Below are 57,097 nucleotides of genomic sequence, written 5' to 3' on the forward strand. Positions count from 1 at the left end.
TTCGTTAATAACTTGTAATGGAAGACGATAGTTGCGATCAGCACCAGCGAATCCTTTAAATACGAATAATTCGTCTTTTTCCTTTAAGTATTCTAATACTTTTGTATATAATTTATTAAAATGTTCTTCAGAAATCGGTTGGTTTACAGATCCCCAAGCGATTTTATCTGCAACCGATGCTTCTTTCACAATAAATTTATCTTTAGGAGAACGTCCTGTATACTTTCCTGTAGAAGCAGAGACGGCACCAGTAGAAGTTAATTTTCCTTCATTTCTCATTAGTACTTTTTCCACTAATTGTGGAACGCTTAGTTGAACCTGTGCATTGCTTCCGTTCAGTAATTCGTGTAATCCAATTTGGACATTCACAGTACTCATATTTATATACCATCCTTTTCATTTTAATGAAATATTTCTCGTAATCCCCACCAAGAGTATAACACAATCATATAAATAATGTATACTATTTATTTATTTTTGTTTGTGTGAATGTATAATTTTCCTATTAATATTTTATTCGACATAAAGTGAAACTTCCATCCGTATGTTTTTCACGGATGGTTAGCCCTCACCAATCGGGCATTTACGGGCAGTTATTACATATATCTTCTTTGTTCTTTCAAAATTTTTTTGGGGTGGGATATTACTGCCCGTTAATGCGGGGAGAAATGCGAAAAACTTGTAGGAATATGTGAATATTAATTGACAAATGAATATCATTTCTTTAGTATAGGTTGGGACGGATACTCTCTTATCCCGAGCTGGCGGAGGGACAGGCCCGATGAAGCCCGGCAACCTCACTTGTATTGGTAAAAACAAGTGAATAGGTGCTAAAACCTGTGCGAGGCGAAAGGTCTCGAACGATAAGAGCGAAGGGCAAAAAGCAGTATGCAAGTAGCAAATTAAACCTTTTCTCTATAAATAGGAAAGGTTTTTCTTTATGCTTGTGTGGGAGAATAAATGAATGTCGCAGTTTGTGGCAAATTAAGGATGAGTTCCGTACAATATATACAATTACTGTAGGGAGGTTTACCACATGACAAAACAACGTCATCTGTTCACATCTGAGTCTGTAACTGAAGGACATCCAGATAAAATTTGTGACCAAATTTCTGATTCAATTTTAGACGCGATCTTAGCAAAAGACGCAAACGCACGTGTAGCTTGTGAAACAACAGTAACAACTGGTTTAGTATTGGTAGCGGGGGAAATTACGACTTCTACTTATGTAGATATTCCAAAAATCGTTCGTGAAACAATCCAAGGAATCGGTTACACTCGTGCAAAATACGGATTCGATGCAGAAACTTGTGCAGTTTTAACATCTATCGATGAGCAATCTGCTGACATCGCTATGGGTGTTGACCAAGCGTTAGAAGCACGTGAAGGTCAAATGACTGACGCTGAGATTGAGGCAATCGGTGCAGGGGACCAAGGTTTAATGTTTGGTTTCGCATGTAATGAAACAAAAGAATTAATGCCACTTCCAATCTCACTTGCTCACAAATTAGCTCGTCGTTTAACGGAAGTACGTAAAGATGAAACATTAGAATATTTACGTCCAGACGGTAAAACGCAAGTTACAGTTGAGTATGATGAAAATGGTAAACCAGTACGCATCGATACAATTGTAATTTCAACGCAGCATCACCCAGAAGCTACGTGGGAACAAATCGATCGTGACTTAAAAGAGCATGTAATCAAAGCTGTCGTACCAGCAGAATTAATGGATGAGGAAACAAAATTCTTCATTAACCCAACTGGCCGCTTCGTAATCGGTGGACCACAAGGGGATGCTGGTTTAACAGGACGTAAAATTATCGTTGATACTTACGGTGGATACGCTCGTCACGGCGGCGGTGCATTCTCTGGTAAAGATGCAACAAAAGTTGACCGTTCTGCAGCGTACGCAGCTCGTTATGTTGCGAAAAACATCGTAGCAGCTGGTCTTGCTGACAAAGCAGAAGTACAACTTGCATACGCAATCGGTGTAGCACAACCAGTATCAATTTCAGTTGATACATTCGGCACTGGTAAAGTATCTGAAGAAGTACTAGTAGAACTAGTTCGTAACAACTTCGATCTTCGCCCAGCTGGCATTATCAAAATGTTAGACTTACGTCGCCCAATTTACAAACAAACAGCAGCTTACGGCCACTTCGGACGTACTGATGTAGACCTTTCATGGGAACGTACAGACAAAGCGGCAGCTTTAAAAGAGCAAGCTGGTCTATAATATAAGAAGAAAAAGCTTTGCGCGAAGGCGCAAAGCTTTTTTTATTGTATGGATTTTCTATTTACATGTAGATTGGCTAATTCCACTGCACATAATTATGGAATCAAATTTAGGAAGCTAACCAAGCAGAGTGTAGATTTTTTGCGAAACAATGCCATCAACCTTTCTTTTGACGCGCTTTTTCAGCACAAAATGCACTGCATAGCAAAAAGAGCGTCGCGAATCTCCAGCCACCGATTGCTGAATAAGGAACAGCATCCTTTAACGCCATCCCGGCACTGATGGAAGCGACAAATAGAAGGATAAATACGGTTGTGAGTTTTTGATAAAGTTCCATGGATAAACCTCCTATGAAAAAATTATTTCGTATCAGATTGTTTCGAACGATCCCAAGTCCATTGAAATAAGTAGGCGAGTACGAGAGGGCTTGCTGTACTTGTTAAGTATGTGTGGTCAGAACTATCTGACATTTTGGCAGATAATTTTAAAACATCGATATCCCATCCATAGGCAATGAGTTGGCAAAGGTTTAGAAGAATGAGAAATGGGATAATTGGCATATGTCGCCTTATAGTGTTAAATAGCACTCGAATCATAAAGCTCCCTTTTTATGGTTATATATACTAATATTGTATCATAATGCTTTATCCGTTCACTACATAATTATGTAAGTGTGATGTACTTCATATTTGATAGATTTTCTATCCGATATGATAAAATTATGAGTAGTTCATAAGAAGGAGCGAATAAAAATGAGCGTTATAGAGCATAAAAAACAAGCGCCAAAAAAAGTGCGCTGCAAAATTATTACGGTCTCTGATACACGTACAGAAGAGACAGATAAGAGCGGTAAGTTATTAAAAGAATTATTAGTAGAAGCAGGACATACGGTAACTGCTTATGAAATTATAAAAGATGATAAAGAAGATATTAGGCAAGCTGTATTATCTGGCTATCACCAAGAAGATGTTGACGTTATCTTAACAAACGGCGGAACAGGCATTACGAAGCGTGATGTGACAATTGAAGCCGTTTCAGCATTATTAGATAAGGAAATCGTTGGATTTGGTGAACTGTTTCGAATGATTAGCTACTTAGAAGATATCGGTAGCGCTGCAATGCTAAGTAGAGCGATTGGTGGAACAATAGGGAGAAAAGTTGTCTTTTCGATGCCTGGTTCTAGCGGAGCGGTTCGTCTTGCGATGAATAAATTGATTTTACCTGAGCTTGGACACATTACATTTGAGCTGCATCGCCAATGAAAAAAATAGCAGGAATTGTATTGGCAGGTGGTATGTCGAGGCGCTTTGGTGAGCCAAAAGCCTTAGCAAGCTGGCAAGGACATACTTTTATCGAACACATTGTTCAGGTCATGCAGACTACCGTGCAAGATGTAGTTGTCGTTAGCGTTAGTCATCCTGATATAAGAGAAAGAATTGTTACTTTAGTAGACGTTCCTGTTATAGAAGATATTCCTTCCTATAAAGGAGATGGACCGCTTGCGGGGATTGTATCAGGAATGGAGCATATAAATGCAGAGTGGTATATCGTTTCTCCTTGTGATACGCCAAATCTTTCAAATGAGTGGATCACAGTATTAACAAGGCAAATAGATGATGAATATGAAGCTATTATTCCGGTTATTGATGGAAGAAAGCAGCCATTATTAGCGGCATATCATGATCGTGTAAAAGAAAAAATATACGCATTGTTACATGAAGAAAAACGAAGTGTGGGACAGCTTTTATCGCAGTGTCATGTAAAGTATGTGATGGAAGAAGAATGGAATGTGGCGAAGGAATTGTTTATGAATGTAAATACACAAGAGGAATATGTCCGGTTACTGAATGAGAAAAAGAATAAAAAGGTATGACGTTATAGCGTCATACCTTTTTATTTTATGAGTATTAGGCAAGTAGTCCGGTATTGTTTTGCTGAAGCACCTCTTCATATTGCATGTATAAGCCGTAAAAAATCTCGTCCCAGCTTTGTGTAGTAGCGTAGGTTCTAGCAGCTATGCTCAGTTGTTTCCGCATTTCTTCGTTATTTAACAATTGATAAATGGATGATAAGAATGAGTTCACATTTTTTGGTTCACAAAGAACCCCTGTTTTTCCATCTGTAATAATATTTTTTATTCCGCCAGCATTTGCGCCAATTACGGGTGTACCACATACAAGTGATTCAAGTACGACATTGCCAAATGTTTCGGTGGTCGATGGAAATACCATTAGATCAGAGCATGCATAAGCTTCTGCTAAGCTTTCTCCTTGTAAATATCCTGTAAAGGTTACGTTAGTTGTTGGCGCGGTTTTACGTAATTCTTTGGCAAGGGGGCCATCTCCGGCAATAAGCCAATGAATATCATCTGTTCGTTCTTTAAGTGTTGTTTGAATCAATATACGAAGTGTCTCAATATCTTTTTCAGGGGTGATGCGTCCGGCATATGAAAGAATGTGTGGAGCAGTAATATTATATTTTTTTCGGAATACGTCTTTATTGTAAGCAGGATGGAAGAGAGAACCATCTACTCCCCGTGCCCATATATATAAATTTTGAAATTCCTTTTTAGCTAATTGCTGCAATGTTTCAAGAGAAGGGACAAAGTTTTTTTGCATATGGCTATGAAACCATTTTAAATAATTCCATAACATATTGGAGAAAAATTCAATTTTATAATACTTCAAGTAGGCATCAAAGTCAGTGTGATAAGAACCGACGAGAGGGATATTTAATTTTTTTGCGTAATACATGCCGCATAGTCCTATGTTAAAAGGGGTAGCGACATGAATGATATCGGGTCTAAAGCTAAGAAGCTCTCGCTTAATACGCGGAGTTGGAAAAGCAAATCGGCATTCTGGGTATAGTATTTTCAGCGGGATGCTTCTCATTTTATTCACATTGGCTACGAAGTCATCTTCTGCTGTATGCTGCGGTGCAAATACGGAATAGGAAATATTTTGTTTTTGAAAATAACAGGTCAAACGATCTAATGTTTTTGCCACGCCGTTTACTTGCGGTGTAAATGTATCAGTAAATATGGCGACTCTCATCCAATCGCTCCTTTACATGAAAAGTGGAATGAATTGATAAAAAGAGATGATGCCAGAACATGTGCCAAGGCACATACCTACAAGTACATCTGATGGATAGTGAAGCCCAAGATAGATACGGGAAATTCCTACAATCATTGCTAATGGAAGTAAAAAGGCTGCCAAGCTTGTATCATAACAAATAAATGGAACAACAATTGAAAAAATAGCTGTTGTATGACCAGACGGAAATGAATGATCTTGTAATGGATGCAATGGGTATTTCGCATCTTGAATTGTTAAATAAGGCCGTTTACGTGGGTACCATCTTTTTAAAATTTGCACAGGAATGTGACTGATTGCTAATGAAAGAGCTGCTGCAATTGCGGCATTGTGCAGAAGACCTTTTAAAAAGATAAGAAAGCATAACGTGAGTGAGATAGAAAAGATTGCACCACCGATATGTGTAATCGTGCGGAAAAAGATATTTAATGTTTTTTGATCAAAGTAACGGTTAATTCCTTTGAAAATGTAACATTCTACTTTATATAAGGAGCTGACCTTCATGAAACCTCTCTCCTCTCATTTACATATATATTCAGATGATATCTTCTATTTTAATAAGATTTTATTGAGGGAATAATAAGATTTTGTAAAGAAAAGGTTAGAGTTTTAACGAAAAAAGCTGCCAGTATGGTGGCAGCAAAGTATATAAATCCAATTTGATTTTTTAACATATAAAGTGAAACTTCCATCCGTGGGGGTTTTCTTCATCCACCACGGATGGTTAGTTGAATCAATCGGGCTTTTACGGACAGTTATCCGCCACCTATCTTCCTCGTTTCTCACTGAATATTGAGGTGGAGGCCTTACTGCCCGTTAATGCGGGATAAATTGAGGCTATGAAGAACAGAAAGAGGCTTTCACTCATTATCTCCTTCTGTTTTTACATGGCATAGGGCTAAAAAGGCACTGACCGCTTCTATGCATGGCTGGATGCTCTCACCCATCTCAAAAGAATGGTTTGATGTTAATTTTTTAATTTGAATTTATATGGAATCATTTTTGTAAGGATTTATAATACTGTCCTTTTTCAACATATTGTCTACGAATGCGTTCCATATCTTTTCGGTCTTCATCTGTTAATTCGCGAATAACTTTTGCAGGGCGACCGAAAGCAAGCGTGTTAGGAGGAATTTTCTTTCCTTGTGAAACTAAACTACCAGCGCCAATAAATGCACCTTCGCCAATTTCAGCGCCGTCTAAAATAATAGAGCCCATCCCGATTAAAGCATCTTTTTTTAAGGTGCAGCTATGTAAAATTACTTGATGTCCAACTGTCACATCGTCTTCTAAAATAAGAGGGTACTGCGGGCTTTGATGAAGTGTACATTGGTCTTGCACATTTACTCTGTTTCCAATGATTGTTGGTGAGACATCACCACGAATAACTGTATTAAACCAAATGCTTGATTCTTCACCAATTGTGACATCACCTGTAATCGTAACGTAGTCAGCGATAAAAGTACTACTCGCAATTTTCGGATTTTTATCTTTATAAGGATATATCATGTAAAGCCTTCCTTTCCTAGAAACTAGTTTTAGTGTATCAAATTACAGAAAAGAGCGAAATGGGGGAGTTTCGTATGTGGAATTATGAAGCAGAAGAGGCAAAAGCGGTAATCGTGATTGTGCACGGTGCGATGGAATATCATGGACGTTATGAGGCGCTAGCAGAAATGTGGACTCATTTCGGGTATCATGTTGTTATGGGAGATCTTCCCGCTCATGGAACAACTTCAAGAAATAGAGGACATATTGACTCATTTGATGAATACATAGAAGAAGTGAAATCGTGGGTAAAAGAAGCAAGGAAATATCGACTTCCTATTTTTTTATTTGGACATAGTATGGGCGGACTTATTGTGATTCGAATGATGGAAGAAACGAAGAGAGAAGATATAGACGGAATTATATTAAGCTCGCCATGCTTAGGTGTTTTAGCTACACCTGCCGCACCGCTTCGAGCTGCTTCAAAGTTGTTAAATATTCTCACGCCGAAACTTCAATTTCCCACCAACCTTACAGTAGAAATGTCAACGAGGAATAAAGAAATTCGTGATGCAATGGAAAATGATTCATTGTTCTTGCGTAAGGTGTCAGTTCGTTGGTATAGTGAATTGATAAAATCTATTGAGATTGCGCATGACAAAATAGATGATTTTCCAGATGTTCCGCTCTTGCTAATGCAGGCGTGTGAGGATAAACTTGTAGATAAAACACGTGTCCGTAAATGGTTTGATAACTTAAAGGTTAGTGATAAGGCGTATAAGGAATGGTCAAATTGTTACCATGAGCTATTAAATGAGTATGAGCGAGATGAAATTTTTAGCTATATCAAAGCATTTACTGAAATACACGTAAATAACATAATAGAAACAAATAAATAATGATTTGGACATTTAATAGAGGAGATGAAGGAAGAAGTGAACGTACCGAGTAATCCCATAACGCTCATGGCGAAAGTATACCGTGATGTGTTTCCGGTTGTACACCATGAGCTAGCGATGTGGAAAGAGCGTGCTTACCATATTCCGAATGACGAGCTTCATAATCAGGCAATTGCAAGTATTGAACATAAAACGTTTCATTGCGAGGGCGGGGGGATTTTAGCTCTGCTTGCAAATGAACACCGTGAGGACTGTATTCGTTTTATTGTGGCGTATCAGACGATTAGTGATTACTTGGATAACTTGTGTGATCGTAGTACATCGCTTGATCCGAATGATTTTGCTGCACTGCATGAATCAATGTTGACTGCATTAACACCTGAAAGTGAAGGCGCGAATTACTATCGTTACCGTGATGATCAAGATGATGGCGGTTATTTAGATGAGCTTGTTGCAACATGCCAAGAGGTATTAAGAAAAACAAAGCATTATGATAAAATTGCCCCCATTCTTCATGAACTTGCTTGTTATTATTGTGATTTGCAAATCCATAAGCATGTGAAATTAGAAGAGCGAGAACCGCGCTTGCAAACATGGTTTGAGGCTCATAAAGAAAATGTACCACCAATGAGTTGGTTTGAATTTTCCGCATGTGCAGGATCAACACTTGGAATTTTTTGTCTTGTTGCGTATGCGTTTCATGATGAACTACATGATGAAGATATTGCAAAGATTAAGCAAGGTTATTTCCCATATGTACAAGGGCTTCATATTTTACTTGATTATTTCATTGATCAAGAGGAAGATCGCGTTGGCGGGGACTTAAACTTCTGTAGTTATTATGAAAATGAACAAGTCATATTAGAGCGAATGAAGCATTTTGTGGAAGAGGCAGAAAGAAATATCGGTGACTTACCACATGCGAAGTTTCATCGCCTAATTAGCCGCGGACTCCTTGGAATTTATTTATCTGATCAAAAGGTATCAGAGCAAAAGAATATGCAGCAAATGGCACGGCGCATTGTGAAATACGGAGGCTTCACTTCACGCTTCTTCTATTGGAACGGGAAGATGTACCGAAAGAAAACAGCGCAGTGATGGAGGAAGGAAAAGACGTGTATGTGATGCACGTCTTTTTTTGATTGATTTTGTTTGAGAAACTTCGTCATGTATTGTATTTTGACTTTATATTCCAATTTTAGGATAATTGAAATATAGTCATTTCAAAAGGCGGTGGTGGTATGGAAAATATGTTAGAACAAGCCGAAGGGAAATTATATGAGGGTGAAAATATCGTATCGCATATGAAATGTTCTTTAGAAACTTTCATATATCGGAGTGTCATGCGACCAGGTGTACTCGTTTTGACAAATAGAAGGCTCTTTTTCTGTGGGCCTGATATTGCAGGGAATACATTATTTGAAGAGTTTTTATTTGATAACATATCCACTATAAAGGTGAAAGAAGGTTTGTTTGGAACGCGAATTTCAATTCAACATGGTACGGAGTGGGTCAAAATAAAACATATTCAACATGTAGACCCTAGTGTATTTGTTCGCAAATTAGAAGAGAGGGTGGTAGCTTAGAATACGTCCCACAAGTTGTTATGTATATGTAGAATAACGAACCTATATATGGAATTTATGGTGAAATACATATAAAGGAGCGATAACAATGAAACATTTTTTCAAAAAACTGTATGAACATATCGAAATTACTTTGCTAGTATGCCTTTTGGTTTCATTCCTGCTGGGAATATATACGATGATAAATAGAGCTGGTGGGCCAACTACAATGGACTATGTGGCACAAGCTATTCTAGGAGTTATTATTATTGGTGACATTCTCTTTATAATTTTAGAGAGAATGAAAAAGTTGAGTCATAAATAAAAGCATTTGTACAAGATGAATTGTACAAATGCTTTTTTTCATTTTTTTACCCGTATTTTAGAGTAAAGGTATAGTAAAAATTCAACAATAAAAATAATGAGAACAGATAAACCAAATAAAGGCATGGCAATTCCTAAGAAAATCATAATAAGTATGAAGGCCAATATGCTTTTCTTATCTTTTTGTTTTGGTGGTGCGCCGAACTTATCTTTTGGTTTTCTTGCTAGCCACATTTTAACTCCGAAATAAATGAGAAGTAATAAAGATAATGTTGTTAATAAGCATAGTATTTTATTTGGCCATCCGAACAAATGCCCTTCGTGAAGAGGGATACCATAAGAAAACCATTGTGCAAATAATCCATAGTCACGATAGTCAATTTTTGAAATAAGCTCCCCGCTATACTGATCAAAATAAGCCGTGATTTCTTCATTTGGCGATACGTGCATTCCTGTAATACCCGATCCGCTAGATTTTGAAACAATAAATACGCCTTTTTGATCATTTGGTAATGCAATTACATAAGGCTTTTTAATTTGAATCTTTTTTTCTAGTTCATCAATGGAAAGAGTGGCTTGCTCAGTTATATTTGATTGTGGAGGTGTTTCTTGTCTAGTCGCCCACGGTAATTCTTTAAATTTGGACTCTGGCGGAGCCATATATAATTTTGGATAACCGAGTGATTCATTAGAAGTTGCGATATTATAAATTTGTTTCCCCATGAAAGCAGACCAAGGTAATCCTGTCAGTACTAAGAGAATGAGTGGAATTGTAAATACGATACCGGTTATGCTATGCAGTCGTTTGGAACGCTCTCTAGCATTTGCCACGGGAGTGTTTTTAAACCGTCTTATACTCATGTATAAGCCTGTAACAATTAAAAAAATCGTCCAGCAAGCCGCTAACTCAACTAAATAGTTTACAACAGTCCCGCCAACTAGAAGTGAACTGTGTAATTCTCTCATTATATTTGCGAACGTTTCATTCGCATTCTGATTGCCAACAATTTGATTATGCTTGTCCAAATATACATATTTTTGATCGCCTGTATATTCATTTTTCATTGTCAGCCTTGTATTATAATCATTTTCAAAATAGCTAATTTTTGTCACACTATAGTGAGGATATTTCTTTTCTGTTAGCGAAACGGATTCAGTCATAGAAAGAGATTCTGTTTGCTGACTATTTCCGAAATATAAATCCTTGTAAATAACATTTTCAACCTCTTCGCGAAATAGATATCCAATTCCACTGAGCGACAAAGTAATGAGAAGTGGTGTAATAAATAAACCAGCGTAAAAATGCCACCTCCAGAAAATGTAGTGAAGCGATCGATTTAGTTTCATCCTTTAGTTCCCCTAACCTTCCTTATATAAATAAAATACGTATTTAATATAACGAGATTAAGTGTGATTACTTTGAAAGAAGTGTGAAAAAAATCAAAAGTCTTAGGGAAATATAAAAAGACGTACAGCATGTGCACGCCTTTTTATAGCAGTTTTATTGAACTATTGATATATTTCACTTCTTTTCTATTTTTTGACTGAATAAATATTTATGGACAACTGCTTTGGCAAGACAAGCAGATGAATCCACAAAGTAAAGGTTATGTGGGTTTGCTCCTGATACAACATTCAAGTCTGTACAAGCTATAATAACGGCATCTACTGATTCAACTAATTCTATGCAAAGTGTACGCCACAGTTCATTTGCCTCACTTATGTTTCCTTCTTTTATATTTGAGATAATTTGGATGGTATCAGTTTGCCAACGGTCCTTATGTATATAGTCCATATTACGTTTTGTAATGCCAACTTGATATATACCAGATTGAACAGTGGCGTCGGTTGCTAAGAGAGCTACTTTTTTAACATGATTTGGTATGTCTTTTATCGTCTCATCTACCATGTTTAAAATGGGAACTGAAATCGAGTTTTGTAAATGGTTCAAATATAGATGAGCTGTATTACATGGCATTGCAATAAAATCGACACCTGTACTTGCAAGTTTTTGTGCGCCAGTTATAATCGCTTGTTCCATAGCTTTATGATCAATCGGTCTATTGATATAAAAAGGCGTTGAACAAGAATAAATCATCATATGAGGGAAGTCCATATCATGTTTTGCGCCATATATTTTCTGGCACTGCTCAATTACTGTATCAATGAATGGCCCTGTTGATTTTGGCCCCATTCCTGCTAGTATTCCAATCATTGTTGTATATCCTCCTGATTTTATAATCTGAATATAGAAATTCTTGTTTTCGTCTACATGTTCCTTCTTTTTCGTACAAGATAAAGAAACCAACTCATTAAAATATATGAATAGAAAAGTGCCCATGCAGTAAGCCATAGTGTATGGGTAGCCAAGTCGTGTTCATGTGAACTAAGCATCATAAAGCTGTTAATCGGCGGGAAAACCCACAATAGTTCCGGCATGTCTTTTTTGAGCCGAATCGATGCAATAGTAATCAGTAGTACAAGTGAAAGGCTCAGCCAAGCTGTACTTGCTTTTTTTATGATGTTTCGTGTAAATAAAGTTGCGATGGAGATACCAAGTATAGATAAAGAAAAGTGGGAAAGGAATCCTGTAATCAATAATGAGAGTGTCATTTTTTCTTTGAACATTTGAAAGATAATGGGATAGATAACAGATATAAGAGATAGAACGCTACTAATAAGGAGTACTGTTGTATATTTACCAAGGTATAAAGCCCGAATGTTTTTTGTATGTGACAATGTAATTTGTTCTTGAATAGGGTTTTCCGTGTGAAAAAGTGTAATCGTAATCCAAGCTGAAAGTAAATAGAGCGTAAGTGCTGTTTCTGAGTATGTTGCAACAATTGGATTCGGTTTGTAAGTATAAATAAAAAGTAAACTTACAATGTACATTGCGATGGGAGGAACATATTTATATGATTTTGTATAATCAAGAAAGTTGTAACGGATGAGTGCGATCATAGAAATCCTCCTCTCGCCGTAACAATTTAGGTTGTAATAATGTAATGGACGCATTGTTATGTAATAGATAGTAAAGTATGTCATTTGTATAAGTTTTTTCAATTTGTAATTGAATGAGATTCTGTTTTGCGTTATATGTAACATGTACATAGCCGGATTGTGTTTGTAATTCTGAGATGGAAAATGTGTGTGGTACGGTCGCTTCTATGCAAATATGTTCTTTTTGGATTATATTAGTTGCCAAAAGTATGTCCTCTGCAATTGTATGATTGGCAATTGTTATAATTCGGTCGGCAAAGCTTTCTAACAGTTGTTTTTCATGGCAAGTGAAGAGAATCGTGAGACCTTGTTTTTTACTGTAAGTAATATATGTTCAAGTTCTTGCTGTGACTTTGGATCAAGTCCGGAAAGTGGCTCATCTAAAATTAATACATCAACATTACTAAGGAGTGCTTGCATAATATTCGTTTTTTGTTTCATTCCTTTTGAAAAGTTTTTGATAACAAAATGATTGGCATGCTGCAAATGAAAAGTCTCTAATAGTGAGGGGATTTTGTTTTGTAAATGTTCTTTTGACAGACCATGAATACGGCCAAGGTGATGTAAATAATCTTCGAGTGTAAAACGAATGTCTTCTGGAAAATGTTCTGGTACATATCCAATCTTCATATTTGCTGCTTTGTAAATTGTGCCTACTGTAGGATGAATAAATCCAGCTATAATTTTGAGTAAAGTGCTTTTTCCGGTACCATTACCGCCGATTATAGCAACCGCTTGTCCTTTTGGAATGGATAAATGGATGTTTTCTAGTATAAGTTGTTTGTCGTATGTCTTTTGTATTGCTTTTAGTTCTAATAACAAAATTGTTATACCCCTTTCCATATAATGTTTATATATATCCATTATATGGCATATGATAAGGTGCAACAATGCAAAAAAAGATGTGCCGCATGTGCCCATCTTTTTCTGTTGATTTTTGTTTAGCAATCGATATGTCTTGGTGAATCGCCCATATATTTAGCGCTTCTCAATCGCCACAATAAATGGCGGGTTATTTTGTTGGTTGATGAATCCGTAACGAAGCACGTGAGCTTGTTTTTGATCTAGTTCTTCAGCAAATTTCAATACTGCATCACGCTCTACTTGTCCTTCTGGATGTCCGTGATAAATGACAAGAACGATGATTCCTTCTGGTGCCATAACTTCTAATAATTGTTCGATGGCAGCTATCGTTGAGTTCGGTTTAGTAACGATATGTTTGTCGCCGCCAGGAAGGTAACCTAAGTTGAAAATGGCTCCGGTTACTTTACCTGTTGCTTTTTCAGGTAAGACATCTAATAACGTATCATGGCTATCATGAATCAGAACAGTTCGTTCCTCTAACTCTTTTTCTTTTAGACGAGCCGCCGAATTTTCAATTGCTTCTTGCTGAATATCAAATCCAAATACTTTCCCATTTTCTCCAACAATCTCCGCTAAAAAACAAGTATCGTGACCGTTGCCAAGCGTTGCGTCTACGGCGTAATCTCCTTCTGTAACAGCTGTTTGCAAAAGCGTGCGTGCAAACGGCAAGACGCGTTCTAATTTCATACTAGTTTCACCTCCTGAGCATACTTTCCTTGCCAACTTCCGCGGCGTACAAATTCCGCATCGATGGAATTTAATACTTCCCATTTGTTTAAGCTCCACATTGGACCAATCATTAAATCAGGTGGTCCGTCACCTGTGATGCGGTGCACAATCATATTTGCTGGAATGATTTCAAGTTGGTCAACAACGAGACTTACGTAATCTTTGAGAGAGAGAAATTCTAATTGTCCTTTTTCATATTGCTTCACCATTGGCGTTCCTTTTAATAAGTGAAGCAAATGAATTTTGATGCCTTGTACATCAAGTTTTGCGACTTCACGGGCTGTTTCCATCATCATGTCGTAGTCCTCAAGCGGAAGGCCGTTAATAATATGAGAGCATACTCTAATGCCGTGTTTACGAAGTTTGTTTACACCTTCTACATATGATGGATAATCATGAGCGCGGTTAATAAGGTTTGCTGTGCGTTCATGAACCGTTTGTAGTCCAAGTTCTACCCAAAGATACGTGCGTTTATTTAAATCAGCTAAGTACTCAACAACATCATCAGGTAAGCAATCTGGACGAGTTGCGATGGAAAGACCAACTACATCTTTTTCAGCTAAAAGTGGTTCGAATTTTTCTTTTAACACTTCTAATGGAGCGTGGGTATTTGTGTACGCTTGGAAATAAGCAATACACTTTCCATCCTTCCATTTTGAATGCATTTTTTCTTTCATCTCATGATACTGCGTTATAACATCATCACGGCGATCACCAGCAAAGTCACCAGAACCAGCAGCGCTACAAAATGTACATCCGCCGTATGCGACTGTGCCATCACGGTTTGGACAATCAAATCCAGCATCTAATGAAACTTTAAAGATTTTTTCGCCGAATTCTTTTCGTAAGTGATAATTCCACGTATGGTAACGTTTATTGTCATTTGTATATGGAAAAGGGTTTTGAACCTTCATTACATATCCCTCCTAAAGCCTAAAATGAAACAAAATCCATTATAACATACTCATAAGGTCGACATGGAAGGGACACACTAAAGGGGAACTAAAGGCAAGGAGGCTATATGATGGCAGAACGTCAATCTCTTGAAGAATATATTACGCAAGCACAGCAAGCGATCGAATATGCAAAAGAGCAATTAGATATAGGAAGTAGACAAGAGCATTACAATACAATGGAATATTCTGATGCCCAGTTACAATTAGAACAAGCGTATAACGATTTACAAGTTATGCAAGAACATGCGAATGATGAACAGCGTGAGCAGTTAAACCGTGCGCGTATGGCAGTTCGTCAATTACAGCATCAAATGATTATTACACCGCATTGATAAGGAGTGATAGGAATGGCAAAGCGTTCAGATCAAAACAACCCAGAGCAAAAAACGCAAAATGGGCATAACGCAGAGTTTTCTAATGAACTGGATCCAGTCGTACAAGCGAAGCAGCGTAATCGTAAAAAAGGACAACCGCAAAGATCAAAACAATCAGAGTAAACCAGGTCGCAGTATGACCTGGTTTTATTTTTTGCAATTTTGAATACCTACATTATAATTAAGTTTCAAGTAAGGAGAGTAACGGAGGAATACATAATGATTGCACATATCGGTACAGTAGCAGTTTACGTAGATGATCAACAAAAGGTACTTGAATTTTGGACAGAAAAGGCTGGATTTGAAGTATACCGTAATGATCCAATGGGACCAAATGCAAGCTGGATTGAAGTAGGGCCAAAAGGAACTCGTTCTCATTTAGTCATTTATCCAAAAACAATGATGCCAAATGCAAATGAGTTAAAAGCATCAATCGTATTCGTAACAGAAAATATAACAGAAACGTATGAAACAATGAAGAAGAGCGGTGTAGAATTTACACAAGAGCCAAATGAAATGCCTTGGGGTACATTCTCTATCTTTAAAGATAATGAGGGAAATGAGTTTGTTTTAAAAGGATAAAAAGAAAAGCTGAGCCTACAAGGTTCAGTTTTTTTACGTTCCTTAGTGGTAATATATGGTACATTTAATATATAGAGAGAGATTAAAATTATGGATTTGTTTATAAAAACACGGCGGGAAAAAGTAAAGGGAAGAGGATATAGATGAAAAATACGATGGAAACCAAAATTGCTAATGGACAGGGCAAAATCAATGTATTTGGTAGCAAATCTTTTTCACAACCAGTGATTGCCGAAAGTGTTGGTGTAAAAGGCGTTGCATCTTTTAAAAAGGATGTACAGGCTAATGAATTCAGTATAATTGGAGACTGCGTAATTCGAGGAAGTTTAATTGCTAAAAGTTTTAGTAATTCTGGTGCATGCAAAATTGAAGGAGCATCTCAAATTAATGAAATGAAAAATACCGGCAGTTGTAAATTATTAGGACAGATACAAGCAAAACATATAGACTCTTCGGGTAGTTTATCGCTGAAGGATGATGTTTATGCAGAAACATTTACAGTACAAGGGGCTGTACGAGTACATGGAAATCTGCAAGCGAAAAAGATTGGGATACAATTTATTACAACTAGTGAATTACAAAATATCGAAGGAGATACCATTAGAGTAGATCCAGCTCGTAATTTTGTATCGCTGACAAGTTTCATTCCAGGCATAAAAAAAGAATGACTTGTAAAACGATAAAAGGAAACGACATTACTTTAAGTAAAACAGAGGCATCCCTTGTGGCTGGTCATCATATAAAAATCGGTCCAGATTGTAATGTAGATGAAGTTGAATATAGCGATACATTAGAGGTGGATCCGAGTGCCAGTGTTGGAAAAATTACACGTCTTTAATATAACTGTTTTAGATAGCTTAAAATAACAAATGGCTCGATATGTTGCTTGTAACATGTCGAGCCATTTTATTTAGATTACAAAAGTGTAAGGTAAATGTAATGTTAAACAATGGCAGATATTCTCGAAAAGGCGCAAAATAGGAAACGGAAAAACAAACGTAGGAGGATAACGATGAACAAACCAGTTGTAGACGTAAAAAACGTCCAAAAAGTGTACGGTAAAAAAGGCGAGAGTCAATCACATGCATTAAAAGGTGTATCATTCTCAATTCAAGAGGGTGAATTTGTTGGAATTATGGGACCATCTGGTTCTGGTAAAACAACATTACTAAATGTTATTTCAACGTTAGATAAAGCAACGGGCGGTGTTGTTGAAATTGCAGGAACTGATATTACAAAGATGAAGCAAGGTGAGCTTTCAGATTTCCGTTCTCAGAAGTTAGGGTTTATCTTCCAAGACTTCAACTTATTAGAAAACTTATCAATCTATGAAAACATTGCATTGCCACTTTCTCTTCAAGGTGTTCCTTCAAGAAAGATTGGCCCAAAAGTAGAAAAGGTAGCGGAAATGTTAGGAATTTCAGAAATCCTTCAAAAGTACCCATCTGAAGTATCTGGTGGACAAAAACAACGTTCAGCGGCAGCACGTGCGCTTGTGCATGAGCCAGCTATCATTTTAGGAGATGAGCCAACAGGAGCGCTTGATTCTAAAAACGCAACAAGTCTTTTAGGCGCAATGACAAACTTAAATGAAGAACAAGGCGTATCTATTATGATGGTTACCCACGATCCATACAGTGCAAGTTATTGTCAGCGTATTTTGTTCATTCAAGATGGTGAGTTATATAAAGAAATTCACCGCAGTGGTACGCGTGAAGCGTTCTATAAAGAAATTTTAGATGTGCTTGCAGACCTAGGTACACAAAAAGCATAAGAAAGGAGGTTCAAGCATGTTATTTAAGCTTTCTATGTCAGGACTAAAAAGTAAGCTGAAAGATTACATCGTCTTACTTGTTGGTCTTGTGATGTCAATTTCAATCTTTTACATGTTCCAAACGTTAGCATTGAATAAAGCGTTTATTGAAGCGAATTCTGTAATCAGCAGTATTCAATTCGTATTCCATGCAGGTGCGGTACTATTAGCTATCATTACATTCTTCTATATTTTATATGCCAACTCTTTCTTGCTATCACTTCGTCAAAAAGAATTCGGTATGTATATGATGTTAGGAGCCAAAAAACATAAGGTTACAATGCTTATGTTTATTGAAACAATTGTATTAGGAGCAGCATCTCTTGTAGTTGGTATTGCAGTTGGTGTAGGGCTAGCGCAAGGCGTTGGTAAACTACTTATGCAGCAGCTTGAATTTACTGCAGGTGGCTACCATGCATTTTATGTTCCATCTATGCTGGTTACATGTATTTTCTTCTTAGTACTATTTGTTTTATCAGCAATTATGAATAGTATCAAATTATCACGTATCACGGTTCTGCAATTGGTTCATGCAGATTCCAAAACGGATCGTGTTTCTGCAAAAGGAGTAAAGACTGTTATATTTGCGGTCATTGGAATTATTCTATTAGCAATCGGCTATGCTTCTATGGTTTATATGGATAAGCTACAGCAAATGGGAATTATTATTGCATTAATTACTGTAACGTCCGGAACTTACATGTTATTTGGAACATTCCTTCCGCTTATTATTAACAAGCTTAAAAGTAATAAAAAGCGTACTGAAAAAGGACTTAATGCCTTTACATTTGCACAATTAAACTTCCGTATTAACAGTTTAACAAAAGTACTAGCGACAGTAGCGATGTTAGTCGCGCTTGGAGCAGGTGCGATTTCTGGCGGTATGGCATTTAAAAATAACGTTATGCTCACTGTCGATGGTTTTGCGATTTATGATGTTGCGATTCATAATCCAACAGCCGAAGAAAAGAAAATTTTAGATGATATTACATTTAAAGAGAAAAGTGAATATCGTTACAAAACAGATGATAAATATGTGTATTATTTAAAAGAAGATTTGGAGAAAAATCGTCCTTTAGTACAAGATTTAAAAGATGTTAAAGGAATGAAAGATATCGGTAAAGTGAAACGAGCTTCTGGAGAACTGCCAGTAGGTGCGATTTCGAAATTCAGTCAAGAAAAATCTGATAATGTAATTCCAGAGGAGTGGGATAATGCCTTTAGAACGATTCACCCATTCTATGTATCCCCTGATCAAACAATCAAAATTGTAGATAAAAAAATGTATGATGGTTTGCAAGGTAAAGAGGGTGTTGCATTACTTGGAAAAGTAGATGATTTCTTAACATATAAAAAAGAATGGAAAAAAATTGACGAGTTGCAGCTAGCTAAATATAAAAATGTAAAAGAAGATTCCTTGCAAAGTAAAAACCAATTTTATACTGGATTTTACGGCATCGCCAGCGGAACAGTATTCATGGGCTTCTTCCTAGGGATTGCGTTCTTAGCGATGATGGCAAGTTGTTTAATGTTTAAAATTCTATCTGGTGCATCAAGCGATATTACGCGTTATCAAATGCTTCGTAAAATCGGTGTTCGCCGTGAATTATTAACAAAATCAATTTATAAAGAATTATTCTTAGTATTCTTATTCCCGGCAATCGTAGGTATTGTACACGTGTTAGTTGGTATGAACATCTTCTCGTTCATCCTAATTGATCCGTACTTCCGTATTTGGCTTCCTGTTATTATTTTCGTAGTCATTTACGCAATTTATTACTTCGTTACAGTTCAATTATATAAAGGAATTGTTCTTCCAAAAGAGGACTAAGAACAATAAAAATACCGAGCAGAGGGTGCTCGGTATTTTTTGTTTTGTTTCTAATGGGAAATATAGGTATTTTCAGAAAAATAATAAAAAACACTTTTTATGTTACTTAATTATAGAAGTTATTTCAAAAAACTTTAGGTTAGGTAGGTTACTCATTCTTAAATGAATACGAAAGGCAGTTGCCAAGAATGATTATATAGAGTAGAATCCTGTATTAAAAGTGTTATTTTTAATACGGGATTTTTATTTTGAGTTAAAACGATATTTTGATATAGATTGTAATGTGAACGAGAGAGGGTGATTCAATTGGCTAAAAGACTAAGACGATTGAAAAACGTTTCAGTGATCTGGTCGCTTCTAAGTTAAAGAATAATTTAGAAGCGAGGAATCACGATATGGAAAATCAAAAAATATTGAATCGATCATTTATTTGTTTATTTCTTAGTAATTTTTTTGTGTTTATCGGGTTTGAAATGATGCTCCCTATTTTGCCAGCTTATTTAATAAGTGTGAATGCCAATTCTATTCAAGTAGGTTTAGTTACAACGTTATTTACAATAGGTGCTGTATGTATTAGACCTTTAATCGGATATTATTTAACTGATAATAAAGGGGAAAATCTAGCTATTGGTGCAAGTGTAGCTTTAATGATTGTTACACTCATATATCCGTTTCTGAATGTTTTATGGTTGTTTTTACTCATACGAATTTTTCATGGAGTGGCTTGGGGTGTATCAACAACTGCTAACAGTACAATGGCTGTGGAGTTAATTCCTAAGGCGCGATTAGGAGAAGGAATGGGATATTTTTCTGTTTCAACAACGGTCGGAGCTATTATCGCACCGAGTATAGGGATTTTTATCTACAATACTTTTTCTTTTGAGATTTTAATTTGGTCGTCAGTGACACTTAGTTTATTAGCAACTATTATGCTTTTATTTGTTCATACTCCTACTCCTGTAAAGCGTGAGAAACAACCCTTTCGCTTTTTTGAGATGGTTTTTGAAAGGGAAGTATGGTTTCAAGCGTTACTAGCAGTGATTACAACTCTCGGTTTTGGAGCGATTCTTACTTTTTTAGTTCTTTTTGGAAAGCAAAAAGGATTAGATCACATTTTTCTATTCTTTCTAGTTAATGCAATTGTGTCAACTTTACTACGTCCCTTTACGGGAAAATGGTACGACCAAAAAGGGCCGTGGTCGATTATTATCGTCTCAGCAATATTAGGATTTCTATCGTTTGTTATGTTATCGTATGCGACAAATAATTTGTATCTTATTATTGCAGCGATTTTATTTGGGGCAGGTTACGGAACGATTATGCCCTGTTTACAAACGTGGGCGGTACAAAAGGTTAGCGCAGAAAAAAGCGGAGCGGCAAATGCAACCTTCTTTTCAAGCTTTGACGTTGGCGTTCGGATTAGTGCATTTGCATTAGGAATTTTAGCGAAGTGGATGAGTTTAGAAATGATCTTCCGAATGGTTAGTATAAGTTTTATTGTTGTAGCTGTTTTGGTCTATATAGATTATACAAAAGAAAAGAAACAACGTTAAATGAATCCGCCTCTTTATGTAGAGGCGGATTTTGTTTTATATACCATTATCTGAATTTCACCAACTATTAATCAGTTGCCTTCCTATATAAAAACGACTACAATTTTACTGTTATATATAAGAACGAAAAACAACAGAATAGGAGGGGAAACTATGCCAAGGAAAGTATGGCTATTAGTAGCTGGGATGATTATTAATGTCACGGGTGCTTCTTTTTTATGGCCTTTTAATACAATTTATTTACATGATCATTTAGGGAAGTCTCTATCTGTGGCCGGGATGGTGTTGATGATTAACTCACTTACTGGTGTAATTGGTAATTTACTCGGCGGTGTTTTATTTGATAAGTGGGGCGGATATAAGTCGATTTTAGTTGGGATTGTCATTACACTCGTATCGATTCTAGGTCTTGTGTTCTTTCATGGATGGCCACTTTATGTTGTGTGGCTTGCATTAATTGGCTTAGGTTCTGGAATGGTCTTTCCATCGATGTATGCGATGGTTGGTACGGTTTGGCCAGAGGGCGGAAGAAGAGCGTTTAATGCAATGTACGTTGGTCAAAATGTCGGAATCGCTGTTGGGACAGCGTGTGGTGGTTTAGTCGCTTCGTATCGTTTTGATTATATTTTCTTAGCGAACTTTATTTTATACTTTATTTTCTTCTTAATTGCTTTTATTGGATTCCGTGGTATGGAAGATACGAAAGAAAAAAGTGTACAAACAGCGGTTAAAATGGAAAAAGGTTGGTCGCTTACACCAGGGTTCAAGGCGCTTCTTATCGTATGTGTAGCATATGCTTTATGCTGGGTTACATATGTACAATGGCAAGGCGCGATTGCGACGCATATGCAGGAATTAAATATTAGTCTTCGTCATTATAGTTTATTGTGGACGATAAACGGGGCGATGATTGTTTGTGCGCAGCCACTTGTAAGTATGATTATTCGTGCGATGAAGCGTTCTTTAAAGCAACAAATTATGATCGGAATCGGTATTTTTGCAGTGTCATTTATCGTACTTAGTCAAGCGCAGGAATTTACAATGTTCCTTGTCGCAATGGTGACACTAACAATTGGTGAACTATTTGTATGGCCAGCGGTTCCAACGATTGCAAACATCCTTGCACCAAATGATAAGCTCGGTTTTTACCAAGGTGTTGTAAATAGTGCAGCGACTGTTGGGAAGATGTTTGGACCAGTTGTTGGCGGAGCAATTGTTGACTTATACAATATGGAAGTATTGTTTATCGCAATCATGGTCATGCTTGTAGTAGCGCTTATCGCAACGAGCATGTATGACAAACGAGTAAAAGTCGAAGAAACAGTAGAAGAAAAAATTGCAGTTTAGTTTGACGGAACATGTAACATGTTTTAGAATATATTTAAATTAACTTATATTTGTAATAACAGTGAGAAGGAGTAGTAGTAATAGAAGCTGGTTTAGAGAGTTGACGGTTGGTGCAAGTCAATCCACGTTTCGTTATGAACTCGCCTTTGAGTTGCAGTTGTGAACTAAAGTAGCAATTGCCGTTTATCCACGTTATGGATCTAAGCGAATGTATAGATTGATACTTGTTTAACGACCTTTACCGGACGTTTCGAACATCTTTTATTACATTAATTTAGGGTGGTACCGCGGGAATCTATAACCTCTCGTCCCTTTCTAGGGATGAGAGGTTTTTTGTATTTTAGGCGGTGAAAATAAATATAACTTGAATGGAGGATATCTCATGAGCTTTAATCATCAAGAAATTGAGAAGAAGTGGCAAGCGTATTGGGAAGAAAATAAAACATTCCGCACGCCAGATGAGACAGAAAAACCAAAATTTTATGCACTAGATATGTTCCCATATCCATCAGGTGCTGGCCTGCACGTAGGACATCCAGAAGGATATACAGCAACGGATATTTTATCTCGTATGAAACGTATGCAAGGATATAATGTTCTTCATCCAATGGGATGGGATGCATTCGGTCTTCCGGCAGAGCAATATGCACTTGATACGGGAAACAGCCCAGCTGAATTTACAGAGAAAAACATTAACACGTTCCGTAACCAAATTAAATCATTAGGTTTCTCTTATGATTGGGATCGTGAAGTAAATACAACAAATCCAAACTACTACAAATGGACACAATGGATTTTCTTAAAACTATTTGAAAAAGGCTTAGCTTACGTTGATGAAGTACCTGTAAACTGGTGCCCAGCGCTTGGTACAGTACTTGCAAATGAAGAAGTAATCGATGGTAAGAGTGAGCGCGGTGGACATCCAGTTGAGCGTCGTCCGATGAGACAATGGATGTTAAAAATTACTGCTTACGGAGACCGTCTATTAGAAGATCTAGAAGATCTAGATTGGCCAGAAAGCTTAAAAGACATGCAACGTAACTGGATCGGTCGTTCTGAAGGTGCAGAAGTACATTTCAATATCGATGGTACAGATGAGAAATTCACAGTTTTCACAACGCGCCCTGATACACTATTTGGTGCAACATACTGTGTACTTGCTCCGGAACATGCACTTGTTGCAGAAATTACAACAGCAGAACAAAAAGAAGCGGTAGAAGCTTACATTAATGCTGTAAAAATGAAGAGTGACCTAGAGCGTACAGAACTTGCGAAAGAGAAAACTGGTGTATTCACTGGTGCTTATGCAGTAAACCCAGTGAACGGTGAGAAATTACCAATCTGGATCGCTGACTATGTTCTTGCAACTTATGGAACAGGTGCTGTAATGGCAGTTCCAGCTCATGATGAGCGTGACTATGAATTCGCATCAGTATTCAATCTTCCAATGAAGGAAGTTGTAAAAGGCGGAGACATTACAAAAGAAGTGTACACAGGTGATGGTGCACACGTAAACTCAGCATTCCTTGATGGTTTAAATAAAGAAGAAGCAATCGCAAAAATGATTGAATGGCTTGAAGTGACGAGCGCAGGAAATCAAAAAGTAACGTACCGTCTACGTGACTGGTTATTTAGCCGTCAACGTTACTGGGGTGAGCCAATTCCAGTAATCCACTGGGAAGATGGCACAATGACAGCTGTGAAAGAAGAAGAATTACCATTAGTTCTTCCGAAAACAGATAACATCCGCCCTTCAGGTACAGGTGAATCACCACTAGCTAACATTGAAGAGTGGGTAAATGTTGTTGATCCTGAGACTGGTAAAAAAGGTCGTCGTGAAACAAACACAATGCCACAATGGGCTGGTAGCTGCTGGTACTACCTACGCTACATCGATCCAAACAATAGCGAAGCACTTGTAGATCCTGAAAAAGTAAAACAATGGCTTCCAGTTGATATTTATATCGGCGGAGCGGAGCACGCTGTACTTCACTTACTATACGCTCGTTTCTGGCATAAAGTATTATATGATATCGGTGTAGTTCCAACGAAAGAGCCGTTCCAACAATTATTCAACCAAGGTATGATCTTAGGTGAAAACAACGAGAAAATGAGTAAATCAAAAGGTAACGTTGTAAACCCTGATGATATCGTAGCAAGCCACGGTGCAGATACACTTCGTCTATACGAAATGTTTATGGGACCATTAGATGCTTCAATTGCTTGGTCTGAAAATGGTCTTGACGGAGCTCGTCGTTTCCTAGACCGCGTATGGCGCCTATTCGTTCAAGATAACGGTGAATTAAGTGAGAAAATTACTGATGCACCAAACAAAGATCTTGAAAAAGCTTACCATCAAACAGTGAAGAAAGTTACAGAAGACTATGCAGAGCTTCGCTTCAACACAGCGATTTCTCAAATGATGGTATTCATCAACGATGCATACAAAGCTGAAACGCTTCCGAAAGAATATGTAGAAGGTTTCGTAAAAATGATTGCACCAGTTGCACCTCATATCGGGGAAGAACTATGGAGCAAACTTGGATACACTGAAACAATCACATATGCAAGTTGGCCAACATTTGATGAGTCTAAACTTGTAGAAGATGAAGTTGAAATCGTTGTTCAAGTTATGGGTAAAGTTCGCGCAAAACTAACAATGAAAAAAGACGCATCAAAAGAAGAAATGGAACAACTTGCACTTGAGGCAATTAAAGAACAAATCGAAGGGAAAACAGTTCGTAAAGTAATTGTTGTTCCTGGAAAGCTTGTTAATATCGTTGCAAACTAATACGAAAGAGCAGTCCTCAAAAGGACTGCTCTTTTTTTAGAGACAACTGAAAAAATTCTCTTGGAAGCAAGGTGATTTTTTATTTTGGGAATAGTAAGTAGTAGAGGGGGTGTACATATGGGAAAAGGTAGAAGTAATAATGCTGGTAAAAAGCAACCGAATTTCGATGATTCATCTAATTTCGCTAAACAAAGCCAACCGGTAGAGAAAAAGAAAAAATAAGCAAAAAGGAGCTATCTTTATAGCAAGATAGCTCCTTTTTCATCATATATCGACTGCTCTATTTATTTCCCTGCTTTAGCCAATGCTTCTTGGCGCTGGCGCTCAATTTCAGCACGAAGTTGTGGTTCTGGTGCTTGCCAGCCTTCTGGTTTTAAAATTTTGCCGTCTCCTTCGCGGAAGCGTGGCTTTCCATCTGGGAATAGTTTCGCCATATTTGCATTATTTACAATTTCAAAGCCTCTATCAGGACGAACTCCCATTTCTGCAAACGTTCCGAATGCGAAATAAATAAGATCAATTAATGCATCGTACTGATCTTCTACAGTATCTGCTTCTAAAAATTCTTCTAATTCTTCTTGCATAAAGCTTGCGCGAATCTTTGCACGTTCTTCCGTTAATTTAGTTGGTACATTTGTAACAGGATGTCCGAATACTTCGTGCATTTTTGCAACAAGTTCGTATCCTTTATCTAAACCCTTTTCGTTTGTCATGTTGTTTCATCCTTTCTCGTTTTGTGCCGAGTTTCATTGTAACATAAAAAGGGAGGAACATCTTATTCATAAGATGTTCCTTCCCTACTCCTCTTTCTTTATTAAAAATGACAAAACAAGATCAATCCCAAACATCCCCACCAGTAGCATGGGTACGACGACAAGTAAATAACGTACAAAGGAAACATTTTTTAAGTATGTATGAGCAAATAAAAAGACGCTGAGAAATAGGATACCATATAAAATAGGCTTTACTAACTTTTTAGACATAAGCTCCCCCGTAAATATCTTTTTTCTCTCTGTAAGTAATTTAAAAACTCCTCTCTCCGTTGTACCATGCCGGAGCGAGGAGTTCAATCATAATCTTACATTTTGAGGATGCTATATTTCATATTATTCGATTACACCTGAGTTTGTAATATCAACTTTATACTTTACTGTAACGGGAGTATCTTTATACATTTTTTGCCACTCTTCTAATTTGAATGGTCGATAGTGTTGTCTATATTTAGCTCCAAGTCCAAGTGGATCAACATCTAGAGATTTAAATTTTTTAATCAGTTTTGCAGCTTTGGCATCTAGTTGTTTTTCCACTTCTTTTGCTATTTTTTTGGTGTTCTTTTTATTATCTAGATTTATTTGTTTTGAAAGTTCTAAAATGCGTGCCTCCATTTTGACTTTAATTAGAAAGGAAGGCTTTCCATCTTTTATATTTACAATGTATGTTGGTTTGGAATGTATATTATTAATCATTACATACCCATCATTACTTTTAAATTCGTGTGAGTCCAATCGGTGCTTTTCTAACAATCCTTTAAAAACAAACATATCTTGTTGATTAATTTTTTCGATATATTTATCTTTCTTGAAAAGAGCGATACCAGTAATTTTGATTTTATCTTTGCTTTTTTTGAGAACAGGAATAAAGTAGTCCTGGCCATCTCGATAATATCGGAATGCTCCTAAATATAAGTTATCAGTTGGTACAGAACCAGTTTTCATGCTATGCTCTAACATTTTCTTTATATAGATCGCTACATTAGCAGAAGTTGTATATTTTCCTGTTAATAGCTCGAGGCCATTCCCTTCTAATAATCCAACATATAATGAGTTCCCGATCGTTACATCGCGAAGCAATGTATCAAAGGTAGTAGCTAATCCTTTTTTTGCAATTTTTGTAGTAAATAAAGCAACACGCATTTGTCCGCTTACAAATGGTTGAGACGACTCTAAAGAAGAATTAGATTTTACCTGTTTGACAGCATTACCGACTCCTTCAAAGACTTGTACTTTATTCCCTTTTTGTTGCACCGGACAAACAAAGGTTACTTTTACTTTATCATCTTTTGCTGAATCAAAAACAGCACCTTGAATTAAATGTACGTCATCAATGATATTTTTTTGTAAGCAGCCAGTTAGACTGAGCAGACAAATACAAGAAAGGAGCATTAGTTTTTTCTTGATTTTTTCCATCTTCTTTTCACCCACACAATAAGAAATAAGATTGGGATATACACATAGATAAGCCAAAAGCTAACTTTGGAAGAATGACTAATGAAATCGTTAATATCATGCCTGTTTGTTAAAAGTTGCGACACAATAATTGTAATGAACATGAAAGAAAGTAAAACATATTTTTGCTTCACATGAAAGATTTCGTGCGTTCCCCTTGTAGCAGCCCACAAAGGAAGAAGAAAACTCGTAATAATGACAAGAGCATAGCCTGAGATTGCAATATACTCTAAACGTTCGATAAAAGGTAATTTAATAACTTGTGTCATTGCTAACTGAGACCAAATCGTTTTTAATAATTGTTTTTCACTAAAAAAAGCGAACGCTAAAATCGTACTAAATAAATACAAAACGTTAGAGAATAATACACCATATTGTGCATATTTATGAGATTTTTCAGGTCTCTTCACAAACGGATAGATCATAAGAAGAATTTCAAAGCCTGTCATACTATAAATTGATAAGTTTGCGGCTTTTAAAATATCTTGAAACGAATGCGAAAAGATAGGGAGTAGATTTTCCCAATGTGCGTATTTCAAAATAAAGAGACTAAGAAAAATATATCCAAGCGTTCCGCCGACAGAGATTACACAGATACCGGTAAGGACTCGAAATCCTGATGAAATGATGTAATAACCTAATAAGCAAAAAAAGATGGTTAGCATCCAAGTAGACGCAGTTGGAAACATCCACACTTGAATAATTTCAACATACGTTCGGACAACAGATATACTGACAAGAAGAAAATACAGCATGAGTACAATGTTAATAGCATTACCAAGCCACTTTCCAAAGGTTTGCTGATGAATGTCTATTATGTTTCCTTCTGTATTTCTTAATACGTAATACATCATCCAAACGAGAAGATGAATGATAATGCCAATTATAAGAACGCCTATCCACCCATCGTATCCAGCCGCCTTCGCGATAATTCGAGCAAATCCGAGAACGCCAGCACCGAATTGTGCACTATGAACTAAAAAGAAAACAAAGATAGGGGATATTTGATATTTTGTTTTGACTTTACTCATATATGCACCTCGCTTTTTTATTCATCAAAATCAGATGTATGTTTTGTTGAAATCCCATTTGCTGATTTTTTTACGTGTTGTGGCCTCGCTTGAATATCTCTTGTATCAATCATAGATAACGGAAACCGAATCCAAGAGTCTTTTAATGCTTGTTGCCTTGCTGGATAAAAGAGCGCGTACGGTTTTCGTAAAGAAGACAGTCTGAAAAGATGGGTAAATAAAAAAATAAATCCAAGTGAAATTCCTAATAGTCCCCCTAATTCTGCAAATAAAAGGAATGGAAATCGTAGCAAGCGAATTGCATTCCCCATCTTGTAAATTGGTGTGATAAAAGAAGCTAATGCGGATAAAGCGACAATAATTAATAAAATGTTACTTGTTAATCCTGCTTCTACTGATGCTTGTCCAATTACAATACCACCTACAATACCGAGTGTTTGACCTACTTTCATTGGTAGTCTTGCACCCGCCTCTCTTAGTAAATCAATAGCAAGTTCTAGAAAGAGAGCTTCTATTAAGGGAGGGAATGGAACTTGTGCTCTTGATAAAATTAATGTTTCGAGTAGATCGCTCGGAATTAATTCGTAATGGTAACTTAAAATGGCAACATATAGAGGTGTTGCACAGATAGAAAATAGAACAGCTATAAGCCGTAAAAATCTTGAGAACGTAGCGTATAGCCAAGATACGTTATAATCCTCTGGCGAAACGAAAAAATCAAAGTATGAAACAGGAGTAAGTAAGACGCTCGGTGAACCATCCGTAAAAATAGCAATTTTTCCATCGATTAGTGCCGTTGTTACTCGGTCCGTACGCTCTGTATTAATAAATAACGGGAAAATAGATTTTTCTCCCATCAATTCTTGGATATAGGAGCTGTCGTTAATTTGGTCGTATTCAATTGCACGAAGTGATTCTTCTAAATAATCAACACTGTCTTTTTCAGCAAGATTCTCTAAATACATGATGACAACTTTTGTTTTAGAGAATGTTCCAATGATAACTTCCTTTGTTTGTAGTGCTAACACTGGAAGGCGTTTACGTACTAAGTTAATATTGGTATCAATATCTTCTACAAATCCCTCTTGTGGACCAATAACTGTCGATTCATTTAATGGAATAGATGGCGCCCGATAATTATCAATTGTGATATTTGCTAAGATACATTTTTGATCTTGTTTATGTAGCTGTACGATAGCGTGTCCTTTTAATACCATATCCTCGATTTTTTGAAGATCATTTGTAATCGTAATTCCGCTCATCGGAATATGTTCTTTCAATTCTTCTAATGTAGAGCAGGTCCGCTCTAATAAAGCTGGCATTAAATATTTTTGCAGCTTTTCTCCATCAAGTGATGGGCGATAATAGGAGATCCAGTATGGCATTGTTTCATCATCTGACGTGTGATAACTAACAAAATCACTAGATGCTTTTAGGTTTTCTAATAAATCTTGAAGAGAGTGAATTTTTTCTTTCTCAGGTTTACTGAAATCATAAATGCTATTTCTATTATTACTTTGTGCATGAGTGTCTTGTTTAGTAATTTGAGTAGCCTGATGTTGTTTTTTTTGTGTGTGAGTGTCTTGTTTAGCAGCTTGATGTTGCTTGCTTTGTGTGTGAGTGTCTTGTTTAGCAGTTTGACCAGTTTGGTGTTGCTTGTTTTGTGTTTGTACGTCTTGTTTAGCAGCCTGATGTTGCTTTCCTTGTGTAGGATTCTCTTTTTCAGTAGTGTGATTCTGTTCTTCTAAGCCTGTTTTATTTGATTTTTTTTCCTTTCTAAACCATTTCCATATCATAAGTAGTCCCTCTTTAATTTATGTAAGATAATGTTAGTTTGTGGTTTATTTTGTATATTATGCACATGTTCAAGTGGGAACGAAAATCCTTTTTGTTAAAAGAAGGGTTTCTTTTGGAAACGTATAATTGTTTTGGTAAACGGAATCGATTTGTTATGGAAGATTGATATATAATGACGTATTTACAATGGAGGGAAAATTTATGCTACAAGTGAAAAAGGAAAGCTTCCATTTTAAAGAATTCACATTTGAAAATGGAAGAAAGATTCCTGTTCAGATTGGATATGAAACGTACGGTAAGTTAAATAAAGAAAAATCAAATGTGATTTTAGTCTGTCATTATTTTAGTGCAACGAGCCATGCGGCAGGAAAATATACGGAACAAGATATCATTCCTGGTTGGTGGGATGGACTGATTGGGCCAGGGAAAGCGATTGATACAGACCGTTATTTTGTGATATGTACCGATAATCTTTGTAATGTACAAGTGAAAAATCCTTATGTGATTACAACAGGTCCAAAGTCAATTAATCCAATAACAGGATTTGAATATGGAATGGAATTTCCGGTATTTACATTTTTAGATGTAGCACGTGTGCAATACGAATTAGTGAAGGCAATGGGAATTACAAGACTGCATGCTGTCATAGGCCCATCGGCTGGAGGAATGATTGCGCAGCAGTGGGCTGTTCATTATCCGCATATGGTAGAGAGAATGATTGGGGTCATTACAAACCCGCAAAATCCGGTTGTGACATCGGTGAATGTATTGCAAAATGCGATTGAAGCTATTCAGTTAGATCCGAAGTGGAATGGTGGAAATTATGGGGAGGAACAACCGACAAAAGGATTACATTTGGCTGGTAAGATGATGTTTATAAATGCATTTGATGCTCATTATTATGAAACGACATTTCCGCGTAATAGCATAGAAGCCGCAGATTATGAGAGTTTCTCAGCGCAGACATCATTTGAACAAAATATAGATACATTGACACTTCAAAACATCGCTTTTGTCGATGCAAATTCATGGATGTATACAGCAAAGGCAACATTATTGCATGACCTTGCTCATGGTTTTTCTTCTTTAGAAGAAGCACTTTTTCAAATAGAAGCGGATGTGCTTATGATCCCTTGTAAGCAAGATTTGCTACAACCTTCTCGTTATAATTATCAAATGGTAGAGGTACTTAGAAAACAAGGCAAGTATGTGGAAGTTTATGAGATTGAAAGTATAAATGGCCATATGGCTGGTGTAGTAGATATTCATTTATTTGAAAAGAAAATAGATGAGTTTTTAGGGAGAAGAGTGTCTAGCCGTGTGTAAAAGAAAAGGTGCAAGTCGCTAAGCTGGCACCTTTTTTTAGGTGATTTTTAAACGGAAGACGTATGTTGCAATACATAATCCAAGACAGGCAATACTGATTAATAAATAAATGAATGATCGCTCTTGAGAAGATGGTGTAGGTTTTCTTTTATTAAATATACCAATTGAAATGATAGCGAGAATTAAAAAAATGAGACTTATAATGAAAAGAAAAAATGTCATGTCAATCGACTCCTTTCGTAAAACAAGTATATTGAGGATACAATGTAAAAGCTAGATTTGTAAATAGATTAAATTGCAATTGTGTTGAGAAAAAATAAAAATGTAAGAAGCTTCAATTCTTTGCGTTCGTACTTTTGCATGCTAAAATTGGTGATGAATAGATTGCTAAAAAAATTATTGCTTAAAGTTTTATTGTATATAAGGAGGAATTGTGAATATGACTGAAGTAAAAACAATTACAACAGAAGAAGTACAAAAGCGTTTAGAAAATGGAGAAACGTTATTTTTAGTAGATGTACGTGAAGATGAGGAAGTAGCACAAGGAAAAATTCCAGAAGCTGTACATATTAAAATGGGTGATATTCCAAATAAAGTGGAATTCTTTGATAAAGAAAATGAATATATTTTTATTTGTAGATCAGGAATGCGCAGTGAAAATGTGTGCCATTATTTAAATGAGCAAGGCTTTAAAACGGTGAATATGATCGGCGGTATGCTGCAATATGAAGGTGAAATTCAATAATTTATGCTTAAAACTTGAAACGTGTCTGTTTCAAGTTTTTTTCTTTTGCATACAGTGTACAAAAGAATCAATTTCTTACAGGGGGGGGACTTATGAGCGCATTTCTTCGTAGAATAAAAATTATAAATAATCAAGGGGCAGTAAATGTAGGTGATTGTTATAACATTGAACCAGTTACTGTAGCGAAGGTATACACTGGTGCTGGAGGTTCAAGTTTTGCTACTTTCCTAAATGGAAAACGTATGCCAGCAGTTGTACCAAGAGGGACGGTATTTATTCCTCCTTTAGAGACAAGTGAAGTGACATTAGGTTCCTGATAGAAAGGTTGAATAGAAATGCCTGCTAATATTAAAGAATTTGTGATTGTGAATAATTATGGGAATTTATTTACAGGAGACAATTTGAGGGATAATTCATTTACTGCATCTAAAATGTATAGCGGTTCGACAGGACCAACTTGTATTGATGTTGTGACAGTTATTGGAACAACAACGAAGCTTTGTTTAAGACCAGGAGATACGGTAACGACGACATATACGAGAGGGGCACAAGTAGGAACTGATGCAAATAATGATTCAAGTGCAAGGTCAGTTGGTACTTTGCAGGCTGCACCGAATACGGATGATTTTGATTCAGCGCCAGGTTTATAGGAAAACCCCCTGTCAAAAGCAGGGGGTTTTTCACATACTTATAACATATCATCGTTTTCGTATGCTTCGTTTACAAGGAAAACAGGATAACAACATGAGAGGATACTCGCAACGATTTTTATCCCGCATTAACAGGCTGTAATACTCCCACTTCAAAACTTAAGAAAATGCGAAGAAGTTTAGGTGGGAGATAAACAGCCCATAAAAGCCCGATTGGTGAGGGCTAACAATCAGTGGGGGATGGAGAAAACCCCCACTGATTGAAGTTTCACTTTATATATTGCACAAATTTGTTTTAATGTTAGGCAACAAGTAGAGTTCCTTGTGTTAAAAAATAGAAAAAGGTAGTTGGTAAAAACTACTGATTTGTAATATGAAATGTAGACGAGATAGACAAGGTACCTCGTCCACATCATTTTTGACAAAGAAGCTATTGTTATAATCGAATAATTTTGTAGAGAAATCATTCAATAGATAAAGAGTTGGATGGCCTAATATATGAAAATTAATCTTTATTAATATCATTCAGTTATCATATAATAATGCTTGATAGATACATAGATAGGGAGAAAAGGGGATGGGGATTTATGAAAAAGAATATGAAAATTTTAGCTATGGCAGTGGGGTTAACTGTGATGGGATCAACGACAGCTGCCTATGCCAGTCCTGGTGGATTGGATAAAAATGGTGGGCATCACTGTCGGACAAACTGCGGGAAATATGGACTGGAAACGGGAGAATACCATTATCATGACAAATGGACACAAGTGAATGGAAAATGGTATTTCTATGATCAAAATGGTACAAAAGCTAGAGGCTGGCAACAAGTAGGAAGCGCGTGGTACTACTTTGGTGGAAACGGAGCAATGCAAACAGGCTGGCAACAAGTAAATGGAGTATGGTACTACTTTGATGGAAGTGGAGCAATGCAAACAGGTTGGCAAGCAATTGATAGAAAGTGGTACTACTTAGGTGGAAGTGGAGCAATGCAAACAGGCTGGCAAGCAATTGGTGGAGCATGGTACTACTTAGGTGGGAATGGAGCAATGCAAACGGGTTGGCAAGCAATTGATGGAAAATGGTACTACTTCAATGGAAGTGGAGCAATGCAAACAGGTTGGCAGTTAATTAATGGAGCAAAGTACTATTTTGAAAGTAATGGTGCCTGGAATCCGAACAAGTAGTAAAGTGAATATGGAAGATTAGCAGACAGATAAAATAGCACCTATCTTATTTCTATAGGATAGGTGCTATTTTTCTATTACATTTTTATTTTGCTAGATCCGACAGGCTGTCTTTTACGATAAATAACATAGCTACGTCGTAAATATTTCACAGGAACGCTAAAGACATGGACAAGTCTTGTAAATGGCCACGTTGCAAAGAGCCCCATCGCTGCAATAATATGAATCTTAAACCAAAGAGGTACTTCTGCCATATATTCCGCTTTCGGCTGGAAAACAAAGAGGCTGCGGAACCATGGGCCAATTGTTGTACGATAATCAAATCCTTTTGCATCGATATTTAAAAACGTAGAGGATAGACCTGCTAACATTACAACGAATAATAGGACGAGGGCAACATAGTCACCTTTTGTACTTGTTGCGATAATGCGTTTTACTGTAAAGCGGCGGTACATTAAAATTACTAGCCCAACAATAGAAGCAATCCCTGCTGGAAGACCGAAGCTGATAGCAACTATGTGATACATATGCTCAGAAATACCGAAAGAGCTGTATACAGATTCTGGTATTAATATTCCCATGATGTGTCCACCGATTACGAACATAATGCCAAAGTGAAAAAGCAAGCTTCCGATTCGGAGCATTTTCTTTTCTAATAGTTCGCTAGATTTTGATGTCCATCCAAATTGATCATAGTTGTATCTGAAAATGTGTCCGCCGATAAAGATTGCGAAAATGATATAGGGAAATAGCACCCATAAAAATTGATCCATCATTTTGACGACACTCCTTTCTAATTCGCTTGTACTCCCCAGGCATCGATAGCAAGAAGAATGGCAGCAAGAATTGGTTCGTACATACAATTTGCTTCTTTTAACTGTCCGTGCAATGCTTGTATATTTTTCGTGTATTTACTCATAATCGGTTCGCTATCTTCTTCATTCGCGTTTGCAAGAAACTCAAGTAGAAGTGGTAAATAATCAGGTAATTCTTTATCTGTTACGGCAAAACCAGCTTTTTGATAGTGCTGTTTTAACTCTAATAATTCAATACCGCGCTCTCTTTGTTCACCTGTGTTCATGTAAGTGAGATACATATTTGTTTTCTTTCCAAAGTCGAATGTATATACGTAAGAATCAATGAGTTGATCGTCTGTTTTTTCTAGCGCTTGTTTTATAAATGTTGTAAGTGATGCTTGGATTTCTTCGTGTTCAATCGTTTGAATCTCTTCCTGTAATTCTAGTAAAGCTTCTCTCCAACCTAGTTCAGGATAGGAGAGAAGAAAGGAAGAACAAGAAAAAGCGGTTTGTAAACTCTGTTTCATATTTGCCTGCCTCCTTTATTTAAGAGATTGTCATACAAGAACCTGGACCACCTGCGAAGGAAAGGCCACAGCTTCCTTGCTCACTATATAAATCTGCAACTTGTTCACGATGAGACGTAGGGATGACAAAGCGATCTTTATATTTTGCGATAGCAAGAAGACGGTACATATCTTCTACATCTTCTTTCGTTAAGCCCAAGTTTTGTAAGACAGCTTCATCAGGTTCTTTATTAATTTGCAGTGCTCTCATATGTGTTCGCATGACAGCCATTTTTTTCAATGTAAGACGAATGTGTGATTCATCGCCTGCAGTGAGCAAGTTAGCTAAATATTGAATTGGAATACGCATATTATCGATAGCAGGGAAAATTTCTTCTGCTTGCCAGTTGCTTCCTTTTCCTTCCACCATGTTCATAATCGGACTAAGCGGTGGAATATACCAAACCATTGGCATTGTTCTGTACTCTGGATGAAGAGGAAGGGCGATTTTCCAATCAATAATCATTTTATAAATCGGTGACTCTTGAGCAGCTTTAATCCATTCTTCAGGAATACCTTGTTTTTTTGCTTCAGCCGCTACTTCTGGATCGTTTGGATCTAGGAAAACAGTAAGCTGAGATTCATATAAATCTTTTTCGTTTTCTACTGAAGCCGCTTCTTGTACTTTGTCAGCGTCATATAACATAACTCCGATATAACGAATGCGTCCTACGCATGTTTCAGAGCAAATCGTTGGCATACCAGCTTCAATACGCGGGAAGCACATTGTACATTTTTCTGCTTTATTTGTTTGCCAGTTGAAATACACCTTTTTATATGGGCAAGAAGATACACAGAATCTCCAAGCGCGGCATGCATTTTGGTCAACAAGGACAATGCCATCTTCTTCACGTTTATACATCGCACCAGATGGGCAAGAAGAGACGCAAGACGGGTTCATACAATGTTCGCAAATGCGAGGGAGATACATCATAAAGACATTTTCAAAGTCTGTTTTAATCTCTTCTTCCATTTTCTTGACGTTCGGATCTTGTAATCCTGTTATATGTCCGCCTGCTAAATCATCTTCCCAGTTTGGTCCCCATTCAATTTTATCGATAAACTCGCCAGTGATGGCTGACTTCGGGCGAGCTACTGGCTGATGTTTTCGCTGCGGGCTGTTTGTTAATGTTTCATAATCATAGTTCCAAGGTTCAAAGTAATCATCGATAGTAGGTTGATCTGGGTTATGAAAAATGTTCATAAGACGTTTCATTTTAGAACCGGATTTGAGCTGAAGTTCACCGTTCTTTAATTCCCATCCACCTTTATACTTTTCTTGATCTTCCCATTGTTTTGGATAACCGATACCAGGTTTTGTCTCTACGTTGTTGAAATACATATATTCAGCACCTGGACGATTCGTCCAGGTGTTTTTGCATGTTACGCTACAAGTGTGGCAGCCGATGCATTTATCTAGGTTCATTACCATTCCGACTTGCGCTTTAATCTTCAAGCCAATCTACCTCCTTCAGTTTGCGGATTACGACGTTTAAGTCACGCTGGTTGCCAGTTGGACCGTAATAGTTAAATCCATAGCTTAATTGGCCGTATCCACCAATCATATGTGTTGGTTTCACGTGAATACGTGTTGGGCTATTATGCGTTCCTCCGCGGTTGCTCGTTAATTTCGTACCAGGCACGTTAATGTGACGATCTTGTGCGTGGTGCATAAAGGCCATTCCTCTTGGTATGCGGTGCGTTACAACGGCACGCGCTACAACAACGCCGTTACGGTTAAAGCATTCGATCCAATCGTTATCGGCTACGCCAGCTTCGGCGGCGTCATCTTTGTTCATCCAAACAGTTGGACCGCCGCGGAATAACGTTAACATCGGTAAGGAATCGAAGTACATACTATGAATCGACCACTTATTATGCGGCGTTAAATAGTTCAACGTAATTTCTTTACCTTCTACTTCAGGGCGTGATTTACGGAACGGTTTATGCTGCAAGATTGGCTTAAATGTAGCCATTGTTTCACCGAATTCCTTCATCATATCGTGATCTAAGTAGAACGATTGTCGTCCAGTTACCGTTCTCCAAGGGATCAGACGCTCCACATTTGTTGTAAATGGTGAGTAACGACGTCCACCTTTTTCAGAACCCGTAAAGGCAGGGGAGGTAATTACCGTTTTTGGCTGCGCAGTAATTTGTTCGAATGTGAAGCATTCTTCTTCACGTTCTTCCGCTAAATCACGAAGCTTTAAATCTGTTTGTTTTTCAAGAGCTTCCCATGCTTTTACGGCCATATGACCATTCGTTGTAGAAGAAAGGGTTAACACTGCTTCAGCAGCATTGATTGCTTCTGTTATGTCAGGGCATCCTTTTGCGATAGAATCAGTGCGAATAACTCCTAATCGACTCTTTAATTGTTCGTATTCTTTTTCTGCTGACCAAGAGATTCCTTTCGTACCGATTGGCTGTTTCCCAGCATTTGGTCCGAGCGCAGTCATTTTGTCATAAATCGTTTTGTAATCCCGCTCCACAACATGAATTTGCGGCATTGTTTTTCCAGGGATTGGTTCGCATTCACCTTTGCTCCAGTCTTTAATCTTGCCAAGCGGCTGTGCCAATTCTTGTGGTGTATCATGAAGAAGTGGTGTTGCGACAACTTCTTTCATTGGCTCAAGGTCAAGTTCTGTTGCTAACTTAGATACTGCTTTAGAAAGAGAGCTGAAAATATCCCAGTCAGAGCGTGCTTCCCAAGGTGAACCGATTGCTGGATTAAATGGATGCACGAATGGATGCATATCTGTACTACTTAAGTCATGTTTTTCATACCAAGTTGAGGCAGGAAGGACGATATCAGAATAAAGCGCTGTTCCAGCCATACGGAAATCTAGGTTAATGAGTAAATCAAGTTTCCCTTCAGGTGCTTTTTCATGCCATTTTATTTCTTCTGGTCGTAATGAATCGCTATCATCATTCATTAATCCGTTTGTTGTGCCTAATAGATGTTTTAAGAAATATTCATGTCCTTTACCAGAACTTGAAATTAAGTTTGCGCGCCATACGAATAAGTTGCGCGGGAAGTTGTTTTTGTTATCTGGGTCTTCAATTGCAAATTTCAGTTCTTTTTCTTTTAGTTTTTGCGCAACATATTTTCCGATTTCTTCCTGGGTTGTTGCGCCACTAGCGACAGCTTCTTTATATAATTCAATTCCGTTTTTCTCAAATGTTGGATAAGAAGGGAGCCAGCCAAGGCGAGCAGCTAATACATTGTAATCACCGTGATGTTGATAGCGTGAGTTGCCGACAACTGGTGATGCTAGGTGCCCAACTGGTGTATCTTCATAGCGCCACTGATCCGTTACGAAATAGAAGAAAGATGTACCGTTTTGTAGTTTCGGTGGACCTTGCCAGTCTTTTGCCATTGCGATCGTTTGCCAACCTTCTGCTGGACGTAGTTTCTCTTGCCCAACATAATGTGCCCAGCCCCCGCCGTTTACACCTTGCGCTCCAACGAGAAGAACAAGATTTAGAACTGCGCGGTAAATCGTATCAGAGTTAAACCAATGGTTAATACCAGCGCCGACAATAATCATCGAGCGGCCATTTGTATCAACCGCATTTTGTGCAAACTCACGAGCAATTTGAATAATGAGTTCTCGTTTTACGCCGGTCATTTTTTCTTGCCATGCTGGTGTAAATGGCATATCATCATTGAAGTCTTTCGGTTCTTGCCCGCCAAGTCCACGGTTAACACCGTAGTTTGCTAACGTTAAGTCGTATACAGTTGTAACGAAAATGTCGCCATCTTCTGTTTTGATTTTTTTCACTGGAATTGTGCGTTCTAATACTTTGTTTCCATCATCAGAGAAGTACGGAATTTGTACAGTTTCAACCGCATCTTCCATACCAAGTAAGGAAAGGCGTGGATCGATTTTTTCGCCTGTTTGTTCATCTTCTAAACGTAAGTTCCATTTCTTTTCGTTATCCCATCGTGACCCCATTGTGCCATGAGGTGTTGCGAAATCGTTCGTGTTATCGTTCCAAAGAACAGGTTTCCATTCACCGAGCTTTGTTTCACGGCCAATATCACTGGCGTTTAAGAAACGATCTGCAACAAATTGGTCTCCTTGTTGTTTTAATGTGACAAAGAACGGGAAGTCAGTATATTGCTTTGCATAATTTGTGAAGTATTCTACTTGTTGATCCACGTAAAATTCTTGTAAGATGACGTGCCCCATTGCCATTGCAAGAGCTCCGTCTGTACCTTGTTTTACGCTAATCCAGTCATCAGCAAATTTTGTAGACTCAGCAAAGTCAGGGCTTACGGAAACAACTTTCGTTCCTTTATAACGCACCTCTGCTAAGAAGTGAGCATCTGGTGTTCTTGTCATTGGTACGTTTGAACCCCATGTCATAATGTAACCAGAGTTATACCAGTCACTACTTTCTGGAACATCTGTTTGATCACCCCAAATTTGCGGAGAAGCTGGTGGCAGGTCAGCGTACCAATCATAGAAACTAAGCATCGGTCCGCCCATGAGTTGCATAAAGCGGCTACCAGCGGCATGGCTTAACATCGACATGGCTGGAATTGGTGAGAAGCCAACATTTCGGTCTGGGCCATATTTGATTACCGTATAAAGTAGAGAAGCAGACACAAGTTGTAACACTTCATCCCAATTTGCTCTAATGAATCCGCCTTTACCACGTGCCCCTTTATAAGCACGTGCTTTTTCAGGATTTTCCACGATACTTTTCCAAGCGTCTAGCGGTGATTTGTGGTTTTGAAGTTCTTCTTGCCACATATTCCAAAGTACACCACGTACATATGGATATTTCACGCGAAGTGGACTATAAATGTACCAAGAAAAACTTGCTCCGCGCGGACATCCTCGTGGTTCAAAGTCTGGCATATCAGGGCCGGTTGATGGATAGTTTAACTCTTGGCCTTCCCAAGTTACAATTCCATCCTTTACGTAGATGTTCCAGCTACAAGAACCAGTACAGTTTACACCGTGTGTAGAACGAATGACTTTATCGTGTTGCCAGCGTTTTCTATACACGTTTTCCCATTCGCGATCTTCATACGTTTCTTGTGTATGATTGTTGTTATAGCGATCTATTGGAGAAAAATATTTTAAACGTTTCATTAATGCTGAAGGTTTCTTTTTCATACTGTTCACTCCTTTATTACGTCTCTCTTGCTTACTTTCAATATAAGAGAGCGCATCAAATAGAGATGTGATATCTATCACAGTTCAACAGATTGTCAAGATTCAGATTTATCCCGCATTAACGGGCAGCAAGATCCTCACCTCAAAATTCAGCGAAAGCAATGTCCAGCTCTAGCGGCTAGAATCTCCGGTCGTTTCACCCCCTCGGACGAGGCAAAAAGCGCCTCTCTGTCGTCGGGGGCTCCAACGTCCTGCGATTCTGAGCGAGCCGCTTCCGTTTTTCTAAAGAAGTTAGGTGGGGGTAGGGCTGCCCGTAAAAGCCCGATTGGTGAGGGCTAATAATCAGTGGGGGATGAAGAAAACCCCACTGATTAAAGTTTCACTTTATAACATTTTTTGGGAAGTTGTGACATTTCTCACATCGAAGAGCGATTCTTTTTTGTAGAGTAAAGGAGAAAGAAAAAAGAGTAGCATCTCAAATAGAGAGGCTACTCAATACTACAAACAGAGGCAGGACAATCTTCACAAGCAATTTCGCACTTTAAAAATTGCAAATTATGAATCGTGATTTTTCCTTTATGAATAGAAATAATTCCTTGTTTTTTTAAATCATTTAACATACGGTTGACACTTTCACGTGAGGTTGCACAGAAATTCGCAAGCTCTTGATTTGTTAGAGGTAGATCGATAAGGATTCCGTTTTCTTTTAATACGCCATAACTATTCGTCATACGAATAAGAGTCGAATAAAGAGCACCTTTTTTACCATGTAACACTAAATCACGGAATTTCGTTTGCATTCTTCTTAAATGCTCACTAATCCATTTCATAAATTCAAAGGCAAGGGCTGGTTTTTCAAGCAATGTCTTCTCTAAAGCATCTCGTTTAATTACGCCAACCTCAACATTTTCAAGGCATTTCGCATTTAATAAATACTTTGCATTGTCCGTAAATAATGTTAATTCTCCGATGATATCATGCGTTGAACAAATGCGAAGCGTTAACTCCTGTCCATCAGCACTAATTTTACTAATCTGCACTTTTCCAGAGCGAACAATATAGAGTTCTTTTGCCTCCACACCTTCTTGGAAAATATAACTTCCTTTATTAATCTGCATTTTATATTCAACAGATGCAAGCAATTCCTTTAAATCTTCTGATAATGCCGTACGGTTTGTCACAGCAATCACCTTTCTTTTAAAAGCAGTCTACTTCTTATTGTGGATGTAAACATGGTGTAAATGCAAGAAATATCTTTTTATTATAGGTTATAAGTTCGTGCTTAGCTGTGAACAAGCGCACATTTCATACTTAAAAAAAGAGTGTCTTTTGTAGACACTCTTTTACATTACTTAATCCATTCCACAACCATATCCATTGTTTGACGAGTTTTATCACGTTTTGGTTCTTCTGCGCGATAGCCAAAAGCAACTAAAACAGACACACCAAATGTATCATCTGAAATAATTCCTTCTTCTTTTAAAATCGCATCTACTTTTTCTTGATGAAACCCTTCAATTGGGCAAGAATCAATCCCGATTTGAGCAGCGGCAGTCATCATATTGCCAAGAGCAATATAAGTTTGTTTAGAAGCCCAATCAAACATGGTACGATCACTTTCTAATAATTGGAAATCAGACTCTTGAAATTCTTTATAAAAACCGCGTTTCATTGTTATAACTTCTTCAGGAAGTTGTTGAATATTTTTCATAAAGTTAGAAATATAGGATGAGTTATAAATCATCTCTTCTTTTTTACGAGCTAATATAACGACAAAGTGGCTTGCTGTTGGTAATTGTTTTTGAGCCCCCCAAGATACAGGAAGAAGCTTGTTACGAATATCTTGATTTTGAATCACAACAAATTTCCAAGGTTCAAAACCAAATGAACTTGGAGAAAGTCGGCCAGTTTCTAAAATAAAATGAAAATCTTCATCAGAGATTTTTTTATTTACATCAAATTCTTTACATGCATGTCTAAATTGATACGCTTTTAAAATTTCTTCTTTTGTATGTTTCATTTAAACAACCACCTTTTAATAATTTGCTTTTTTATAGTAAGTTGATTACAAAATTGATTCTACAATAGTAAAATAAAAGATGTAAGTACGCACATTTTTAGCATATAGTATCAATTTGTATACTAATGGAGAGTGACAAAATGGAACAGAAGGATATAAATCGTTGTTCGGTTGAAGTAACGTTAGATGTAATCGGTGGGAAATGGAAGGGAGTTATCTTATTTCATTTAATGAATGCCAAAGAGATTCGTTTTAATCAATTTGTACGATTGATGCCCGGCATTACACAACGCATGCTAACGAGGCAGTTAAGAGAACTTGAGGCGGCTGGAGTAATTCATCGTGAAGTATATAAAGAGGTTCCGCCAAAAGTGGAGTATTCTTTAACGGAATTCGGAAGGTCTCTTACACCAATTATCGCACTTATGCGTGAGTGGGGAAATGAGTATCGTGCGCAAATAAAGTAACTCCAACTGAAATGTGAATAAAATTTGAACAAATTTGTGAAGAATTTTTGAATGAAGAAGGCGATGTGAGAAATATCACAACGTGCCTTCTTCTTCTTTTTTATGATGAAGGCAAATAAAAACATAGAAAGTGAATAAAGAGCTTAAGCAAAAACATCGCAGTTTAAAAATATATTATAATAGAATGAAGACAGATAGAATTTAGCAGAAAAGGGGGGATAACGATGCGCGAGAAGATTACAGATTCTTTGCGGCGTCCACTTCAAGATTTACGCATTTCTGTCATTGATCGTTGTAATTTCAGATGTACATACTGTATGCCGGCTGAAGTGTTCGGGCCTGAGTATGCATTTTTACAAGAAGAATTTTTGCTTACATTTGATGAAATTGAACGACTAGCAAAATTATTTGTCGGCATGGGTGTAAAGAAAATTAGGCTTACGGGCGGAGAACCATTACTACGTAAAGATTTGCCAAAGCTTATTACACGGCTTGCAAAGTTGGATGGCTTAACAGATATTGGACTTACGACAAATGGGATTCATTTAACAAAGCAAGCAAAGGCGTTAAAAGAAGCTGGATTACACCGAGTGAATGTTAGTTTAGATGCGATAGAGGACGATGTGTTTCGCAAAATTAATGGCCGGAATATTAGTACAAAACCGGTACTAAAAGGGATTACCGCAGCAAAAGAAGTAGGACTCGATGTGAAAGTAAATATGGTTGTGAAAAAAGGAATGAACGATAGTCAAATTCTTCCGATGGCCACTTATTTTAAAGAACAGGGGATTTCACTTCGCTTTATTGAGTTTATGGACGTTGGCAGTACGAACGGCTGGAATTTTGAGCAAGTCATCACAAAGCAAGAGTTGATTGAGAAGATTAGCGAGGTATATCCGATTGAACCTGTAGATCCCCATTATTTCGGAGAAGTTGCGAAGCGTTATCGTTATGTCGGCAGTAATGCGGAAGTTGGATTTATCACTTCAGTTTCTGAATCTTTCTGTTCTTCTTGTACGAGAGCACGGATTTCGGCAGACGGTAAATTTTATACTTGTTTATTTGCAACGAAAGGAACAGATTTAAGAAGCTTACTTAGAGAGAATATTTCGGATGCCGATTTATTAAAGGCGATCAAAAACGTATGGGAATATCGAAAAGATCGGTATTCTGATGAGCGGACTGAAGAAAGTGCAAATAACCGCCCGAAAATTGAAATGTCTTATATTGGGGGATAAGGAAGGGGGGAGACATGTGCAGGAGCGTTATTCAAGACAAATGTTATTTTCAGGAATCGGCGAGACAGGTCAAAGGAAAATAAGGGAAAAGCATGTGCTCATAATCGGTGCCGGTGCATTAGGGGCAGCAAGTTCAGAGGCAATTGTAAGGGCTGGAATTGGAAAGCTGACGATTGCTGATCGTGATTATGTCGAGTGGAGCAACTTACAAAGGCAGCAGTTATATACAGAAGAAGATGCAACGCAGTATAAGCCGAAAGCAGTTGCAGCGGCTGAACGTTTAAGGCAGATTAATTCTGAAGTGGAGATTGTACCAGTTATAACGGATGTAGCGGTGCAAGAAATGGAAGAGTTAATTCAGAATGTGGATTTAATATTAGATGCGACTGACAACTTTGAAACGCGTCTTCTTATTAACGATATTTCGCAAAAATACAATATTCCTTGGATATATGGGGGATGCGTTGGAAGCTACGGGGTCACATATACAATTCTTCCGGGGAAAACACCGTGTTTCCGTTGTCTGATGGAGCATCCATCAAGCGGCGTGACATGTGATACGGCGGGAATTATACAACCAGCTGTACAAATAGTCGCCAGTCACCAAGTGACAGAAGCCCTTAAAATATTGGTAGAAGATTTTGGAGCGCTTCGTGAAACGATGCTGTCATTTGATCTTTGGAACAATCAGCATATGGCGTTTAAAGTAAATAGGCAGAAAAAAGATACGTGTCCATCTTGTGGAAAACTGCGCACGTACCCGAGTTTAGCATTTGAATCACAAATGAAAACAGAAGTGTTATGCGGCCGAAATACGGTGCAAATCCGTCCAGGAGTGCCGCAAACTCTTAACTTAGAAGAAATTAAAAAGCGCTTACAAAAAAGTGTAGATGTGCAAACGACGCCATATTTATTGTCATTTCTAATTAATGAATATCGTTTTGTTTTATTTACAGATGGCAGGGCATTTATTCATGGAACAAATGATATAAAGGTGGCGAAAGGGTTGTATGCGAGATATATAGGATGAACCTAAAGGAAAACCTTTAGGTTCAAGGGATTAGGACTGCGGATTTCTAACGTAGTCTCCGCTCTTCCCGCCTGTTTTTTTAAGTAAGTATGTCTCGCCAATAATCATACCTTTATCAACGGCTTTACACATATCATACACGGTAAGAGCAGTTGCAGAAGCTGCTGTTAAAGCTTCCATTTCAACGCCGGTACTGCCTTCTGTTTTCACTTTTACTTCAATAAGTAAACGATATTGTTCTTTCACTGTTTCCCATTCGAAGGAGACATCTACTCCTTTTAGAAGTAAAGGATGGCACATTGGGATAATATCAGAGGTGCGCTTGGCAACCATAATACCGGCAATTTGTGCCACGGCTAATACATCGCCCTTCCCAATTTCGTTTTGAACGATTTTATCATAAATTTCTTTCATAACTAAGATGCTAGAGCGAGCAATTGCTGTTCGGACAGTAGTTTTTTTATCGCTAATATCGACCATTTTCGCACGGCCTTGGTCATTAAAATGAGTAAATGAAGACATGGAATTCCTCCTTGAAGTAATTGCTATTATGATTAGCATTGTACAATATAAAGTGTAACCAAGATGTGATATTTTGCAAATATGGGGTGAAAAAGATGTTAGAAAAACGAGTGCCAATTCCAGTTGCTGAAGCAGTAGAAAAGGTTATGAAATACGCTCGGCAAGGTGAAATAGAAACAGTTTCTATTACAGAAAGCTATGGAAGAATTCTTGGAGAAGATGTTGTAGCAGATCATGATGTACCGCATTTTGATCGTTCTCCGTATGACGGATTTGCGATTCGAGCGGAAGATACAAAAGATGCGAGTCAAGATCATCCAATTGAATTTGAAGTAGTCGGAGAAATTGGAGCTGGTTCTGTTTTTATAGATGAAGTAAAGGCTTTCGAGGCGGTTCGGATTATGACAGGTGCAGCAATTCCAAAAGGTTGTGATGCAGTTGTCATGTTAGAACTGACGGAAGGGTTTGAGCATAACGGTAAAACGTATATGAAGTTAAAGCGTTCTTTTAAAACCGGTGATAATGTTTCGTTTAAAGGTGAAGATGTGAAACAAAATCAAATACTTGTAAAAAAAGGAACGAAGGTAAATCCGGGAGTAGCAGCACTGTTAGCGACGTTTGGTTACAGTTCAGTAAAGGTTATGAAACAGCCAGTTGTCGGAATCGTAACGACAGGAAGTGAGCTGTTAGAAGTGCATGAACCACTTCAGCCAGGAAAGATTAGAAATAGTAACTCTTATATGATCGCAGCTCAAATTGCTAGAGCCGGTGGAATCGTGAAGTATTATGGACAGCTTGCTGATGACTTAGAAAATTGCTATGAAGCAGTGAAAGCTGCGATGAATGAAGTGGATATTTTAATCACAACAGGTGGTGTTTCGGTAGGTGATTACGATTACTTGCCTGCAATTTACGAAAAGTTACATGCGAATGTCCTGTTTAATAAAATCGCGATGAGACCAGGTAGTGTCACAACAGTAGCTGAAGTAAATGGGAAATTGTTATTTGGATTATCAGGTAACCCGTCTGCTTGTTATGTCGGTTTTGAGTTACTCGTTCATCCAGTTGTTCAAACATTCCTGCATGTGAAAGAACCACATGCATATCGAGCTGATGCAATTTTAAAGAAGGATTTTCTAAAGGCAAATCCATTTACGCGATTTGTAAGAGGAAAAGTAGAGTTTGTTAATGGACAATTGCAAGTTATGCCAGTAGGACTTGATAAGTCGAGTGCGATTTCTTCCCTTGCAGATAGCAATGCTTTTATTGTTCTACCAGGAGGAACAAGAGGATTCGAAGCAGGAATGACAGTTTCCGTGCTATTGTTAGAATTGAATGAAGGAAGTGAGTGGCCATGGGCAGAACCGCTCCAATCTTACAAATAGTTGGCTATCAAAATAGCGGGAAAACGACGCTTACGGAGAAACTGATCCAAGCTTTTTCAGATAAAGGCATGAAAGTTGCTACAATTAAGCATCACGGGCATGGTGGATATCCAGAAGTACCACAAAAAGATAGTGAGCGTCATAGGCAAGCGGGTGCTGTTGTAAGTGCTGTAGAAGGAGCAGGATTATTATCTCTTTCTTCTCTTCGGGATGAATGGTCTTTACAAGAAATAATTCGTTTATATGATTTTTTTGAAGTGGATATGATTTTAATTGAGGGATATAAAGCGGAAAATTATCCAAAAGTGGTTTTACTTCGGACGAATGAAGATATTGCTTTACTAGATAAAGTAGAGAATGTGATAGCGGTTATTACATGGAATGATGCTGTGCAAAGTTTACAAGAAACATATAAAACATTTCATATAACAGAAGAAGAATTATATATAAAATGGCTCGTACAAACAATAAGAGGTGCATGATGACACATACGTATTATGAAGTAATCGACACACTAATTTCAATTGAAGAGGTAACAAATAAAGTCATTCGTCGTGAATGTGGTGCTGTGATAAGTTTCATTGGTACTGTAAGAGAATTTACGAAAGGACGCCGTACTTTATATTTAGAGTACGTAGCCTATAAGACAATGGCTGAGAAAATGCTTGCAAAAATTGGAGATGAAGTGAAAGAGAAGTGGCCTGGCACGCATGTTGCGATTACACATCGCATCGGTACACTGCAAATTTCTGATATTGCCGTTGTCGTTGCTGTATCAACACCGCACCGAAAAGCTGCGTATGAAGCGAATGAATACATTATGGAACGCATTAAAGAAATTGTTCCGATTTGGAAAAAAGAATTTTGGGAAGATGGCGATTCCTGGATTGGTGACCAGTTAGAAAAAACACCGTATCCAAATGGTGAACCTGGAAAGGAGATGGGAAAATGATTCATGTATTATTATTTGCACATTTACAAGAAGAAGCGGGAACAAACGAGCTGAAACTAGACTGTGAAAATATTACTGTTGCAGAATTAAAAGGTATCATTACGAAAGAACATCATATCGCAGTTTCAGAGCAAATTATGATCGCAATTAACGAAGAATATGCAAATGAAGATGACAAAATACAGTCTGGTGATGTGGTAGCATTGATTCCGCCAGTGAGCGGTGGTTGATTTTTTTCAGTCTAATCACGGAAATCTGTGATTAGACTGGAGGGAATTAATATATATTGTGAAATAATGAGCAAAATAGGAGGCGGAAAAGATGAGAAGTCCGAATTTTCAATTAGGTTTACAAACTTCTAATCTTGTTATTGGTTTTATGGTATGGGTGATTTTATCTTCGTTAATGCCATTTATTAAAGCGGATATTGCATTAACAGCAGGACAGATTTCCCTTGTTACAGCAGTACCCGTTATTTTAGGGTCAGTGCTTCGGATTCCAATTGGTTATTGGACCAATCGTTATGGCGCAAGAAAATTATTCTTTATAAGCTTTATCATTTTATTATTCCCTGTCTTTTATATTAGTATTGCGAACTCTATGATGGATTTAATTATCGGTGGTTTATTTGCAGGGGTTGGCGGAGCTGTGTTCTCCGTAGGTGTAACGTCCTTGCCAAAATATTATCCGAGAGAGCGTCACGGTTTTGTAAATGGTATTTATGGTGCTGGTAATGCAGGAACAGCGGTTACATCTTTCTTAGCACCTGTAATCGCAACTTCATTTGGCTGGAGAGCAACTGTCCAATCGTTCTTAATCTTACTTGCTGTCTTTGCACTTCTAAACTTTTTATTAGGAGATCGTAAGGAACGAAAAGTGAATACACCATTAATGGAACAATTAAAAGGTGTGTACAAAAATGAAAAATTGTGGTTCTTATGTATTTTTTACTTCTTAACTTTCGGTTCGTTCGTAGCATTTACAGTATACTTACCAAACTTCTTAGTATCTCACTTTGGATTAGACAAGGTAGATGCAGGTATGCGGACAGCTGGCTTTATCGTCTTAGCAACAGTTATGCGCCCAATTGGTGGTTGGCTCGGTGATAAATTTAACCCATTTAAAATTTTAATTTTTGTATTCATCGGTTTAACACTATCTGGCATTATTTTATCGTTTATGCCAAGTATGAATGTATATACATTCGGTTGCTTACTGGTGGCATTTTGCGCCGGAATTGGAAATGGAACGATCTTTAAATTAGTACCAATGTACTTTTCAGAGCAAGCAGGGGTTGTAAACGGACTTGTCGCAGCTTTAGGTGGTTTAGGAGGCTTTTTCCCGCCGTTAATTTTAACGTTACTATTCCAACTAACAGGTCATTATGCAATCGGATTTATGGCACTTTCAGAAGTAGCGCTTGCTTGTTTAATTATTACAGTTTGGATGTATAGCCAAGAGAAGCTGTTAATGATGTTGAATCATAAATAGAGGAAATAATTGTACTGGTTCTTAAAAAAGATAGAAAAAAGCAGCATGATTCTAGGTTTTGTACTGGAGTCATGCTGCTTTTTGTATTGGTTTGAAGGAAAGAAGACGAGGTAATCTATACTCGTTTTTTTCACTTTAAATGGGGCAGAAAGAGGACATGTCGGTTTTCAATTTGTATTTATCCCGCATTAACGGGCAGTAAGATCCCCACCTCAAGATTTAGAGAGAAACGAGGAAGGTAGGTGGGGGATCAACTGCCCGTAAAAGCCCGATTGGTTCAACTAATAATCAGTGGGGGATGAAGAAAACCCCACTGATTAAAGTTTCACTTTATCTCTATTTTGATTCTCAGCATACTAGTCACTGCTATGAAAATAAAAGGAAATCTCCACTCATTTTCTCCCTTTGTCTTTACTTGGCATGGGGCTAAAAAGGGCACTGACCGCTTCTACGCATGGCCGGATCCTCTCTTCCATCTAAAAAGAAAGCTTTTATATTGGGTTTTCAATTTGTATTTATATAGATATTTTTTTGTAAAAAAAAATAGCGGTCAGCTATTTTAAATTTGAATATATTTTTTATGTTAATGATTAATTGTATCTTGCAAGAAATCAGTTGCTTGATTTTCTGAAACATTTTGAACAAGTGCAACTTCACTAATTAAAATTCTCCGTGCGTTGTCCAGCATTTGCTTTTCACTCGCATTTAATGCTCTTTCTTTATTGCGGCGAATTAAATCACGAACAACTTCAGCACCGTCTGAGAGATTCCCATTTTTCATTTTCTCCATATTCATGGTATATCTTTGTTTCCATGAGAGTGAGGAGTCAGCTTCACCATTATGAAAGTCAACTAATACATCATTTAATGTGTTTTTGTCGACAACATAACGAATGCCTGAATTTTCTACTTTATCCATAGGGATCATCACTTGCATATCGCTAATCACCATGTGTATTACACAATACTGACGCGTTTTTCCTAACACTTCTTTATCCTCAATTGCTTCGATTATTCCTGCTCCGTGCATAGGGTAAACAATTTTATCACCGATTTGAAACAAATCATCCACCTCCATATGTGGTAACTACATGTAATGATAACACATATGGAGAAAAATATCAAATTTATTATATTAACATATGTTATGTATCCGTGTCAATAATTTAAGGTGGAATTTTCATCCTATTTTTATCTGAAAAAACACAGCGTTTTTTGAAAGAGTTGTAAATGAAAAGTAGGGTGTCTTGAGGGACTTTTGGTGAAAAATGCAAAGCATATCCACTTATTTTTAATCATAAAATGTAAAATCGCTAATACAATATACCTAAATCCGTTCTTTTTAAAGGAGGGGAGAGAAGGTGGGGCACACAATTAAAATTGATATTACGAATAAAGTAGTGGCAAGGTTTAAAGCAAATTATTTAGAATTATATACAAGTAAATTTATGATAGGTAAGTTTTATGTCTATACTGAAGATAAGAAATATGTGTTAGAAGACGGATATATATATGAAGATGGTAAGTTTTACCGCATCATAGATACGCACCGTGGCAATAATCAAGCGGCGGAGGGCTGCGATCTAGGATGGTGTTAAAATGATTCGAGTCAAGATGTTTGATGAAAGTCATGAAAAGGACTTGGAAGACTCTGTAAATGTGTTTTTGAAGAAGCTAAATGAAGAACAGCTTGTAGATATTAAATATCAAGTTGGTGTATCCATTAATGACGATGAAAATCAAATTTATTGTTTTTCGGCGATGATTATATATAAAACATAAAAAAGAGCTGCTGAGTCAGCTCTTTTTTATGTTTTTAAGTATGGATTACATAAGTTGACATAAAACCAAAAGGTGTTATATTATGAAAGACGAAACCAAAAGGTGTTGTATTTTAACGCCTTATAAAGGAGACATAATATGAATCAGCAAAATACATTACAAGACATTACACAGACAGTTCTTTTTGAAGCGCCTATTCAAAAGGTATGGAATGTAGTATCCACTGCAGAAGGAATTGCATCTTGGTTTATGCCAAATGACTTTGAACCAAAAGTAGGGCATGAATTTCATGTACAATCACCTTTTGGCCCATCACCATGCAAAGTGTTAGAAATCGATGAGCCTCATCGTTTATCTTTTTCGTGGGATACTGATGGCTGGGTTGTTTCGTTCATTTTAAAGGATCTAGGTGACAAAACAGAGTTCACTCTTATCCACGGCGGATGGAAACAGTCTGATGAGAAGATTTCGAAAGCGAACGAGAAAGCTTCTGTTATTCGTGATAGAATGGCAGGCGGATGGGCAATGATTGTGAATGAAAAATTGAAAAAGGTTGTTGAAGGCTAAGTGTCCTCATCAGCAGCGAAATATGACGTCTTTCAAGCAATTGCTGATCCAACGCGCCGAGAAGTACTTAAATTATTAACAAAAGAAGAATTACCAATTTCTAAAATAACAGATCATTTTCCGATAAGCCGTACAGCTGTAGCAAAGCATCTTCATATTCTTTCAGAAGCGAAATTAGTAAGCGGAAGAAAAGTTGGCAGGGAAAAGATATATTGTTTGCAGCCCGAACCGTTAGCTGAATTGCAGCAGTGGCTTTCTTATTATGAACAGTTTTGGAACAATAAATTGTCCATGCTGAAATATGTGGTGGAAAATGAAGAGTAAGTGTTGTTCTATATATGAGGGATTTTAAGGTATAAAGTGATAAATGAAATTATATCAGCGATTCTTCCAATATATCGACGCAAATTCGAATATATCGACGATTCGACAAAGGATATCGACCTTTCAACAAATAATGACAAAAAACAAGAGTCTGCTGGCTCTTGTTTCCCAACATGAAGAGGCTGATCGCTATAAGCGATCAGCCTCTATTTTTACTGTTCAGCGGTCTGCCTTCCTGGCTTTAATAGAAGCCAGCCGATAAATAGTGTAAGCAGTGCGAGCGCAAATGTACTCATATAAATAACATGTACGCTAGAAGCTAATGCCTCTTGTGATTTTGTTACTACATTTGCTGCGCCGCCATGTCCACCTGAGACAAGATCAACATTTTGCATGCCTTGCGCGTGAATCATCGTATTAAAGATGGTTCCGAAGATAGCAGCACTTAATGTTTGGCTAAATGTATTAATAAATGTATTTAAGCCAACTGCTGTTCCGCGTGTATGTGCTGGGACAGCCGCTTGAATGGTTACCATATAGATTGGTGTGATAAGGCCCATTCCTAAACCAAATAGTCCGACAGCAACATAAATAAGAAATGCTGGTGAATGAGTTGACAATGTAAATAATAAGAAGGTAGCAATGGATAAAATGCTAGCTCCAAGTAAAATAATTTGTTTCGTTTGTAATTTACCAACTAAATTTCCAGAAAAGATCGCACCGAATGTCCACATAACAGGAATTGGCATAAGAATAAGTCCAGCTTCTGTTGCGTTTTTTCCTAATACACCTTGGCTCCAAATTGGAAGGTACATTGTAATACTAATAATCATTGCACCAGCAATCAGTGTTAATATGTTTACTGTTGATAATGTGCGATTAGAGAAAAGTGCTAACGGAATTAATGGCTCCGGAGATTTTTTCTCGACGAATAAGAAGATAATGAATGAAACAGCTGCAAAGATTAAGAGGCCGATAATTGTAATGTCGCCCCAGTTTTGCTTACTACTTCCTGTTAGAAGTGCATAGAGTAACGCAATTGTACTTAGTGAGAAGATGATTGCACCAGGATAATCGATATGATGTTTCGCTGGTTTAATAGACTCTTTATAAGAAATGGCAATCATCGCACAAGCAAGAATTCCAAATGGAACGTTTAAGAAAAAGATGTAACGCCAAGAAAGAGAGTCAACTAAGAATCCACCTACTAGCGGCCCAATAACACCTGAAACGCCCCAAACAGCACTCATCCAACCTTGTGCTTTTGCACGATCTTTCGCTTCGCTATATAAGTCGCCGATAATCGTCATTGTAATTGGCATAACAGCGCCAGCACCTATACCTTGAAGAGCACGGAAGATGATTAATTGTTCCATTGATGTCACGACTCCGCATAGTGCAGAACCAATTAAAAAGATGGCTGCACCAATGAGAAGTACTTTTTTACGCCCGAATAAATCGGCTAATTTCCCATAAATGGGAGTTGAGACAGCTGTTGCGAGCATATAAATTGCATACACCCAGCTAACAAGTTCGACTCCAGCTAAATCACTCGTTATACGAGGAATTGCCGTACTTACAATCGTTCCTTCCACAGCGGAAAGAAACGTCATTAACATTAAAGATATCATGACTTTTTTTCGCATATGTTTTCCCCTTTGTTTCAATTATTCAACATTATAAAATATAAAGCTACTAAGCTATATAAAGCAACAAAAAAGAAACAGGAGTGGAAAGAATCCACCCATGTTTCTTTTTTAGTACTACACTTTCGCGTTTTGTCCTGCAGTTGTTCCGGCAATTCGGCCTGTAACAAGAGCGGAAGTAATATTATAGCCACCTGTATAGCCATGAATATCAAGAACCTCTCCACAGAAGTATAGGCCATTCATGAATTTAGAAGCCATTTCTTTCGGATAAATTTCTTTAACAGAAACACCGCCGCCTGTAACGAATGCTTTTTCGAGAGGTTGTGTGCCGTTTACTGTTATTTTAAACTCTTTGAAGTCTTTCACAAGTGCGCGAATCTTTTCGTGAGAAACTTGCCCAGCTTGCTCGCTACCGTCAATTCCGTTTCTTTCTAATAAGAATAAGAAGTAACGCTCAGGAACATATCCTTTTAAAACATTTTTGATTCCTTTTTTTGGCTCTTCTTTCATTTGTTTCATCATGCGCTGGAAGAGTTGTTCGCCATTTTCTTCCGGCAATGCATCAATGCTCATTTCTACCGCACGCATTTTAAATTTTTTCATCGTTTTTACGACGAATTGACTGCAACGAAGAGCAGCTGGACCAGAAATACCAAAGTGGGTAAATAGCATGTCCATTTTATGAGAAATGACAACTTTACCTTTTGGATTCAGTACGCTTACATTTACATCGCGTAAAGCGAGCCCTTGCAGTGTACGGTCACGAATAAATGGTTCGCTTGAAGTAATTGGAACTTCCGTTGGGAACAGTTCAGTAATGGTATGCCCAGCTTTTTCAGCCCAAGCGTAACCGTCACCAGTTGAGCCGGTGTGAGGAACAGATTTCCCGCCAACAGCGATCACGACATGATTTGTTTTCAAAACCTCACCTGTTTGAAGAACAACTGCTTTTGTTTGACCATCTGCATATTCAATCGTTTCAACAGGTGTATTCGTACGGATTTTAACGCCTAGTTCGTTTAGTCTCGTTAATAAAGCATCTACAACTGATTGAGCTTTATTAGAGACGGGGAACATGCGGCCATGGTCTTCTTCTTTTAACTTCACGCCAAGTTTTTCGAAGAATGTAATAATATCTTCATTATTAAAGATAGAAAAAGCACTGTATAAAAAGCGACCATTTCCTGGTATATGTTTGACAATTTCATCAAGTGGTAAGCGATTTGTTACGTTACAGCGGCCACCACCCGAAATGGCAAGTTTACGTCCAAGTTTATTTCCTTTATCAAGAAGCAAGACGCGTGCGCCTTCTTCAGCAGCACCGATTGCAGCCATTAAACCTGAAGGGCCTCCCCCGATGACAATAACATCATAATGCATAGTATATCGACCTCATTTTCTACATTTCCTGCCTAAAAGAATAGCATGTTTTCGTAGAAAAGAAAAATTCAGTGAGGTACTGTTTCACTGAAGAATTGTGGTACAATACAAAGGTTAGAGTTCAGCGTTATATATGTAGGAGGATCATCTATGTCTGATTCAAAATTTCTGCGCGGAACGCTTATTGTGACGTTAGGAACTTTTTTAGTTAAGTTCTTAGGCATGATTTATGTCTTTCCATTTCATGCCTTAGTTGGCACAGAAGGCGGAACGCTCTATACGTATGGATATATTCCATATACGATCTTTTTAAGTATTGCAACGGCGGGAGTGCCGCTTGCTGTTTCAAAGTTTGTTTCTAAATATAATGCGCTTGGAGATTATAAGACGAGCCGGAGAATGTTCCGCTCAGGAATAATTATGATGATTATATCAGGAATCCTTTCCTTCCTCGTTCTTTACATGTCTGCGCCATTATTTGCTGAGGCAATGCTTGGTAAACAAAGTGTACACAATAGTATAGAAGACGTTACGATGGTTATTCGCCTCGTAAGTTTTGCGCTTATTGTTGTACCAGCAGCAAGCTTAATTCGTGGTTATTTCCAAGGTCATCAATCAATGGGACCAACTACGGTATCACAAATTATTGAACAAATTATTCGTATTGTCTTTTTATTAGCGGGTAGTTTTATTGTCATTAAAGTAATAGGAGGATCAGTAGCAGAAGCAGTTGGAGTGGCAACTTTCGCAGCGTTTGTTTCAGCTGTGGGGGCGCTCGGTGTGTTAATATGGTACTGGTTAAAACGCAAAAAGCATCTCGATCAATATTTAATTGAACAAACTGTCCCAGAATCAACAGTAAGTACAATTCAATTATTTAAAGAATTATTTGCGTATGCAATTCCTTATGTTGTTATTGGGTTAACGATTCCTTTATATCAACAGATTGATACATTAACATTTAACTCTATTATGCAAGCAATTGGACAAGGGGATATTGCAGAACGAGCACTCGGTATCTTCACAATGTGGACGCATAAATTAATTATGATTCCTGTTTCACTTGCGACGGCGTTTAGCTTAACGCTTGTTCCAGCAATTACAAAATCATTTACAGAAAAACAATATCGCTATTTAAAACTGCAAATTACACAAACATTCCAGGCAAATATGTTTTTAACATTACCGGCGGTAGTTGGTATTTCTACGCTTGCGTATCCAATTTATACAGCGTTTTATGAAAAGGATCCATTAGGTGGACAAATACTGATGTGGTATGCGCCAGTCGCGTTACTATTTGCTTTATTTACAGTAACTTCAGCCATCTTGCAAGGAATTAACCAACAAAAACATGCAATTATTGCGCTTGGTATGGGTGTTATTTTGAAATTCT

Annotated in this window: 62 protein-coding genes, 1 pseudogene, 1 riboswitch and 1 other annotated feature (2 of these 65 only partly in view); of the genes and pseudogenes, 35 read left to right on the forward strand and 28 right to left on the reverse strand. The window is 37.5% G+C overall.

The window, feature by feature from the left end; translation table 11 throughout:
* Positions 1-378, reverse strand: the 5' portion of a protein-coding gene (pckA, locus tag LOK41_RS02540) for a phosphoenolpyruvate carboxykinase (ATP) (protein ID WP_241815031.1). 1,209 nt of this gene lie to the left of the window's left edge; the window shows 378 of its 1,587 coding nt (coding positions 1-378); the start codon lies at positions 376-378; its stop codon lies off the left edge, out of view.
* Positions 379-748: 370 nt separating this feature from the next.
* Positions 749-870: riboswitch (SAM riboswitch) on the forward strand.
* 166 nt (positions 871-1,036) lie between these two features.
* On the opposite strand from pckA, the gene metK reads away from it, so the two are divergent.
* Positions 1,037-2,236 (forward strand): methionine adenosyltransferase, encoded by a 1,200-nt coding sequence (gene metK / locus LOK41_RS02545; protein ID WP_241815032.1) that lies wholly within the window; start codon positions 1,037-1,039, stop codon positions 2,234-2,236.
* Between the two features lie 157 nt (positions 2,237-2,393).
* On the opposite strand, the gene LOK41_RS02550 is transcribed toward metK, so the two are convergent.
* Complete coding sequence (locus tag LOK41_RS02550) at positions 2,394-2,573, reverse strand: hypothetical protein (protein ID WP_241815033.1); 180 nt, start codon at positions 2,571-2,573, stop codon at positions 2,394-2,396.
* A gap of 22 nt (positions 2,574-2,595) precedes the next feature.
* A complete protein-coding gene (locus tag LOK41_RS02555; RefSeq protein WP_241815034.1) occupies positions 2,596-2,832 on the reverse strand; it encodes a hypothetical protein in 237 nt (78 codons plus the stop codon).
* A 156-nt stretch (positions 2,833-2,988) separates the two neighbouring features.
* On the opposite strand from LOK41_RS02555, the gene LOK41_RS02560 reads away from it, so the two are divergent.
* Positions 2,989-3,498, forward strand: a complete 510-nt coding sequence (locus LOK41_RS02560; protein ID WP_241815035.1) for a MogA/MoaB family molybdenum cofactor biosynthesis protein — start codon at positions 2,989-2,991, stop codon at positions 3,496-3,498.
* Positions 3,495-4,109: a molybdenum cofactor guanylyltransferase gene (gene mobA / locus LOK41_RS02565; RefSeq protein ID WP_241815036.1), complete on the forward strand. Its 615-nt coding sequence runs from the start codon at positions 3,495-3,497 to the stop codon at positions 4,107-4,109. The genes LOK41_RS02560 and mobA overlap by 4 nt, the downstream gene beginning before the upstream one ends.
* Before the next feature lie 34 nt (positions 4,110-4,143).
* Here the strand turns inward: mobA and LOK41_RS02570 are convergent, their stop codons facing one another.
* The 3 genes from LOK41_RS02570 to LOK41_RS02580 all read right to left on the reverse strand — a co-directional run bounded on the left by LOK41_RS02570 (position 4,144) and on the right by LOK41_RS02580 (position 6,840).
* On the reverse strand, positions 4,144-5,289 hold the full coding sequence (locus tag LOK41_RS02570) for a glycosyltransferase family 4 protein (RefSeq protein WP_241815037.1): 1,146 nt from the start codon (positions 5,287-5,289) through the stop codon (positions 4,144-4,146).
* Positions 5,290-5,301: 12 nt separating this feature from the next.
* On the reverse strand, positions 5,302-5,835 hold the full coding sequence (locus LOK41_RS02575; protein WP_241815038.1) for a phosphatase PAP2 family protein: 534 nt from the start codon (positions 5,833-5,835) through the stop codon (positions 5,302-5,304).
* Between the two features lie 492 nt (positions 5,836-6,327).
* Entirely contained in the window at positions 6,328-6,840 is a 513-nt protein-coding gene (locus LOK41_RS02580; RefSeq protein WP_241815039.1) for a gamma carbonic anhydrase, read from the reverse strand.
* Positions 6,841-6,914: 74 nt separating this feature from the next.
* Here LOK41_RS02580 and LOK41_RS02585 point away from each other — a divergent pair, with 74 nt between their 5' ends.
* The 4 genes from LOK41_RS02585 to LOK41_RS02600 all read left to right on the forward strand — a co-directional run bounded on the left by LOK41_RS02585 (position 6,915) and on the right by LOK41_RS02600 (position 9,608).
* Positions 6,915-7,718: an alpha/beta hydrolase gene (locus LOK41_RS02585; protein WP_241815040.1), complete on the forward strand. Its 804-nt coding sequence runs from the start codon at positions 6,915-6,917 to the stop codon at positions 7,716-7,718.
* A gap of 36 nt (positions 7,719-7,754) precedes the next feature.
* Positions 7,755-8,816 carry a DUF2600 family protein gene (locus LOK41_RS02590; protein WP_141540247.1) on the forward strand — a complete coding sequence of 354 codons (1,062 nt, stop codon included), beginning with the start codon at positions 7,755-7,757 and terminating at the stop codon, positions 8,814-8,816.
* A gap of 143 nt (positions 8,817-8,959) precedes the next feature.
* On the forward strand, positions 8,960-9,304 hold the full coding sequence (locus tag LOK41_RS02595; RefSeq protein ID WP_241815041.1) for a PH domain-containing protein: 345 nt from the start codon (positions 8,960-8,962) through the stop codon (positions 9,302-9,304).
* An 88-nt stretch (positions 9,305-9,392) separates the two neighbouring features.
* Positions 9,393-9,608 carry a hypothetical protein gene (locus LOK41_RS02600; protein ID WP_241815042.1) on the forward strand — a complete coding sequence of 72 codons (216 nt, stop codon included), beginning with the start codon at positions 9,393-9,395 and terminating at the stop codon, positions 9,606-9,608.
* A gap of 38 nt (positions 9,609-9,646) precedes the next feature.
* Here LOK41_RS02600 and LOK41_RS02605 read toward each other — a convergent pair whose 3' ends face one another.
* The 6 genes and pseudogenes from LOK41_RS02605 to mnmL all read right to left on the reverse strand — a co-directional run bounded on the left by LOK41_RS02605 (position 9,647) and on the right by mnmL (position 15,114).
* Positions 9,647-10,954, reverse strand: coding sequence for a PepSY-associated TM helix domain-containing protein (locus LOK41_RS02605; RefSeq protein WP_241815043.1), 1,308 nt, complete (start codon positions 10,952-10,954; stop codon positions 9,647-9,649).
* A gap of 175 nt (positions 10,955-11,129) precedes the next feature.
* On the reverse strand, positions 11,130-11,822 hold the full coding sequence (locus tag LOK41_RS02610; RefSeq protein WP_241815044.1) for an aspartate/glutamate racemase family protein: 693 nt from the start codon (positions 11,820-11,822) through the stop codon (positions 11,130-11,132).
* A gap of 53 nt (positions 11,823-11,875) precedes the next feature.
* The gene (locus LOK41_RS02615; protein ID WP_241815045.1) at positions 11,876-12,568 is read right to left on the reverse strand and encodes an ABC transporter permease; all 693 of its coding nucleotides are present in this window, start codon (positions 12,566-12,568) and stop codon (positions 11,876-11,878) included.
* Positions 12,537-13,429 (reverse strand): annotated as a pseudogene (locus LOK41_RS02620) (ABC transporter ATP-binding protein). Before LOK41_RS02620 ends, LOK41_RS02615 begins: the two are co-directional and overlap by 32 nt.
* A gap of 156 nt (positions 13,430-13,585) precedes the next feature.
* Positions 13,586-14,158 carry a tRNA 5-(aminomethyl)-2-thiouridylate-methyltransferase MnmM gene (mnmM, locus tag LOK41_RS02625; protein ID WP_241815046.1) on the reverse strand — a complete coding sequence of 191 codons (573 nt, stop codon included), beginning with the start codon at positions 14,156-14,158 and terminating at the stop codon, positions 13,586-13,588.
* Positions 14,155-15,114 carry a tRNA modification radical SAM protein MnmL/YtqA gene (gene mnmL / locus LOK41_RS02630; protein WP_241815047.1) on the reverse strand — a complete coding sequence of 320 codons (960 nt, stop codon included), beginning with the start codon at positions 15,112-15,114 and terminating at the stop codon, positions 14,155-14,157. Before mnmL ends, mnmM begins: the two co-directional genes overlap by 4 nt.
* 110 nt (positions 15,115-15,224) lie before the next feature.
* Here mnmL and LOK41_RS02635 point away from each other — a divergent pair, with 110 nt between their 5' ends.
* The 10 genes from LOK41_RS02635 (at position 15,225) to leuS (ending at position 25,447) form a co-directional block, all read left to right on the forward strand.
* Entirely contained in the window at positions 15,225-15,488 is a 264-nt protein-coding gene (locus LOK41_RS02635) for a YtzC family protein (protein ID WP_241815048.1), read from the forward strand.
* Between the two features lie 15 nt (positions 15,489-15,503).
* Entirely contained in the window at positions 15,504-15,653 is a 150-nt protein-coding gene (locus tag LOK41_RS02640) for a glycogen biosynthesis protein GlgD (protein WP_241815049.1), read from the forward strand.
* Positions 15,654-15,749: 96 nt separating this feature from the next.
* Positions 15,750-16,112 carry a VOC family protein gene (locus tag LOK41_RS02645; protein WP_241815050.1) on the forward strand — a complete coding sequence of 121 codons (363 nt, stop codon included), beginning with the start codon at positions 15,750-15,752 and terminating at the stop codon, positions 16,110-16,112.
* A gap of 143 nt (positions 16,113-16,255) precedes the next feature.
* Complete coding sequence (locus LOK41_RS02650; protein ID WP_241815051.1) at positions 16,256-16,780, forward strand: hypothetical protein; 525 nt, start codon at positions 16,256-16,258, stop codon at positions 16,778-16,780.
* Positions 16,777-16,950, forward strand: a complete 174-nt coding sequence (locus tag LOK41_RS02655; RefSeq protein ID WP_241815052.1) for a hypothetical protein — start codon at positions 16,777-16,779, stop codon at positions 16,948-16,950. Before LOK41_RS02650 ends, LOK41_RS02655 begins: the two co-directional genes overlap by 4 nt.
* 174 nt (positions 16,951-17,124) lie before the next feature.
* Complete coding sequence (locus LOK41_RS02660; RefSeq protein ID WP_241815053.1) at positions 17,125-17,886, forward strand: ABC transporter ATP-binding protein; 762 nt, start codon at positions 17,125-17,127, stop codon at positions 17,884-17,886.
* 16 nt (positions 17,887-17,902) lie between these two features.
* Positions 17,903-19,756 carry an FtsX-like permease family protein gene (locus LOK41_RS02665; protein WP_241815054.1) on the forward strand — a complete coding sequence of 618 codons (1,854 nt, stop codon included), beginning with the start codon at positions 17,903-17,905 and terminating at the stop codon, positions 19,754-19,756.
* Between the two features lie 395 nt (positions 19,757-20,151).
* A complete protein-coding gene (locus LOK41_RS02670; protein ID WP_241815055.1) occupies positions 20,152-21,309 on the forward strand; it encodes an MFS transporter in 1,158 nt (385 codons plus the stop codon).
* Positions 21,310-21,462: 153 nt separating this feature from the next.
* Positions 21,463-22,656 (forward strand): MDR family MFS transporter, encoded by a 1,194-nt coding sequence (locus LOK41_RS02675; RefSeq protein ID WP_241815056.1) that lies wholly within the window; start codon positions 21,463-21,465, stop codon positions 22,654-22,656.
* Positions 22,657-22,708: 52 nt separating this feature from the next.
* Positions 22,709-22,972, forward strand: a binding site (T-box leader).
* Between the two features lie 66 nt (positions 22,973-23,038).
* Positions 23,039-25,447 carry a leucine--tRNA ligase gene (gene leuS, locus LOK41_RS02680; protein ID WP_241815057.1) on the forward strand — a complete coding sequence of 803 codons (2,409 nt, stop codon included), beginning with the start codon at positions 23,039-23,041 and terminating at the stop codon, positions 25,445-25,447.
* Positions 25,448-25,731: 284 nt separating this feature from the next.
* On the opposite strand, the gene LOK41_RS02685 is transcribed toward leuS, so the two are convergent.
* The 5 genes from LOK41_RS02685 to LOK41_RS02705 form a co-directional block, all read right to left on the reverse strand.
* Positions 25,732-26,160 carry a pyrophosphohydrolase domain-containing protein gene (locus LOK41_RS02685; protein WP_241815058.1) on the reverse strand — a complete coding sequence of 143 codons (429 nt, stop codon included), beginning with the start codon at positions 26,158-26,160 and terminating at the stop codon, positions 25,732-25,734.
* An 84-nt stretch (positions 26,161-26,244) separates the two neighbouring features.
* Positions 26,245-26,430: a hypothetical protein gene (locus LOK41_RS02690; RefSeq protein WP_241815059.1), complete on the reverse strand. Its 186-nt coding sequence runs from the start codon at positions 26,428-26,430 to the stop codon at positions 26,245-26,247.
* A 123-nt stretch (positions 26,431-26,553) separates the two neighbouring features.
* Complete coding sequence (locus LOK41_RS02695) at positions 26,554-27,633, reverse strand: Ger(x)C family spore germination protein (protein ID WP_241815060.1); 1,080 nt, start codon at positions 27,631-27,633, stop codon at positions 26,554-26,556.
* Entirely contained in the window at positions 27,609-28,703 is a 1,095-nt protein-coding gene (locus tag LOK41_RS02700) for a spore germination protein (RefSeq protein WP_241815061.1), read from the reverse strand. The genes LOK41_RS02695 and LOK41_RS02700 overlap by 25 nt, the downstream gene beginning before the upstream one ends.
* Before the next feature lie 17 nt (positions 28,704-28,720).
* Entirely contained in the window at positions 28,721-30,499 is a 1,779-nt protein-coding gene (locus LOK41_RS02705; protein ID WP_241815062.1) for a spore germination protein, read from the reverse strand.
* Between the two features lie 202 nt (positions 30,500-30,701).
* Between LOK41_RS02705 and LOK41_RS02710 the strand changes: the two genes are divergently transcribed.
* Positions 30,702-31,826 carry a homoserine O-acetyltransferase family protein gene (locus tag LOK41_RS02710; RefSeq protein WP_241815063.1) on the forward strand — a complete coding sequence of 375 codons (1,125 nt, stop codon included), beginning with the start codon at positions 30,702-30,704 and terminating at the stop codon, positions 31,824-31,826.
* Between the two features lie 36 nt (positions 31,827-31,862).
* Here LOK41_RS02710 and LOK41_RS02715 read toward each other — a convergent pair whose 3' ends face one another.
* Positions 31,863-32,048 (reverse strand): hypothetical protein, encoded by a 186-nt coding sequence (locus LOK41_RS02715; protein WP_241815064.1) that lies wholly within the window; start codon positions 32,046-32,048, stop codon positions 31,863-31,865.
* A 217-nt stretch (positions 32,049-32,265) separates the two neighbouring features.
* Here LOK41_RS02715 and LOK41_RS02720 point away from each other — a divergent pair, with 217 nt between their 5' ends.
* The 4 genes from LOK41_RS02720 to LOK41_RS02735 all read left to right on the forward strand — a co-directional run bounded on the left by LOK41_RS02720 (position 32,266) and on the right by LOK41_RS02735 (position 34,405).
* Positions 32,266-32,571, forward strand: coding sequence for a rhodanese-like domain-containing protein (locus tag LOK41_RS02720; RefSeq protein ID WP_241815065.1), 306 nt, complete (start codon positions 32,266-32,268; stop codon positions 32,569-32,571).
* Positions 32,572-32,663: 92 nt separating this feature from the next.
* Positions 32,664-32,888, forward strand: a complete 225-nt coding sequence (locus LOK41_RS02725; protein ID WP_241815066.1) for a spore germination protein — start codon at positions 32,664-32,666, stop codon at positions 32,886-32,888.
* Positions 32,889-32,906: 18 nt separating this feature from the next.
* Positions 32,907-33,221 (forward strand): hypothetical protein, encoded by a 315-nt coding sequence (locus LOK41_RS02730; RefSeq protein ID WP_241815067.1) that lies wholly within the window; start codon positions 32,907-32,909, stop codon positions 33,219-33,221.
* A 587-nt stretch (positions 33,222-33,808) separates the two neighbouring features.
* On the forward strand, positions 33,809-34,405 hold the full coding sequence (locus LOK41_RS02735) for a YHYH domain-containing protein (RefSeq protein WP_241815068.1): 597 nt from the start codon (positions 33,809-33,811) through the stop codon (positions 34,403-34,405).
* Positions 34,406-34,482: 77 nt separating this feature from the next.
* Here the strand turns inward: LOK41_RS02735 and narI are convergent, their stop codons facing one another.
* The 6 genes from narI to LOK41_RS02765 all read right to left on the reverse strand — a co-directional run bounded on the left by narI (position 34,483) and on the right by LOK41_RS02765 (position 42,917).
* Positions 34,483-35,181, reverse strand: a complete 699-nt coding sequence (narI, locus tag LOK41_RS02740) for a respiratory nitrate reductase subunit gamma (protein WP_241815069.1) — start codon at positions 35,179-35,181, stop codon at positions 34,483-34,485.
* A 17-nt stretch (positions 35,182-35,198) separates the two neighbouring features.
* Positions 35,199-35,729 carry a nitrate reductase molybdenum cofactor assembly chaperone gene (gene narJ, locus LOK41_RS02745; protein WP_241815070.1) on the reverse strand — a complete coding sequence of 177 codons (531 nt, stop codon included), beginning with the start codon at positions 35,727-35,729 and terminating at the stop codon, positions 35,199-35,201.
* Between the two features lie 19 nt (positions 35,730-35,748).
* Complete coding sequence (gene narH, locus LOK41_RS02750) at positions 35,749-37,224, reverse strand: nitrate reductase subunit beta (protein ID WP_241815071.1); 1,476 nt, start codon at positions 37,222-37,224, stop codon at positions 35,749-35,751.
* Complete coding sequence (locus LOK41_RS02755; RefSeq protein WP_241815072.1) at positions 37,214-40,897, reverse strand: nitrate reductase subunit alpha; 3,684 nt, start codon at positions 40,895-40,897, stop codon at positions 37,214-37,216. The genes narH and LOK41_RS02755 overlap by 11 nt, the downstream gene beginning before the upstream one ends.
* A 488-nt stretch (positions 40,898-41,385) precedes the next feature.
* Positions 41,386-42,078 carry a Crp/Fnr family transcriptional regulator gene (locus tag LOK41_RS02760; RefSeq protein ID WP_241815284.1) on the reverse strand — a complete coding sequence of 231 codons (693 nt, stop codon included), beginning with the start codon at positions 42,076-42,078 and terminating at the stop codon, positions 41,386-41,388.
* 167 nt (positions 42,079-42,245) lie between these two features.
* Positions 42,246-42,917, reverse strand: a complete 672-nt coding sequence (locus tag LOK41_RS02765; protein ID WP_241815073.1) for an NAD(P)H-dependent oxidoreductase — start codon at positions 42,915-42,917, stop codon at positions 42,246-42,248.
* 140 nt (positions 42,918-43,057) lie between these two features.
* On the opposite strand from LOK41_RS02765, the gene LOK41_RS02770 reads away from it, so the two are divergent.
* From LOK41_RS02770 to LOK41_RS02780, 3 genes are all read left to right on the forward strand, one after another.
* Entirely contained in the window at positions 43,058-43,384 is a 327-nt protein-coding gene (locus LOK41_RS02770) for a winged helix-turn-helix transcriptional regulator (RefSeq protein ID WP_241815074.1), read from the forward strand.
* Between the two features lie 224 nt (positions 43,385-43,608).
* Positions 43,609-44,622 carry a GTP 3',8-cyclase MoaA gene (moaA, locus tag LOK41_RS02775; protein ID WP_241815075.1) on the forward strand — a complete coding sequence of 338 codons (1,014 nt, stop codon included), beginning with the start codon at positions 43,609-43,611 and terminating at the stop codon, positions 44,620-44,622.
* A 16-nt stretch (positions 44,623-44,638) separates the two neighbouring features.
* Positions 44,639-45,652 carry a molybdopterin-synthase adenylyltransferase MoeB gene (locus tag LOK41_RS02780; protein ID WP_241815076.1) on the forward strand — a complete coding sequence of 338 codons (1,014 nt, stop codon included), beginning with the start codon at positions 44,639-44,641 and terminating at the stop codon, positions 45,650-45,652.
* A 30-nt stretch (positions 45,653-45,682) separates the two neighbouring features.
* Here LOK41_RS02780 and moaC read toward each other — a convergent pair whose 3' ends face one another.
* Positions 45,683-46,174 (reverse strand): cyclic pyranopterin monophosphate synthase MoaC, encoded by a 492-nt coding sequence (gene moaC, locus LOK41_RS02785; protein ID WP_241815077.1) that lies wholly within the window; start codon positions 46,172-46,174, stop codon positions 45,683-45,685.
* Between the two features lie 95 nt (positions 46,175-46,269).
* Between moaC and LOK41_RS02790 the strand changes: the two genes are divergently transcribed.
* From LOK41_RS02790 to LOK41_RS02810, 5 genes are all read left to right on the forward strand, one after another.
* Positions 46,270-47,559, forward strand: a complete 1,290-nt coding sequence (locus LOK41_RS02790; protein ID WP_241815078.1) for a molybdopterin molybdotransferase MoeA — start codon at positions 46,270-46,272, stop codon at positions 47,557-47,559.
* Complete coding sequence (mobB, locus tag LOK41_RS02795) at positions 47,529-48,041, forward strand: molybdopterin-guanine dinucleotide biosynthesis protein B (RefSeq protein ID WP_277818454.1); 513 nt, start codon at positions 47,529-47,531, stop codon at positions 48,039-48,041. The genes LOK41_RS02790 and mobB overlap by 31 nt, the downstream gene beginning before the upstream one ends.
* Positions 48,041-48,511: a molybdenum cofactor biosynthesis protein MoaE gene (locus tag LOK41_RS02800; protein ID WP_241815080.1), complete on the forward strand. Its 471-nt coding sequence runs from the start codon at positions 48,041-48,043 to the stop codon at positions 48,509-48,511. Before mobB ends, LOK41_RS02800 begins: the two co-directional genes overlap by 1 nt.
* Positions 48,508-48,741, forward strand: a complete 234-nt coding sequence (moaD, locus tag LOK41_RS02805; RefSeq protein WP_241815081.1) for a molybdopterin converting factor subunit 1 — start codon at positions 48,508-48,510, stop codon at positions 48,739-48,741. The genes LOK41_RS02800 and moaD overlap by 4 nt, the downstream gene beginning before the upstream one ends.
* Positions 48,742-48,832: 91 nt before the next feature.
* The gene (locus tag LOK41_RS02810; RefSeq protein ID WP_241815082.1) at positions 48,833-50,002 is read left to right on the forward strand and encodes a nitrate/nitrite transporter; all 1,170 of its coding nucleotides are present in this window, start codon (positions 48,833-48,835) and stop codon (positions 50,000-50,002) included.
* 583 nt (positions 50,003-50,585) lie between these two features.
* On the opposite strand, the gene LOK41_RS02815 is transcribed toward LOK41_RS02810, so the two are convergent.
* Positions 50,586-51,080, reverse strand: a complete 495-nt coding sequence (locus LOK41_RS02815) for a CarD family transcriptional regulator (protein ID WP_241815083.1) — start codon at positions 51,078-51,080, stop codon at positions 50,586-50,588.
* Between the two features lie 283 nt (positions 51,081-51,363).
* On the opposite strand from LOK41_RS02815, the gene LOK41_RS02820 reads away from it, so the two are divergent.
* The 4 genes from LOK41_RS02820 to LOK41_RS02835 all read left to right on the forward strand — a co-directional run bounded on the left by LOK41_RS02820 (position 51,364) and on the right by LOK41_RS02835 (position 52,675).
* The gene (locus LOK41_RS02820) at positions 51,364-51,600 is read left to right on the forward strand and encodes a DUF2553 family protein (RefSeq protein WP_241815084.1); all 237 of its coding nucleotides are present in this window, start codon (positions 51,364-51,366) and stop codon (positions 51,598-51,600) included.
* 1 nt (position 51,601) lies between these two features.
* Entirely contained in the window at positions 51,602-51,784 is a 183-nt protein-coding gene (locus LOK41_RS02825) for a sporulation protein Cse60 (protein ID WP_241815086.1), read from the forward strand.
* Between the two features lie 138 nt (positions 51,785-51,922).
* Positions 51,923-52,351: an SRPBCC family protein gene (locus LOK41_RS02830; RefSeq protein ID WP_241815087.1), complete on the forward strand. Its 429-nt coding sequence runs from the start codon at positions 51,923-51,925 to the stop codon at positions 52,349-52,351.
* Positions 52,352-52,675 carry an ArsR/SmtB family transcription factor gene (locus tag LOK41_RS02835; protein WP_241815088.1) on the forward strand — a complete coding sequence of 108 codons (324 nt, stop codon included), beginning with the start codon at positions 52,352-52,354 and terminating at the stop codon, positions 52,673-52,675.
* A 212-nt stretch (positions 52,676-52,887) separates the two neighbouring features.
* Here LOK41_RS02835 and LOK41_RS02840 read toward each other — a convergent pair whose 3' ends face one another.
* Positions 52,888-54,321, reverse strand: a complete 1,434-nt coding sequence (locus LOK41_RS02840; protein ID WP_241815089.1) for an MDR family MFS transporter — start codon at positions 54,319-54,321, stop codon at positions 52,888-52,890.
* Between the two features lie 117 nt (positions 54,322-54,438).
* Positions 54,439-55,704, reverse strand: a complete 1,266-nt coding sequence (locus tag LOK41_RS02845; RefSeq protein WP_241815090.1) for a BaiN/RdsA family NAD(P)/FAD-dependent oxidoreductase — start codon at positions 55,702-55,704, stop codon at positions 54,439-54,441.
* Between the two features lie 150 nt (positions 55,705-55,854).
* On the opposite strand from LOK41_RS02845, the gene LOK41_RS02850 reads away from it, so the two are divergent.
* Positions 55,855-57,097, forward strand: the 5' portion of a protein-coding gene (locus LOK41_RS02850; protein WP_241815091.1) for a putative polysaccharide biosynthesis protein. Its footprint extends 410 nt past the window's final position; 1,243 of the gene's 1,653 nt are visible here — the first part of the coding sequence; it begins with the start codon at positions 55,855-55,857; its stop codon lies beyond the right edge, outside the window.

The sequence above is a fragment of the Bacillus sp. TL12 genome (genome assembly GCF_022625245.1).
Taxonomy (GTDB): domain Bacteria; phylum Bacillota; class Bacilli; order Bacillales; family Bacillaceae_G; genus Bacillus_A.

Bases quoted from the DNA above. Each gene is read 5' to 3' on its own strand.
- metK (WP_241815032.1), top strand. From the start codon at position 1,037: ATGACAAAACAACGTCATCTGTTCACATCTGAGTCTGTAACTGAAGGA.
- LOK41_RS02550 (WP_241815033.1), bottom strand. From the start codon at position 2,573: ATGGAACTTTATCAAAAACTCACAACCGTATTTATCCTTCTATTTGTC.
- LOK41_RS02555 (WP_241815034.1), bottom strand. From the start codon at position 2,832: ATGATTCGAGTGCTATTTAACACTATAAGGCGACATATGCCAATTATC.
- LOK41_RS02560 (WP_241815035.1), top strand. From the start codon at position 2,989: ATGAGCGTTATAGAGCATAAAAAACAAGCGCCAAAAAAAGTGCGCTGC.
- mobA (WP_241815036.1), top strand. From the start codon at position 3,495: ATGAAAAAAATAGCAGGAATTGTATTGGCAGGTGGTATGTCGAGGCGC.
- LOK41_RS02570 (WP_241815037.1), bottom strand. From the start codon at position 5,289: ATGAGAGTCGCCATATTTACTGATACATTTACACCGCAAGTAAACGGC.
- LOK41_RS02575 (WP_241815038.1), bottom strand. From the start codon at position 5,835: ATGAAGGTCAGCTCCTTATATAAAGTAGAATGTTACATTTTCAAAGGA.
- LOK41_RS02580 (WP_241815039.1), bottom strand. From the start codon at position 6,840: ATGATATATCCTTATAAAGATAAAAATCCGAAAATTGCGAGTAGTACT.
- LOK41_RS02585 (WP_241815040.1), top strand. From the start codon at position 6,915: ATGTGGAATTATGAAGCAGAAGAGGCAAAAGCGGTAATCGTGATTGTG.
- LOK41_RS02595 (WP_241815041.1), top strand. From the start codon at position 8,960: ATGGAAAATATGTTAGAACAAGCCGAAGGGAAATTATATGAGGGTGAA.
- LOK41_RS02600 (WP_241815042.1), top strand. From the start codon at position 9,393: ATGAAACATTTTTTCAAAAAACTGTATGAACATATCGAAATTACTTTG.
- LOK41_RS02605 (WP_241815043.1), bottom strand. From the start codon at position 10,954: ATGAAACTAAATCGATCGCTTCACTACATTTTCTGGAGGTGGCATTTT.
- LOK41_RS02610 (WP_241815044.1), bottom strand. From the start codon at position 11,822: ATGATTGGAATACTAGCAGGAATGGGGCCAAAATCAACAGGGCCATTC.
- LOK41_RS02615 (WP_241815045.1), bottom strand. From the start codon at position 12,568: ATGATCGCACTCATCCGTTACAACTTTCTTGATTATACAAAATCATAT.
- mnmM (WP_241815046.1), bottom strand. From the start codon at position 14,158: ATGAAATTAGAACGCGTCTTGCCGTTTGCACGCACGCTTTTGCAAACA.
- mnmL (WP_241815047.1), bottom strand. From the start codon at position 15,114: ATGAAGGTTCAAAACCCTTTTCCATATACAAATGACAATAAACGTTAC.
- LOK41_RS02635 (WP_241815048.1), top strand. From the start codon at position 15,225: ATGGCAGAACGTCAATCTCTTGAAGAATATATTACGCAAGCACAGCAA.
- LOK41_RS02640 (WP_241815049.1), top strand. From the start codon at position 15,504: ATGGCAAAGCGTTCAGATCAAAACAACCCAGAGCAAAAAACGCAAAAT.
- LOK41_RS02645 (WP_241815050.1), top strand. From the start codon at position 15,750: ATGATTGCACATATCGGTACAGTAGCAGTTTACGTAGATGATCAACAA.
- LOK41_RS02650 (WP_241815051.1), top strand. From the start codon at position 16,256: ATGAAAAATACGATGGAAACCAAAATTGCTAATGGACAGGGCAAAATC.
- LOK41_RS02655 (WP_241815052.1), top strand. From the start codon at position 16,777: ATGACTTGTAAAACGATAAAAGGAAACGACATTACTTTAAGTAAAACA.
- LOK41_RS02660 (WP_241815053.1), top strand. From the start codon at position 17,125: ATGAACAAACCAGTTGTAGACGTAAAAAACGTCCAAAAAGTGTACGGT.
- LOK41_RS02665 (WP_241815054.1), top strand. From the start codon at position 17,903: ATGTTATTTAAGCTTTCTATGTCAGGACTAAAAAGTAAGCTGAAAGAT.
- LOK41_RS02670 (WP_241815055.1), top strand. From the start codon at position 20,152: ATGGAAAATCAAAAAATATTGAATCGATCATTTATTTGTTTATTTCTT.
- LOK41_RS02675 (WP_241815056.1), top strand. From the start codon at position 21,463: ATGCCAAGGAAAGTATGGCTATTAGTAGCTGGGATGATTATTAATGTC.
- leuS (WP_241815057.1), top strand. From the start codon at position 23,039: ATGAGCTTTAATCATCAAGAAATTGAGAAGAAGTGGCAAGCGTATTGG.
- LOK41_RS02685 (WP_241815058.1), bottom strand. From the start codon at position 26,160: ATGACAAACGAAAAGGGTTTAGATAAAGGATACGAACTTGTTGCAAAA.
- LOK41_RS02690 (WP_241815059.1), bottom strand. From the start codon at position 26,430: ATGTCTAAAAAGTTAGTAAAGCCTATTTTATATGGTATCCTATTTCTC.
- LOK41_RS02695 (WP_241815060.1), bottom strand. From the start codon at position 27,633: ATGGAAAAAATCAAGAAAAAACTAATGCTCCTTTCTTGTATTTGTCTG.
- LOK41_RS02700 (WP_241815061.1), bottom strand. From the start codon at position 28,703: ATGAGTAAAGTCAAAACAAAATATCAAATATCCCCTATCTTTGTTTTC.
- LOK41_RS02705 (WP_241815062.1), bottom strand. From the start codon at position 30,499: ATGATATGGAAATGGTTTAGAAAGGAAAAAAAATCAAATAAAACAGGC.
- LOK41_RS02710 (WP_241815063.1), top strand. From the start codon at position 30,702: ATGCTACAAGTGAAAAAGGAAAGCTTCCATTTTAAAGAATTCACATTT.
- LOK41_RS02715 (WP_241815064.1), bottom strand. From the start codon at position 32,048: ATGACATTTTTTCTTTTCATTATAAGTCTCATTTTTTTAATTCTCGCT.
- LOK41_RS02720 (WP_241815065.1), top strand. From the start codon at position 32,266: ATGACTGAAGTAAAAACAATTACAACAGAAGAAGTACAAAAGCGTTTA.
- LOK41_RS02725 (WP_241815066.1), top strand. From the start codon at position 32,664: ATGAGCGCATTTCTTCGTAGAATAAAAATTATAAATAATCAAGGGGCA.
- LOK41_RS02730 (WP_241815067.1), top strand. From the start codon at position 32,907: ATGCCTGCTAATATTAAAGAATTTGTGATTGTGAATAATTATGGGAAT.
- LOK41_RS02735 (WP_241815068.1), top strand. From the start codon at position 33,809: ATGAAAAAGAATATGAAAATTTTAGCTATGGCAGTGGGGTTAACTGTG.
- narI (WP_241815069.1), bottom strand. From the start codon at position 35,181: ATGATGGATCAATTTTTATGGGTGCTATTTCCCTATATCATTTTCGCA.
- narJ (WP_241815070.1), bottom strand. From the start codon at position 35,729: ATGAAACAGAGTTTACAAACCGCTTTTTCTTGTTCTTCCTTTCTTCTC.
- LOK41_RS02755 (WP_241815072.1), bottom strand. From the start codon at position 40,897: ATGAAAAAGAAACCTTCAGCATTAATGAAACGTTTAAAATATTTTTCT.
- LOK41_RS02765 (WP_241815073.1), bottom strand. From the start codon at position 42,917: ATGAAACATACAAAAGAAGAAATTTTAAAAGCGTATCAATTTAGACAT.
- LOK41_RS02770 (WP_241815074.1), top strand. From the start codon at position 43,058: ATGGAACAGAAGGATATAAATCGTTGTTCGGTTGAAGTAACGTTAGAT.
- moaA (WP_241815075.1), top strand. From the start codon at position 43,609: ATGCGCGAGAAGATTACAGATTCTTTGCGGCGTCCACTTCAAGATTTA.
- moaC (WP_241815077.1), bottom strand. From the start codon at position 46,174: ATGTCTTCATTTACTCATTTTAATGACCAAGGCCGTGCGAAAATGGTC.
- LOK41_RS02790 (WP_241815078.1), top strand. From the start codon at position 46,270: ATGTTAGAAAAACGAGTGCCAATTCCAGTTGCTGAAGCAGTAGAAAAG.
- mobB (WP_277818454.1), top strand. From the start codon at position 47,529: ATGGGCAGAACCGCTCCAATCTTACAAATAGTTGGCTATCAAAATAGC.
- LOK41_RS02800 (WP_241815080.1), top strand. From the start codon at position 48,041: ATGACACATACGTATTATGAAGTAATCGACACACTAATTTCAATTGAA.
- moaD (WP_241815081.1), top strand. From the start codon at position 48,508: ATGATTCATGTATTATTATTTGCACATTTACAAGAAGAAGCGGGAACA.
- LOK41_RS02810 (WP_241815082.1), top strand. From the start codon at position 48,833: ATGAGAAGTCCGAATTTTCAATTAGGTTTACAAACTTCTAATCTTGTT.
- LOK41_RS02815 (WP_241815083.1), bottom strand. From the start codon at position 51,080: ATGGAGGTGGATGATTTGTTTCAAATCGGTGATAAAATTGTTTACCCT.
- LOK41_RS02825 (WP_241815086.1), top strand. From the start codon at position 51,602: ATGATTCGAGTCAAGATGTTTGATGAAAGTCATGAAAAGGACTTGGAA.
- LOK41_RS02830 (WP_241815087.1), top strand. From the start codon at position 51,923: ATGAATCAGCAAAATACATTACAAGACATTACACAGACAGTTCTTTTT.
- LOK41_RS02840 (WP_241815089.1), bottom strand. From the start codon at position 54,321: ATGCGAAAAAAAGTCATGATATCTTTAATGTTAATGACGTTTCTTTCC.
- LOK41_RS02845 (WP_241815090.1), bottom strand. From the start codon at position 55,704: ATGCATTATGATGTTATTGTCATCGGGGGAGGCCCTTCAGGTTTAATG.